This window comes from Desulforhopalus vacuolatus (assembly GCF_016918505.1).
GTDB classification, from domain to species: domain Bacteria; phylum Desulfobacterota; class Desulfobulbia; order Desulfobulbales; family Desulfocapsaceae; genus Desulforhopalus; species Desulforhopalus vacuolatus.
Window position 1 is genome coordinate 1 of sequence record NZ_JAFFPZ010000017.1, and the last position, 57,671, is coordinate 57,671.

At 48.3% G+C, this 57,671-nt stretch carries 49 protein-coding genes and 1 riboswitch (1 of these 50 running past the window's edge); of the genes, 21 read left to right on the forward strand and 28 right to left on the reverse strand.

From position 1 onward, the window contains the following. Window positions 1–605 precede the first annotated feature (605 nt). The gene (locus JWG39_RS10925) at window positions 606–1,295 is read left to right on the forward strand and encodes a hypothetical protein (protein ID WP_205219439.1); all 690 of its coding nucleotides are present in this window, start codon (window positions 606–608) and stop codon (window positions 1,293–1,295) included. Window positions 1,296–1,307: 12 nt separating this feature from the next. Here JWG39_RS10925 and hflC read toward each other — a convergent pair whose 3' ends face one another. From hflC to JWG39_RS10950, 5 genes are all read right to left on the reverse strand, one after another. After that, window positions 1,308–2,246, reverse strand: a complete 939-nt coding sequence (hflC, locus tag JWG39_RS10930) for a protease modulator HflC (RefSeq protein ID WP_205219440.1) — start codon at window positions 2,244–2,246, stop codon at window positions 1,308–1,310. Beyond that, on the reverse strand, window positions 2,243–3,367 hold the full coding sequence (gene hflK / locus JWG39_RS10935) for an FtsH protease activity modulator HflK (protein ID WP_205219441.1): 1,125 nt from the start codon (window positions 3,365–3,367) through the stop codon (window positions 2,243–2,245). Before hflK ends, hflC begins: the two co-directional genes overlap by 4 nt. Before the next feature lie 97 nt (window positions 3,368–3,464). Beyond that, the gene (locus tag JWG39_RS10940; protein ID WP_205219442.1) at window positions 3,465–4,361 is read right to left on the reverse strand and encodes a rhomboid family intramembrane serine protease; all 897 of its coding nucleotides are present in this window, start codon (window positions 4,359–4,361) and stop codon (window positions 3,465–3,467) included. Window positions 4,362–4,560: 199 nt separating this feature from the next. Next, window positions 4,561–6,513: a phosphoenolpyruvate carboxykinase (GTP) gene (locus tag JWG39_RS10945; RefSeq protein ID WP_205219443.1), complete on the reverse strand. Its 1,953-nt coding sequence runs from the start codon at window positions 6,511–6,513 to the stop codon at window positions 4,561–4,563. Window positions 6,514–6,804: 291 nt separating this feature from the next. Beyond that, window positions 6,805–7,464 carry a hypothetical protein gene (locus JWG39_RS10950; RefSeq protein WP_205219444.1) on the reverse strand — a complete coding sequence of 220 codons (660 nt, stop codon included), beginning with the start codon at window positions 7,462–7,464 and terminating at the stop codon, window positions 6,805–6,807. On the opposite strand from JWG39_RS10950, the gene JWG39_RS10955 reads away from it, so the two are divergent. The 5 genes from JWG39_RS10955 (at window position 7,463) to JWG39_RS10975 (ending at window position 11,071) form a co-directional block, all read left to right on the forward strand. Beyond that, window positions 7,463–7,615, forward strand: a complete 153-nt coding sequence (locus JWG39_RS10955) for a hypothetical protein (RefSeq protein WP_205219445.1) — start codon at window positions 7,463–7,465, stop codon at window positions 7,613–7,615. The two genes, JWG39_RS10950 and JWG39_RS10955, sit on opposite strands and share 2 nt — an antisense overlap. A 643-nt stretch (window positions 7,616–8,258) precedes the next feature. Then, window positions 8,259–9,209, forward strand: a complete 951-nt coding sequence (locus tag JWG39_RS10960; RefSeq protein WP_205219446.1) for a hypothetical protein — start codon at window positions 8,259–8,261, stop codon at window positions 9,207–9,209. Between the two features lie 62 nt (window positions 9,210–9,271). Next, the gene (locus tag JWG39_RS10965) at window positions 9,272–10,033 is read left to right on the forward strand and encodes an IS1634 family transposase (protein ID WP_205219447.1); all 762 of its coding nucleotides are present in this window, start codon (window positions 9,272–9,274) and stop codon (window positions 10,031–10,033) included. Window positions 10,034–10,040: 7 nt separating this feature from the next. Further along, window positions 10,041–10,472: a hypothetical protein gene (locus JWG39_RS10970; protein ID WP_205219448.1), complete on the forward strand. Its 432-nt coding sequence runs from the start codon at window positions 10,041–10,043 to the stop codon at window positions 10,470–10,472. 116 nt (window positions 10,473–10,588) lie between these two features. Beyond that, window positions 10,589–11,071: a hypothetical protein gene (locus JWG39_RS10975; RefSeq protein WP_205219449.1), complete on the forward strand. Its 483-nt coding sequence runs from the start codon at window positions 10,589–10,591 to the stop codon at window positions 11,069–11,071. 209 nt (window positions 11,072–11,280) lie between these two features. Here the strand turns inward: JWG39_RS10975 and JWG39_RS10980 are convergent, their stop codons facing one another. Beyond that, a complete protein-coding gene (locus tag JWG39_RS10980) occupies window positions 11,281–11,487 on the reverse strand; it encodes a hypothetical protein (protein WP_205219450.1) in 207 nt (68 codons plus the stop codon). Between the two features lie 783 nt (window positions 11,488–12,270). On the opposite strand from JWG39_RS10980, the gene JWG39_RS10985 reads away from it, so the two are divergent. From JWG39_RS10985 to JWG39_RS11010, 6 genes are all read left to right on the forward strand, one after another. Then, a complete protein-coding gene (locus JWG39_RS10985; RefSeq protein ID WP_205219451.1) occupies window positions 12,271–13,302 on the forward strand; it encodes a DUF3616 domain-containing protein in 1,032 nt (343 codons plus the stop codon). Between the two features lie 244 nt (window positions 13,303–13,546). Then, window positions 13,547–14,641 (forward strand): YedE family putative selenium transporter, encoded by a 1,095-nt coding sequence (gene yedE, locus JWG39_RS10990; protein WP_205219452.1) that lies wholly within the window; start codon window positions 13,547–13,549, stop codon window positions 14,639–14,641. A gap of 14 nt (window positions 14,642–14,655) precedes the next feature. Beyond that, window positions 14,656–14,874 carry a sulfurtransferase TusA family protein gene (locus JWG39_RS10995; RefSeq protein ID WP_205219453.1) on the forward strand — a complete coding sequence of 73 codons (219 nt, stop codon included), beginning with the start codon at window positions 14,656–14,658 and terminating at the stop codon, window positions 14,872–14,874. A gap of 36 nt (window positions 14,875–14,910) precedes the next feature. After that, window positions 14,911–15,462 (forward strand): putative Se/S carrier protein, encoded by a 552-nt coding sequence (locus tag JWG39_RS11000; protein ID WP_205219454.1) that lies wholly within the window; start codon window positions 14,911–14,913, stop codon window positions 15,460–15,462. After that, window positions 15,450–16,313 carry an NAD(P)H-hydrate dehydratase gene (locus JWG39_RS11005; RefSeq protein WP_205219455.1) on the forward strand — a complete coding sequence of 288 codons (864 nt, stop codon included), beginning with the start codon at window positions 15,450–15,452 and terminating at the stop codon, window positions 16,311–16,313. The genes JWG39_RS11000 and JWG39_RS11005 overlap by 13 nt, the downstream gene beginning before the upstream one ends. Window positions 16,314–16,929: 616 nt before the next feature. Next, entirely contained in the window at window positions 16,930–18,402 is a 1,473-nt protein-coding gene (locus JWG39_RS11010; RefSeq protein WP_205219456.1) for a sulfatase family protein, read from the forward strand. Here JWG39_RS11010 and JWG39_RS11015 read toward each other — a convergent pair. After that, window positions 18,365–19,669, reverse strand: coding sequence for an MgtC/SapB family protein (locus tag JWG39_RS11015; protein ID WP_205219457.1), 1,305 nt, complete (start codon window positions 19,667–19,669; stop codon window positions 18,365–18,367). The two genes, JWG39_RS11010 and JWG39_RS11015, sit on opposite strands and share 38 nt — an antisense overlap. A 243-nt stretch (window positions 19,670–19,912) precedes the next feature. On the opposite strand from JWG39_RS11015, the gene JWG39_RS11020 reads away from it, so the two are divergent. The 4 genes from JWG39_RS11020 (at window position 19,913) to JWG39_RS11035 (ending at window position 23,489) form a co-directional block, all read left to right on the forward strand. Continuing rightward, window positions 19,913–20,479, forward strand: coding sequence for a hypothetical protein (locus JWG39_RS11020; RefSeq protein ID WP_205219458.1), 567 nt, complete (start codon window positions 19,913–19,915; stop codon window positions 20,477–20,479). 633 nt (window positions 20,480–21,112) lie between these two features. Then, window positions 21,113–22,045 (forward strand): hypothetical protein, encoded by a 933-nt coding sequence (locus JWG39_RS11025; RefSeq protein ID WP_205219459.1) that lies wholly within the window; start codon window positions 21,113–21,115, stop codon window positions 22,043–22,045. Window positions 22,046–22,973: 928 nt separating this feature from the next. Next, on the forward strand, window positions 22,974–23,144 hold the full coding sequence (locus tag JWG39_RS11030) for a hypothetical protein (protein WP_205219496.1): 171 nt from the start codon (window positions 22,974–22,976) through the stop codon (window positions 23,142–23,144). 138 nt (window positions 23,145–23,282) lie between these two features. After that, complete coding sequence (locus JWG39_RS11035; protein WP_205219460.1) at window positions 23,283–23,489, forward strand: cold-shock protein; 207 nt, start codon at window positions 23,283–23,285, stop codon at window positions 23,487–23,489. Between the two features lie 753 nt (window positions 23,490–24,242). On the opposite strand, the gene JWG39_RS11040 is transcribed toward JWG39_RS11035, so the two are convergent. The 3 genes from JWG39_RS11040 to JWG39_RS11050 form a co-directional block, all read right to left on the reverse strand. After that, complete coding sequence (locus JWG39_RS11040; RefSeq protein WP_205219461.1) at window positions 24,243–24,809, reverse strand: YkgJ family cysteine cluster protein; 567 nt, start codon at window positions 24,807–24,809, stop codon at window positions 24,243–24,245. Window positions 24,810–25,194: 385 nt separating this feature from the next. Further along, window positions 25,195–25,485, reverse strand: coding sequence for a hypothetical protein (locus tag JWG39_RS11045; protein ID WP_205219462.1), 291 nt, complete (start codon window positions 25,483–25,485; stop codon window positions 25,195–25,197). A 658-nt stretch (window positions 25,486–26,143) separates the two neighbouring features. After that, window positions 26,144–26,812, reverse strand: coding sequence for a nitroreductase (locus JWG39_RS11050; RefSeq protein WP_205219463.1), 669 nt, complete (start codon window positions 26,810–26,812; stop codon window positions 26,144–26,146). A 254-nt stretch (window positions 26,813–27,066) separates the two neighbouring features. On the opposite strand from JWG39_RS11050, the gene JWG39_RS11055 reads away from it, so the two are divergent. Beyond that, window positions 27,067–27,519 carry a hypothetical protein gene (locus JWG39_RS11055; protein WP_205219464.1) on the forward strand — a complete coding sequence of 151 codons (453 nt, stop codon included), beginning with the start codon at window positions 27,067–27,069 and terminating at the stop codon, window positions 27,517–27,519. A 31-nt stretch (window positions 27,520–27,550) separates the two neighbouring features. Here the strand turns inward: JWG39_RS11055 and JWG39_RS11060 are convergent, their stop codons facing one another. From JWG39_RS11060 to JWG39_RS11080, 5 genes are all read right to left on the reverse strand, one after another. Continuing rightward, entirely contained in the window at window positions 27,551–28,363 is an 813-nt protein-coding gene (locus tag JWG39_RS11060) for an energy-coupling factor ABC transporter ATP-binding protein (RefSeq protein WP_205219465.1), read from the reverse strand. After that, the gene (locus JWG39_RS11065; RefSeq protein WP_205219466.1) at window positions 28,360–29,169 is read right to left on the reverse strand and encodes an energy-coupling factor transporter transmembrane component T family protein; all 810 of its coding nucleotides are present in this window, start codon (window positions 29,167–29,169) and stop codon (window positions 28,360–28,362) included. The genes JWG39_RS11060 and JWG39_RS11065 overlap by 4 nt, the downstream gene beginning before the upstream one ends. Window position 29,170: 1 nt before the next feature. Next, window positions 29,171–30,223 carry an energy-coupling factor ABC transporter permease gene (locus JWG39_RS11070; RefSeq protein WP_205219467.1) on the reverse strand — a complete coding sequence of 351 codons (1,053 nt, stop codon included), beginning with the start codon at window positions 30,221–30,223 and terminating at the stop codon, window positions 29,171–29,173. A 452-nt stretch (window positions 30,224–30,675) separates the two neighbouring features. Then, window positions 30,676–31,335, reverse strand: coding sequence for a peroxiredoxin (locus JWG39_RS11075; RefSeq protein ID WP_205219468.1), 660 nt, complete (start codon window positions 31,333–31,335; stop codon window positions 30,676–30,678). Window positions 31,336–31,808: 473 nt separating this feature from the next. Next, window positions 31,809–33,974: a dihydrolipoyl dehydrogenase family protein gene (locus JWG39_RS11080; protein ID WP_205219469.1), complete on the reverse strand. Its 2,166-nt coding sequence runs from the start codon at window positions 33,972–33,974 to the stop codon at window positions 31,809–31,811. 444 nt (window positions 33,975–34,418) lie between these two features. Here JWG39_RS11080 and JWG39_RS11085 point away from each other — a divergent pair, with 444 nt between their 5' ends. After that, window positions 34,419–35,516 carry an NADH:flavin oxidoreductase gene (locus tag JWG39_RS11085; RefSeq protein WP_205219470.1) on the forward strand — a complete coding sequence of 366 codons (1,098 nt, stop codon included), beginning with the start codon at window positions 34,419–34,421 and terminating at the stop codon, window positions 35,514–35,516. A 512-nt stretch (window positions 35,517–36,028) separates the two neighbouring features. Here the strand turns inward: JWG39_RS11085 and JWG39_RS11090 are convergent. Next, complete coding sequence (locus JWG39_RS11090) at window positions 36,029–37,558, reverse strand: glutamate synthase-related protein (RefSeq protein ID WP_205219471.1); 1,530 nt, start codon at window positions 37,556–37,558, stop codon at window positions 36,029–36,031. Window positions 37,559–37,793: 235 nt separating this feature from the next. Here JWG39_RS11090 and JWG39_RS11095 point away from each other — a divergent pair, with 235 nt between their 5' ends. Next, window positions 37,794–38,777, forward strand: a complete 984-nt coding sequence (locus JWG39_RS11095; RefSeq protein ID WP_205219472.1) for an ornithine cyclodeaminase family protein — start codon at window positions 37,794–37,796, stop codon at window positions 38,775–38,777. A 446-nt stretch (window positions 38,778–39,223) separates the two neighbouring features. Beyond that, the gene (locus tag JWG39_RS11100; RefSeq protein WP_205219473.1) at window positions 39,224–39,544 is read left to right on the forward strand and encodes a cupin domain-containing protein; all 321 of its coding nucleotides are present in this window, start codon (window positions 39,224–39,226) and stop codon (window positions 39,542–39,544) included. A 139-nt stretch (window positions 39,545–39,683) separates the two neighbouring features. Here JWG39_RS11100 and JWG39_RS11105 read toward each other — a convergent pair whose 3' ends face one another. The 12 genes from JWG39_RS11105 to JWG39_RS11160 form a co-directional block, all read right to left on the reverse strand. Next, window positions 39,684–39,860, reverse strand: coding sequence for a hypothetical protein (locus tag JWG39_RS11105; RefSeq protein ID WP_205219474.1), 177 nt, complete (start codon window positions 39,858–39,860; stop codon window positions 39,684–39,686). Window positions 39,861–40,082: 222 nt separating this feature from the next. After that, window positions 40,083–40,550, reverse strand: a complete 468-nt coding sequence (locus tag JWG39_RS11110) for a hydrogenase maturation protease (protein WP_205219475.1) — start codon at window positions 40,548–40,550, stop codon at window positions 40,083–40,085. 4 nt (window positions 40,551–40,554) lie between these two features. Beyond that, the gene (locus JWG39_RS11115) at window positions 40,555–41,850 is read right to left on the reverse strand and encodes a Ni/Fe hydrogenase subunit alpha (RefSeq protein ID WP_205219476.1); all 1,296 of its coding nucleotides are present in this window, start codon (window positions 41,848–41,850) and stop codon (window positions 40,555–40,557) included. Beyond that, entirely contained in the window at window positions 41,847–42,596 is a 750-nt protein-coding gene (locus JWG39_RS11120) for an NADH-quinone oxidoreductase subunit B family protein (RefSeq protein WP_205219477.1), read from the reverse strand. Before JWG39_RS11120 ends, JWG39_RS11115 begins: the two co-directional genes overlap by 4 nt. After that, a complete protein-coding gene (locus JWG39_RS11125) occupies window positions 42,596–44,500 on the reverse strand; it encodes a 4Fe-4S dicluster domain-containing protein (protein WP_205219478.1) in 1,905 nt (634 codons plus the stop codon). The genes JWG39_RS11120 and JWG39_RS11125 overlap by 1 nt, the downstream gene beginning before the upstream one ends. 961 nt (window positions 44,501–45,461) lie before the next feature. Then, window positions 45,462–46,667, reverse strand: a complete 1,206-nt coding sequence (locus JWG39_RS11130) for an MFS transporter (protein ID WP_205219479.1) — start codon at window positions 46,665–46,667, stop codon at window positions 45,462–45,464. Window positions 46,668–46,670: 3 nt separating this feature from the next. Further along, window positions 46,671–46,867, forward strand: a riboswitch (cobalamin riboswitch). A 127-nt stretch (window positions 46,868–46,994) separates the two neighbouring features. Further along, window positions 46,995–47,879, reverse strand: a complete 885-nt coding sequence (locus JWG39_RS11135; protein ID WP_205219480.1) for a transglutaminase family protein — start codon at window positions 47,877–47,879, stop codon at window positions 46,995–46,997. After that, entirely contained in the window at window positions 47,876–50,401 is a 2,526-nt protein-coding gene (locus JWG39_RS11140; protein ID WP_205219481.1) for a circularly permuted type 2 ATP-grasp protein, read from the reverse strand. The genes JWG39_RS11135 and JWG39_RS11140 overlap by 4 nt, the downstream gene beginning before the upstream one ends. A gap of 69 nt (window positions 50,402–50,470) precedes the next feature. Next, on the reverse strand, window positions 50,471–53,815 hold the full coding sequence (locus tag JWG39_RS11145) for a transglutaminase family protein (protein WP_205219482.1): 3,345 nt from the start codon (window positions 53,813–53,815) through the stop codon (window positions 50,471–50,473). A gap of 83 nt (window positions 53,816–53,898) precedes the next feature. Beyond that, on the reverse strand, window positions 53,899–54,894 hold the full coding sequence (locus tag JWG39_RS11150; protein WP_205219483.1) for an alpha-E domain-containing protein: 996 nt from the start codon (window positions 54,892–54,894) through the stop codon (window positions 53,899–53,901). A gap of 10 nt (window positions 54,895–54,904) precedes the next feature. Continuing rightward, complete coding sequence (locus JWG39_RS11155) at window positions 54,905–56,350, reverse strand: circularly permuted type 2 ATP-grasp protein (protein ID WP_205219484.1); 1,446 nt, start codon at window positions 56,348–56,350, stop codon at window positions 54,905–54,907. Between the two features lie 219 nt (window positions 56,351–56,569). After that, window positions 56,570–57,361 carry a transglutaminase-like domain-containing protein gene (locus JWG39_RS11160; protein WP_205219485.1) on the reverse strand — a complete coding sequence of 264 codons (792 nt, stop codon included), beginning with the start codon at window positions 57,359–57,361 and terminating at the stop codon, window positions 56,570–56,572. Window positions 57,362–57,630: 269 nt separating this feature from the next. On the opposite strand from JWG39_RS11160, the gene JWG39_RS11165 reads away from it, so the two are divergent. Then, a protein-coding gene (locus tag JWG39_RS11165; protein WP_205219486.1) for a hypothetical protein crosses the window boundary here: on the forward strand, window positions 57,631–57,671 show its 5' end (the start). Its footprint extends 172 nt past the window's final position; only the first 41 of its 213 coding nucleotides appear in the window; it begins with the start codon at window positions 57,631–57,633; its stop codon lies off the right edge, out of view.

A 57,671-nucleotide genomic window follows, 5' to 3' on the forward strand; every position in this document is an offset into this window, starting at 1 on the left:
TTGATCGAAGCGGTGGTGCATTGACCAAGGCCTGCTTTGTTGGTTTGAGTAAGTGTGTTTGTGATGGGACAGCATATCGCCGGGAGCGAAAAGTTACAAAATCCATCGTAACCTCCTTAGAAGATTAATCTTTTAAAGAGGGCAAACTCGGAATTTCACTTATTTGTCAAGAAAAAAGCTTCTCCTTGTAATTTATTTTTTTCTACATGCAAAATCTTAACCGGACACTACTGGGTTCTTTGATGTTCCCTGAAGACTTTTCGACAGGCGGGGCAGTCGTGATTACAATAGCTCACCTGCAAAAATGGTCAGTGTAAAAAACGGATAAAGGATACCTTGAAGAACCTTGTATTTCGTTTATATGCGAGGCACAGGAGAAATAACTTTTAATATCGGAGTCTGGCGCTTACCCGGAGTCTGGCGTTTACCTGGAGTCTGGCGTTTACCTGGAGTCTGGCGCTTACCAGCGAAGATAGATTTTTGACTGTAACGAAGAAGATGAGTGAGTATTCGATGTCCCCCTGAAATCGATAACAATAACAGCCGGTACCTTTACTCCACACTTTCAGGAGGGCAGGGTGCTGTTAATCAGAAAAGGAGCATGTATGAAAACAGAGAACCTTGTCAAAGAAATAAAGACATATCTTCCCTTTGCCGTCCCGGAGACAGACCAGGCGTCAGCCGTAGAACTGGTGGAAAAATATGGCAAGGATGAAATTGTCCTTTGCCTGTTGCGTGACTACTACACGGCTCTGCCCGATGCCTTTGAAGAGGCAGTAACCCGTGTGTCGGAACTCAGTTTCAAGCAGGATGTCCACTTCCTTGTTCTCACCACTACTGGCCATAGCTGGCTCTACGCGGTGACAGTGGACAGCGTGGCGTTGATCGGCGAATACGGTGTCGAGGTCCCCGGGGAGGTTCCGCCGGAGGTGATGTATTTTCTTGGCTGGAGCACGTTGAAAGAGTTTCATGAAAACTGCCCGTCAGTGGAGAAGCTGAAGGAGTATCCGTGGGAGGGTATGCCCCTCACTCACTGCCCGGTCTGTGGTGTTCCGGTGGGAGAGGAGCACCTGCTGGGCTGTGTGGTAGAGGTCTGCCCGTGGTGCAAAGGTCAGTTGAAGTCCTGCAACTGCCGTTTTGAAAAACTTGATGTAGAGGAAATTGAAACTGCGGAACAGGTGGCGACTTTTGCGGACCTGCTGGCTGAGAAGGGAAGGATTCCGTTCTTACCAGAACAGGCCCCTGCTTATCCGGGGACAAGCAGGGGGCTGGATGAAGGTGACAAAAAAGCTTAAAAGTCCTGCTGCTTATTTGCCGCTTACACTCTGTATATACTTGTAGAGTTCTGAATCCGATGAGAGAATCATCGTGGAATTTTTACCCACGATTTTGCTGTAACTCTCGAGGGTTTTCTGAAAAGAGTAAAACTCCGGGTCAAGGGAATATGCGTTGGCATAGATGGTGGAGGCTGCGGCGTCCGCCTTCCCTCGAATGGTCATTGCATCTTTGTTGGCGCTGGAGGTGATCTCCTGCAATGTCCGTTGCACCTTCCCGAGGATGTTGGCCTTTTCTCCTTCCCCGAGGGAACGCTTTTTAGCGGCAATCCGCTTCCGTTCTGAAATCATCCGGGCGTAAACTTTCTGACGCACCGACTCAATGTAGTTGACCCTCTTGATCATTACGTCAATCAGTTCGATGCCATACTGCACCGTTTCCTGCGACGCGGCTTCACGAATCAGACGAGTTAACTCGTCGCGGCCCAGTTTCGGCTTAACTCCGAGGGCATCCCCGGAGATGCTCTTGGACATGGTCTCGGGAGACCAGTCCGAACTGCGGATGATCTCAATCAGGTTGTTCTTACTGACATAGTCTCGTACCGTACCATCAATGATGTCGGAGAGCAGCGACTGTGCCCGCTTTTCATCGTTTACCGCCTGTAGAAATTTCAGCGCGTCGGAAATGCGCCAGCGGGCAGTGACATCAAGATAAATGTACGTTTTGTCATTCGTCGGGATCTGATTTGGATCTCCGTCCCAGATGAGGATTTTTTTCTCAAAAAGCGCGATTTTCTGGATGAACGGAATTTTGAGATGCAATCCCGCCTCAGTGACCGGCTCGCCTACCGGTGCACCGAATTGAGTGATTACCGCCTGACGTCCTTCCACAAGGATAAAGAAACCATCATAAAAGACGGCAATGGCGATCAGAATGAGGCCTATGAGGGCCAATGGTCCATACTTTTTCATGGCTTCTCCTTAGTGCTCTGCGGCAGTACAGGCTGGCCGAGATTGAGCAGTGGAATTGGCGATTGCTGCTGATTTTTATCAATGACATAAACGTTTTTCACACCTGGCATAACCTGCTCCATGGTCTCGATATACATCCGACGGCGGGTGACTACCGGCGCAACCTGGTAGGCCTTGAGAATGTCTCGGAAACGCTGGCTTTCACCAGTAGCTTCATTTATTCGTTGCGCTTTGTAACCGTATGCTTCTTCAACAATTTTCTTGGCGTTACCACGGGCTTTCGGAATCTCGCGGTTATAAACCTCCTGGGCGGTGTTGACCAGACGTTTCATATCCTGATCCGCCTCGTTCACTTCGTTGAAGGCTGGTTTTACAGGTTCAGGCGGGTTGATATCTTTGAACTGGACGGTCCCAATATTGATACCGCTGCGACCTTTCGGGAAGAGCCCGTCAAGCATATCCTGCAGCTCTTTCTTTACCCTGGCTGCAAGGAGTTCACGGTTACTGAGGACATAGTCAAAATCCATATTGCCCACAATTCGACGAGTTACACTCTCCGACATGTCGTGGATCGCCTGGCGGGGATTCTGGACGACAAAGAGCCATGCCCAGGGATCGCCAACGCGATATTGCACAATCCACGCAACGCTGATGACGTTTTTATCTGCGGTCATCATGAGGGCTTCCACGCTGGGATCATCGTCGCGGACGGAATAGTTACTTCCTCCGCGGGCACCGAAGCCGAACTCTTCTTTACGCACCCGCTCTACGTCAACCTTGGTGAGCTGGTCGACGTAGGGAATCTTGAAATGCAGGCCAGGCTGGGTGGTACTGTAATATTGGCCGAGGCGGAGGACAACACCCACCTTGCCGGGTTCAATTTTATAGAAAGAAGCGTATACGCCATAAAGGACCACGAAGGCGAGGGCTACAGCAAGCACCCGGCTGACGGCGGCAAAGGGTGATTGTGGTGAGCCTTCAGGTGGCGGGGTATTGATGGAACCGCCCTGTTTTTCATTGGAGAAGAAATCTTGCAGCCAGTCAATGAGCTGGGCAAGGAAATCCTCTGTTTTCTGCGGCTTTTTCTTGCCCCAGGGTGGTTGCTGATCCTGATTGGACATGTAAATTCTCCATGTTGTGGTGGTTGGTTGATAACGCATCTTTCAACCTAATAATTTGCAGGTCTGATTGCAATATAATCGTTATCAGGCCGGGGCTTCAACGAATTGAGAAAGCCATTCGCCAGCAGAGGATAACGGTAAAGAGTGAGGCGGCGACGAAAAGAGTCTGTAGAAAAGCGCTGCGCCGCCAGTGGTTAAACGCATCTAAATGAACAACGTTACCGACTGCAAGTCCCGTGAGCAGACCGAAGAAATGTCCACCGAGGTCGGTGCGTTCACCGCTTGAGCCGAGCATGGCGAGCAGGGAAAGCCCGCCCATCAGAGGCAGAAGCAGACGAACACATCGACGCCGCCATGATTCTCCTGCTTCTGTCGGGCGGCTCAAACCGATGGTACAGAGCATTCCGGCTACCGCAAAGAGGGCCGTGGAAAAGCCGACAAAAAGGTGGTTACCACCATGAATGAGAACATTGAAGAGGCTGGCCAGCGCGCCGGTGAAGAGAATGGCAGCGAACCCGAAACCGCTGCCGGTAATGGCGAAGAAGTAGTGCAGGAAGACTGCCCCGATGGCAAGATTGCTGAGCAGATGCAAGGCATCTGCATGGAGAGTGAGGGCCGTCACCAGTCGATACCATTGACCGTCGAGGATCTTGTCCGCATCCCCTGCACCGGCTGTAAACCAGATATTCCGGGTGTTCCAGTCACCGCTTTTCATATAAAAAAGGGCAAGGGCTGTAATGAATGTTGGCGTCATCGCCTTGAACAGCGGTTGAAAATCTACTGAGAGATTCACCGGTTTCGGCGGCGGCCAGTGGCGGGACTCTTCCTCATAGGCGGCAAGCTGATACTCGGCTTTCTCCAGCCAGCGGTGTTGAATATAAAGGGAAAAGTTGTGTCGGTCGATGATAACTACACGATAGGGCAGAGAGGCGGAAGAGAGGACGAGGGAAGACGTGTTGAGTTGCTCGGGATCGTGGAAATGGCGGAAGAGCATCTCTTCGTTTTCAGAACTATGGTCAGCGGGCGAAGGATTCAAAGCAATCGGGAGTGAAGTGTGAAAGAAGAAAAATTATCTTCACACAGTACAACACCCGCACCTTTCGTCAACTCTCCCCGCGCTCTTTAGAACGATGAAGTCCGCACAAAAAACCCGTCGCAGGAGGAAAATAAACCTGCGACGGGCTGCCAGAGAATTATTCAAATTCTTTGATTTGCACGATGGAACCAAATTTTTCTTTAAGCTTTATAAGCTCAGCGCGCTTTGTGGCGAGAAGATCGAAGAAGTGCACCGAAATGTGCTGCTCCTTACGGTATGCATCACTTTGCATATCAATGCGCTCAATGATTTTGTCTACATAGATGGCGAACTGCATGTCATAAATTTCGCGGGGATACTCTTTATCTATTCCGGCAAAAAGTTTTTTCAGATCTTCATATTTTGGCATGTATCCGATCGGGGTTTCCAGTGCCTGCACATCTCCGTGGACATAGAGGTCAAGCCAGCCAAGCCATACCTTCACATCTTTTTTCTCACCAAGCAGTCCGTCACCACTTCCACCACGATTACCATAGGTAAGGAAGTAATTGAGACCGGCGATGATCGGACGGGTTTCGTCAGAGAATTTCTTTGAGTTGAAGAATTGGAACTGTGCATTCATATAACCGGCGAGAGAACCGGGGATGAAGGGGGCGTTGGCCCATGGCTGACGGCGAACCCCTGAAACACCAACTTCCGTGGCAGTCGCTTTGGAAACAACAGAGGCACCAATAACTACGCCTTCATCGGAGTTACGGGCTACCCGTACCGGCGGCATGGTATCACCATCACGGCCGGAGTAGGTGATAACCTTTACCGGAACCCCTTTAGGATCTTCTGCCAGTTGAGTGTTGTGGTTGGAAATGGCAGAGGCAAGCAGGGTACAGCGGGAGTTCTTACTGGACATGGGAACGGGGTTGCCATCCTTGTCCTTTTTCCCTTCATACCACTCGCCTTGAAAATTAAATCCGGTGTTTGGGCAATTTTCACCGTTACCTACCCAGTAGGGAGAGCCATCGTTGACCATGACATTAGTCCAGATAACCTCAGTACCGTCACCACGCAGACAGTCCATCAGATGGGGATCACCTTCACGGTTGACATCCTGGAGAATTCCAAAGATGCCGTTTTCCGGATTGATGGCACGGAGAACACCATCCTTGTCAATCCATAACTGCGCGAGGTCGTCGCCGATAAAGTCAGAACCGACCATGGCAGTAGTTGTCTTGCCGCAGCCGGATGGAGCAGAACCACAGAAAAAGGTTTTGCGGCCGTTGGGGCCGGTCATGCCGGTGATAAACATGTGTTCGGAGAGCTGTTGTTCCCGCTTGTAGTAGGTGCAGTAGTCAACGGCGAAGCGGTGATTCCCTTTTTTCAGCAGCAGGGTATTCCCGGCGTAGGTGCAGTAGGTGCAATAGGTGGTGAACCAGCTGCGATCCATGAAGATACGCGCCTTCGGCACGTTTTCAGAGATATTCTCACCCTCGGAGTGAACGTTGGTGAAGAAGAAGCCAACACGTTCAACTTCTTTGTCGAAGTCGGCAAAACAGTTGCGGTAGAGAATCTCGGCGGAATGGAGAACATATCCGGAAGATGACATTTCAATAGCCGGGATAGCTCCCTCAGCGCCCACCGGACCACGGCTGTAAAAACCGACAATAAGAGTCATTCCCTCCATGATGCCGGGCATTTCCTCTTTCACATAGTCCATGGCATCTGTGCGGGAAATCCCCTTTGCCAGAGAATTCAGGCTTTCGCCTTCGTTGGTGATGTAGAAGGTCTGGTTGACAAGGCGGGCCTGATCTTCGGGAAGATCGAAGTGGATGGTGTGACCATCTTTGGTCAGTCGTTTCTCTTCTTTTTTGGCAATGGCATATTTGCGGATGCGATTACGGTCAGCTTCGGAACCACTGTTGACCAGCACTGTATCCGGGTTGCACATGACGATGGCATTGGCAATTTTAATCAATGCCTCTTCGTTTTTGATGGTGTTCAGCTTGGTAAGATTTTCACGGTTCAACTTGTCGGCGAAAACTTCCTGAGCCTGTTGCAGGGTTCGTATTCCACCGATAGTGGAAAGCAGATCTTTTCCTTTTTTTAATTCCAACATGACAATCACTCCTGTTACTGCAAAATTTATAGAAACGGACACCTATGGGGGCTGCTTTTCAGATGTCCATGAAGGGTTATCGATAACAATGAATATACTCCCCAAAATAACATTACTCTAACATAGTATGTAGCTTTAGAGGACGAGTCAAGAAATAACTGAACTAAATCATATAAAAAAATGATATAGAGATAAATTGTGTAATTCTATATGCTTATAGGATATTTCTCCACGGAGAGGGGACAAAAAGACAAAGAAAATGTCACCAAAAGAGCTGATATACGGTTATCTTTACCAGTTGTCTTCCCCCCAGGAATCTTCCTCCTTTTTATCAAAGTCCCAGCCGTCCATTTCCTCTTCCGGGCCCCAGCCGCCGATGCCGGCATCAGGCTTCCACTCTCCAGAGAGTTCGCGCTGTTCAAAGCCGACGATTTTTCCCTTCTCCTTTAATTCGTCATAAGCGGTGCTGGCAAGGGTGCAGCGGGGGGAAGAGGCAAGCAGTTCTTCAAGGCGATTCGAGACATAAACGCGCGGGACGTGTTCCTTCTGGATGGTTTTCCATGCTTCCTGATAACACTGCAGGCTCAGGGTGCGGGTCAGTTGCGGGTCTTTGAGCAGACGCTCGTGCATTCTCATGGCGACTTCACTCTGCGTGATTTTTTCCAGCTTCCCTGCCCGGCCGAGGATATAATAACTGCGGCGTGCGGCAACGCACTGGGGATCGGCGCTGAGCAGTTCGGATCGGCGCACGGCGGCCTTTTCGGCGGAGAGATCTTCCCGCATGACCTCGAGGGTGGCGGCGGCCATACAGTCGATGGTTTTCCCATGGCTGAATTCAGGATGTTCCATGAAGTAATCAGCGCTGTGCTCTATGGAGTAATTGGGATGCGCTGCACAGCCGCAGAGGGTGAGGGCTGCGGCAAGGGGGAGAAAATATGTGAGGGGTGTCATGATCTGTTCACCTGTGATGGAGGTTGGAGAATTGCGGGAGAGAGCCCGCACCAGTATTTCTTTTACCCTTGCTGGCGGAGAAAATCCAGCAGGAGAGTGCGAGGCAGGCAGTGGCGGGGAGGGAAGAAGAGATAAAAGTGCAGTTCACTGAAAGGTCGCTGAGATTGCAGCGCAAGCCTGCAGGGGATCTTGACAGGAGAGAAGAGGGCGTTTGCGCCGCAATTTAGCAAGAAAAATAGAGTTAATTGACACAAAGTGTGTTTATTTCCAAGCAATAGGATAATCTTATTATCGAATTGATTCACAAAGGTGCTCGAAGGCTCCGGAAATCAATTATCGGGTGTTTTAATGTCGGGCCGGGGAGGGGTGATTTCCTCTCTTTTCTCGAGAAGAAGCTGCGAATTCAAAGTAAGGCCTGCCTGGCAGTTCTACCTGATTTTGTGAAGGCCAACAGAATGGTGAACACCTTGAAGAACCTTGTATTTCGTTCATATTCGAAGCGCAGAAGGAATTTTACCGCATGCATATAAAGTTCTATATACGAGGATAAATTTTTGGCTGTAACGAAGAAGATGGGCGAAAGGCTGGTTCTTCAATGTTCAATGGTGTCTGACAGAGAAAAACAGGGTGAAACGACAGTAAGTGATATCAGATTGAAAATGACCGTATTTAATTGTATTTACATTCTCAATGCGCTGGTAATTGTGTGGATACCAGGGAAATAGATATTAACTTGTTATGTTTCAGACCAATGTCAGGTCTATCTGCTACTCTAAACAAGGAGGAAAAAACTAATGAATATCAAAGATCTTAAACCAGGTGACATTCTTCTCTTTTCAGCAGAGAAGGGAAGCTTTATTTCATGGGCAATAACATATTTAACAGATGCATCTGTAAGTCATGCAGCCATGTATTATGATGATAAAGAAAAATCTATTATTGAAGAAACACCCCCTCAGGTTACAACAAATAATGCAGATAAACGTTTTAAAGGAAGAAAAATTAATGTACGACGTCTAAAGGAAGACTTGCCTCTAGATCCTGTAATTGAAGCATCAAAATCTTATTTAAATGATAATGAGCCGTATGATAATAGCGGCCTCTATATCGTTGGTTTATTGTTGATGTATAAAAAGTTTACACCAGATAGTTTGGTACAAAGAGCGATGGTGAAAATTTTAAAAAAGATAACGGCATCTATCGTTAAATACTTAGAAAAACACCAATATCCAGATAAGTCACCAATGGTTTGTTCTCAGTTCGTTGCACAATGCTATGCTAAAGCTGGGGGTAAATATAAATTAAAAATTGAACATGGTGTTTTACAAAAAACGGCGACGAATCAGATTGACAGAAACAATAATATAATAGGCCAGGTAATGCAAATTATCGAGAATGGTGAAAGATCACATTTACAAGCCTTACTTACGCCAAATCTAAAAATACAGGATGACTCATCTCTCTCAGGAGAAGAACTGTGCAAAGAACTAAAAGATGCTTTTCATTTATTAAGTACCAACGCATCTTCTACGAAGATTACAGATGAGCTTGTGGAGGCTGTTGCTCAATTCGCCCATGCGTATGATTTATCTCTTTCAAATCCCCAAAAAATGAATGGCTCCCACCACAAAAACACACATGAAATTCTACAAAATATAAGTGACAATGAAAATATGTTTACATTTCCAGGAGATTTACTAAATCACTGCGATAGCCTTAAGGATGTTGGAGTAATTGAGGCATAGATATAACTCACCATTCGCGTAAAATTATTTCAATTTATTCTTTTTTTTGATTAACTGCCGAGATGACTACTATACCAAAAGTTTTAACCGAAAGAATTGATGATTTTGTCCTGCTGATTGGCCTTCTCAAACGAATGGGTGTGGTAGAGCTGTTTGATGCTCATCTCCCACGTCATGGGCATCATCAAGGTTTAGGCTGGGGGTGGATAGGTACTATTTGGCTTGCTCATATTATCTTTCAAGGTGATCATCGAAAACTCACTGTCCGTGATTGGGTGAGGCAAGCGCATTCTACTCTGGAAAAAATTACCGGACAGGACATCCGTGAAACAGATTTTACCGATGATCGATTGACTCTCCTGCTCAGAAAACTGAGTAATCCCGGACATTGGCAGGATGTCGAAATCGGGCTTGGGAAGAATTCTATTCAAGTTTACGATCTTGATCAAAAAATAGTACGTGTCGATGCTACAACGGTTTCTGGTTATCATGATGCCGGATCAGGCAGCTTGTTTCAATTCGGAAACAGTAAGGATAATCAGGCACTTAGACAGGTAAAAATCATGATGGCAGGCCTTGATCCCCTGGGATTTCCACTGGCGACATCAACAGTATCTGGAGAACGCGCCGATGACGGTTTATACGTTCCCGCCATTGATAAAGCGTTGAAAGCATTAGACAAAAAAGGACTCCTGTTCGTGGGAGACTGCAAAATGTCAGCGTTGGCTACACGGGCTCATCTGCATGGCCTCGAACATTGCTATCTCAGTCCTTTGCCTCAAACCGGTAAGACAGCCACCCAAATGGCTGTCTGGATACAGTAAGGCCTGGATGGAAGCCGAGAACTTCGTCCTGTTTTCAGCCGAAAGCTGGACAAAAACGGAGAGCAAATATCTCTTGGCCAAGGCTATGAAGTTAGATCCTGTCTTTGTCAAAAGAAATGACCAGGTTGAAGGTCTGACAAATCTTCTGAGTATAGCCTTGCGAGCCTTAACGCTGATTGAGTTTGTCGTTCGTCGAGGATTACAGCAAAATAGCGAAAAACTCACAGGCCTCCACGCAGAAAATCCCAAGAAGGAAACGGATTCTCCAACAGCGGAAAGAATCCTGAAGGCCTATTCCCATATCACTCTGACGATCATCGAGTTAGCCGGGCAAATCTTTCACCATGTCACACCACTTTCACCGTTACAAGTAAGGATGTTGGAACTCCCTGGTCTGGGACCAGAAGTCTATTCCGGCCTGGAGAGTAATTCCGGATAGTTTTTCAGTTTACGCGAATGGTGAGTAAATTGTTTGTTAGTAACCACATGAGGAGATGAATGATGTCTGATAACACAATATTTATAGCCCTTGCAGCAGTAGTTGCTGGAGGGCTCGTGGCTGCTATAGCATACTATATAGCCCGATTCATGCGTGGATCTCTCAAGCTTTCGCTCCCCCGGACGGTTTTTAATCCAGGAGATACCATCGCTGGCAGCTTTCATCTGCACACTAAAAAGGTCATTGAGGGCAATAATCTTATTGTGAGGCTGGTTGGAACACAGCACACTAAGACCTATGAGGATGGAGAATCGGAGACACATTCTCGTGAAATATACAGGGATGAAGTTTTTCTGGAAGAAGCAAAGGTGTACGCCGCTGGATCTACAGCTCAATATGACTTTGAAATCTCAACACCAAATGTACAATCTCCGGAATTCCTGAACTCTACGGCCGGTCAGTTTCTTACAGCAGCGGTCGGCCTCCTCAGCAATAAGTCAACGCATCTCAAGTGGGAGATAGAAGCTCGACTCGACGCAAAGGGCGTTGACCTGGCAGCGACCAAATCAATCTCGATCAATACGAGGCAACTGGTTTAGCTCAGGCTGGATTCAAGTAATAAGTGCAACACAGGGATATTAAAAAGAGTGAGCTGCAACTTCCGGGGGGGCGTAGGACTCTTGTGCGGCTGATACAAAGAAATATTTCACAACTTGCAAGAAACGGCAATTAAAGGGAGGGACGCTTTCTCTTCTTTAATTGCCGTTTGTCAGGTTTTTCTCTTATTTGTAAGTCAAGAGACTTTAGATCAGGTATCCAGCCAAATATCAGCCTCTCCCCCACAGTGACTGCAAACAGCGTGTCCTTTCGTCTTTCCTTCTTCTTTGCTGACCACCTTGGGGTTCGGTGCCTTTTCGTCAACTTGATCCTCTACCAGAGAACAGGTAATAGTCATTTCGGCTTCGCTGCCGCAGTTCTCACATTTACACACTTGTTTAAAAGTTTTTTCTGCCATCTGCATTCCTCCTGAGGGTTGAATGTCAGGGCTTTTCGCCCCTATGGTTTTCTTTATTTGTGCGTTGGGATATTGCACATACAAAGAAACTTCCGCAGAGAAATTCTCTTTATCTACACCCTTCGTCTGCGGGAAAAAAAATTCTTCTTCGGCCCCATATTTTGGGCAGGCCCAATCATCTGGAACATCTGAAAATCGGTTCCTGGAAGGAGGTTCTTTTCAGAATCTCCTTCTCCGGGTTATAAATATCGTGACAGGAACATTCCCGTTTCTATGCGTTCCCTGAACGCTCTTCCCTGGCAGGGAGCGTTGAACAACTGCCAGCTTAAAGCTGCCCGCCTGAAAAGTGTAGATGTAGAACGCTCAAAACGGACGAATTAAACTATGAAATAGAGTAAAGAATAATGGTAGAAATTATTCTTTCTGCTGTCAATAAAAAACGTGAAAAATCTACGAAAATATGGGGATATAACCACCTCTCCAAGAGGGTTTCCAAAAAGTAAAAGGGTAGAATTATCAGCATGGTACGTTTGAAAAGAGGGTACCTTGAATAATCGCCTGTTATCTTTGTTACAGTAAAAAATTTATCCCTGGAGGTAAGTGCTGAACTCCGATAGCAATTGTGGCTGTAATAAATTTCGTCCTGTGCCTCGAATATGAACGAAATACAAGAATCCAGGGTACTTGAAAACCACCTGGCAAAAAACTGGGAATAACAAAATGATTGAAAATGATACAAAAAGCATGAAGGGTGTCGGGCGGGCACGATTGCAGAAACTGTCTGTGTTCGTTTGTGTTGGGCTGCTGGCAGGGCTGTTGGGCGCAGCGACAGTGGCTGTTGCAGATAGCGAGTGGAAGCCCTTGATCTCAGAGGCAGACTCGTCAGTGGTCTACGAACCCTCTGCCGTTCGCCAATTGCCCGACGGAGGGCTGTTGCTCGTACAGGATGAGTCCGATGATCCCTTCGTAATAGTGCAACTTGCTCCGGATGATCGAGGAATTACTTTCCAACGCCCGCTCCTCGCTGAGCAGGATCAGCCGTCTGGGATATCTGGCCGGGCTGAGTCGCGGGGTCTGGAAGACCTGGAGGACCTGGAGGGACTGGCAGCTGGCATTGACGGTTACCTGTATGCGATTACCTCTCACTCCCACACCGAATCCGGTGAACGCCGAAAATCCCGCGAAAGGTTTGTGCGCCTGCGCATTGAGAGCGGGCAGATTCGCGATTATGCAGTTTTCGGCAAACTGCGGAAGGCAATCATTACGGCGTATCCTGAATTAAAAGCGGCAGCTCGCTCAGGTCACGACAAGGGACAGAAAGGATTCAACATCGAAGGTTTGTGTTCGCAGCGGGACAAGAGCCAGCTGCTTATCGGCCTTCGATCTCCGATCCTTGACGGCGATTCGCTGATTTTGGTTATGCGTAACCCGGCGGCCGTATTTGATCACGGTGAAGAGCCGATGTTTGAATCTGAACCATTGCGATTGAACCTGGACAAGGGAGGTATTCGTGCTATCACTTACGTGCCCAGACTCGACATCTATCTGCTGGTTACCCAAAAGGCCAGGAAGAAGGGAACATCCGATCGGCCGTTTCAGCTTTGGTTGTGGGACGGGCGCGATGGCGCTGCGGTGCGTCCACTTCAGATTCCTGACATAAGCCTCCGTAACACCGAAGGCATCACGCCCGTCCGCCTCGGCGGACGTGATTACCTGCTGCTGGTGAGTGATGACGGAAACCGCAGTCGAAATATTCCCGGTCACTATATGTTATTACCCCTGTCAGCCCTGGGGTTACCGTTGCAGCCTGAATAACCTGCATTTCGTCCATATTCGATGTTCCCTCATGTCACAATATCACACAATTTAGAAGAAGAGTTGACCACACAATAGATCTGCAGAGGACCCCAGATAGGGTATCCCTATGTGATTTGTGTTTTTGATCACAAATAACAATTAGAATTTGGGGAAGAAGTGTGACATTACTCTATTTAAAAATGAGTCATGATTCAGAAACATGTGATCTGTCTTTTCATCCACAATTGGAGGTTATCTGGAAATGGTTAAAAATGTTTTTGCCACCCGGTGGGGCATCATCGGAGTTGGCGCCTTTATCGGCATTGCAGCAGCCTTACTGCAAAAATTTGGGAATCCCGGAAACATGGGTATCTGTGTGGCCTGTTTTGAGCGTGATATGGCAGGTGCCCTGGGGTTTCACAGGGCAGCGGTGGTTCAATATATGCGTCCGGAGATTATCGGGTTTGTTCTCGGTTCCCTGATTGCAGCCCTCAGCTTTAAAGAATTCCGACCACGGTCCGGGTCAGCGCCCGTAGTACGGTTTGTCCTTGGCATGATCGCCATGATCGGCGCTCTGGTGTTTCTCGGCTGCCCCTGGCGCGCCGTGCTGCGCATTGCCGGCGGAGACTGGAATGCGGTTGTCGGTCTTCTGGGCCTTGCCACAGGCATCTGGATCGGGGTGCAGTTTTTGAAAAATGGCTATACCCTTGGACGAACCCAGCCAGGCCCCAAAGCCGCAGGTTTCACGCTTCCCCTTATCATGGTCGGCCTGCTTGCCCTCATGATCATCTACCCCTTTGTAGACGGTCAGGACAAAACCGGGGTGCTTTTTTACAGCCTCAAGGGACCGGGAGCCATGCATGCACCCCTTCTGTTCTCCCTTGGTATTGCTCTTGTGATTGGATTTATTGCCCAGAGAAGCCGGTTCTGCACCATGGGAGCCCTGAGGGACCTGATACTTTTTCGCCAGGTGCATCTGTTCTCCGGATTCATGGCTCTTCTGGTGTTTGCCCTGGGAACCAACCTGATTCTCGGTCAGTTTCATCCGGGATTTGAAGGGCAGCCCGTGGCCCATACCATGCATATCTGGAACTTTGCCGGCATGCTGGTGGCTGGTCTTGCCTTTGCCCTCGCGGGTGGATGTCCCGGACGCCAGCTTTTCCTCGCAGGTGAAGGGGACGGGGATGCGGCCGTGTTTGTATTTGGGATGATTGCAGGAGCCGCCGTTGCCCACAATTTCGGACTTGCAAGTTCCCCTAAGGGGGTTGGTCCTCACGGTATTGCAGCCGTTTTTGTCGGGCTGGTGATTTGTCTTTGTATCGGTTTTTTCATGAGAAGAAAAGTTCAGCAGGGTTAAAAAGGAGAGTTACGATGAGCGTTACCGTTGATGCCAGGGGGCTTTCCTGCCCCCAGCCGGTTTTGATGACCATAAATGAAATCAAGGGCGGATCAGAAAAGGAAATTAAGGTCCTGGTGGACAGCGAAGCTTCCAGGGAAAATGTCTCAAGGGCTGCCGTAAGCCAGGGATGTCAGCTTGTGGATATCACCCAGGACGGGGAGGAATACACCATCCTGCTTGCCAGAGATTGATGGGATAAAGATGGGACGAGCCGGAGTGTATCTGCCATGTTGATTCATCGTTTGCTTAATCGTTTTAAACGGCAGGAGCCGCCAAAAAAACGGGATGATCTGGGAATACTTGTGTTTGCAAACACAAGCGAGGTTATCCAGGCCGAAAGGGTGTTAAAGAAGGGGGGATGGCCTGTCCGGGTTATGGGGCCGCCACCGGGAATCCAGAGCGGATGCGATCTCGTCATCGAGTTCCCGTTGATGGAAGAACTCCATCTCCAGCGCCTGCTCACGGATGCGGGGATTCCTCCCCTTGAAGTGGTTCCGGTGAACGATCCTCTTTTAAAACCGGTGGATCTCTTTCACACGAAAGACTTTGGTGGTTATCTCATGGTCAGGGCCGCCAACATGAAACTTACCGTGGACAAGGAGAGTCTTGTCATCGTCAATGTTTCCGGGGGCGGGTGCCCGGACGTCCCCTGGCTTGCCGGTCTCATGGTGGGGCAGACTCTCATGGATACCCCGAGCCCCGGCACCATGGGCCATACCCTGTGTGGTTATGCCCTGAAACTTGCACTTGAGGAGGTAGAGCGACAATGCCTGCCATAGTTGGAACTGTTCCCGATGACGCCTTTCCCCTTGTGTCGGGAAAGGTGCGTTTAAAGGGGGATGTCCTTGAAATTCAAGGCCTTGATGTGCCTGTCAACCGGGGAACTCCGGCCCTTGCAGCTGCGGTTCTCAAGGCCTGCGAAGTCCTTGGAAATTGCGAGGTTACGGGATTTCTGGTGGGAGATATCGGGCTGGGAAAGGGCAGCCGCAAGCTTTACAGTCATCTTGTGGATCACCTTCCGGCCATGGAGATTCACACCCTGGCCTTTCACTATCTTCAGCCCGATGTGGACTGGCACAACCGGATTGTTTTTGCCGTGGAAGCCATGGCGAAAAAACCTTTGATGATCGCCGATGCAGGTTTCATGTATGCGGCCAAGATGAGTGGCCAGGCCGGTTTTTATGATCTCTTTACCCCGGATGCAGGAGAGCTTGCCTTTCTTGCCGATGAGACAGCCCCCCATCCCTTTTATACCCGGGGGTTTATTCTCCATGACGAAAACAGGGCCGAAGATCTTATCCAGCGGGCCTATTTCCACAACAACGGGGCAACCTGTCTCCTTGTAAAGGGAAAAAGTGATCATGTGGCCAATGAGAAGGGCATTCTGGCAACCGTCGACTCCCCGGAAGTTGAGGCCATGGAGGCCATAGGAGGAACCGGAGATACCCTCACGGGTATCGTAACGGCTCTGGTGGACAGTGGCATGGCCGTCCCCCTGGCCGCAGAAATTGCTGCAAAGACAAATCGCCTTGCCGGGTTTTATGCCAACCCCACCCCTGCCTCGTCGATCGTTGAGATAATACACCAGATTCCAAGGGCCCTTGCCGAGGTGCTGGCCGCCACTTCCTGAACTTTTGCTACACATCCGCCATCACTGTGATTGCGCATGTTTGATTGTGCAGATCTCAGACAGAGATTTCTGGTGCCCTGAATCGTTCTCAGGATTCAAGGTACCCTGACATCTCTTTTTTTGACTTAAATATCAACAATGCAATATAATACCATTTACACTTTGTATTAACCAGAAAACGCGACTACGTAGACATCTTTTTTGGCGATTACGAATGAGTAATAATTCGTGTTTATCCGTGTCCATTCGTGGTTCCTTTTGCATTTTGTAACCACGAATGGACACGAAGAACACGAAGGAAAGCAAAAGCGGAAAGACTTTTTGCCAACGAATAACTGCTCGAATAAGGCGAATAAGGGCAAAAAGCATTTGAAAACAAAGAATTTTTCTATTTAAAGCGGGAAAGGCGAAAAGCGGTAAGGCAATTGGGGGCGATTACGAATGAGTAATAATTCGTGTCCATTCGTGTTCATTCGTGGTTCCTTTTGTAGTTCGTAACCACGAATGGATAAACAGGATGCAAAACGGGGTATAACTTAATAGGAATGGTATAATAGCTTGGTTTGGCCCCGAGTTTTGAGTTCCCTGGTTATAAAAGGTGTTCGGAGATATAAATATGAAGAGATACAAGCGACGAGATTTTCTGATAACAACTGGACTGGTCGCAGCAGCAATGCTGGTGCCCTGCTCTTTGCTCACCCGGGAAACCAGGACCAGGCCTAACATCCTTTTTCTGCTTATCGATGATCAGCGTAACGATACTTTGGGCTGTGCGGGGCACCCAATTATCAAAACCCCCGTCATTGACGACCTTGCCGCAAATGGTGTGCGGTTTCAGAACGCCTTCGTAACAACCTTCATCTGTGCAGCCAGCCGTGCGTCCATTTTGACAGGTTTGTATGAAAGAACCCACGATTACACGTTTGGTAAACCGCTACTCAGTGCAGCTGTCATGTCGAAAAGCTATCCGGCTCTTCTGCATAATGCCGGATATCGAACCGGTTTTATCGGCAAATATGGGGTCCAGACCATGGGCAAACCAGAGCCCAGGATGTTTGACTACTTCGAGCCGCATAACCGCAATCCCTATTTCAAAAAACAACCAGATGGCACAATCAGGCATGAAACAGAAATAGCTGGTGACAAAGCGATTGAATTCCTGAAAAGCAATCCCAAAGGAAAGCCCTTTTGCCTCTCCATAAGTTTCAATGCAGTTCATGCAGAGGATGGTGACAAGAAGAATCCCTACCCATGCCCTAAAGCCGTGGAGGGGATGTACGACAATATAGAGATCCCGCCTCCTCGACTTTCAGACCCGGCTATTTTTAAAAATCATCCGCAGTTTTTGAAAGAATCTCTGAACCGCCAACGTTATTTCTGGCGCTGGGACACCCCCGAGAAATACCAGAAATTCATGAAGGACTATTACAGAATGATCAGTGGCGTGGATCGGGTGACTGGTCGCATCGTCAAGGAACTGGACAACCTTGGCTTTTCAGACAACACCGTTATTATCTACATGGGTGACAACGGATATTATATGGGAGACCGCGGTTTTGCCGGGAAATGGTCGCATTACGAACAATCACTCCGAGTTCCTCTGATTATCTATGACCCTCGCCTGCCTCAGAAGAAACGCGACATCATTAATGACAAGATCGCCCTGAATATCGACGTGCCTGCTACAATGCTCAATCTCGCCGGAGTCAATATTCCCCCTCATTGGCAGGGGTGCAGTCTGATGCCATTACTGCAGGGCCAAAGCACGCCTGACTGGCGAACTGATTTCTTCTGCGAACACTTGATGAACCATAAAGATATTCCAAAATGGGAAGGCGTCCGGGGAGAACGTTATGTTTATGCCAGATATTTTGAGCAGCAACCAGTCTTCGAGTTTCTACACGATCTTAGAGCCGATCCGGACCAACTTATCAATCTTGCCTCAAATCCCGAATACAAAAACGTCCTTGAGCGGATGAGAAAGAGGTGTGATGAGTTGAAAGACAAATACGAAAAGGCCGAACAAATGGAAAGCAAAGCATTTGAGAAGGCTAAAAAAGTAACAACACCCCCAGCCCTGCAATGGTGACAGCCAGTAAGATGCTTCCCACCCGAAGCCCAAATTTCCATCCGCCTGAAAAAAAGGCAATACCGCTTTTAACAGCACTGTTGGCAACTACTGCAATCGTAATGCCGACAGCTCCGACAGTATGGCTCAGCTGGGCAGTTTGGGTCTGCTCTGCAATGGAAAGCGTAATCGGGTCCACATCCGCCAGTCCGGAAACAAGAGAAGCCAGGTACAACCCCTTATCCCCCAGATACATTTGAGCAATTTTTGCAACGAAGAGGATACACACAAAAAACAGGGAAAACTTGATGGCCGGTCCAAGAGAGAAGGGGTTTTTCAAGTCGAGTTTTTCTGATCCTCTCGATTTCCCGGGAGCGTTGTTTTTTGATCGCAGCCACAACAGGGTTACCGCAACAGCAGCACCGGCGGTCATGGTGCCAAGAGACCATACCAGCTGCATCATTAATGCGTGGTCCAGAATGGCTGCCACTACCAGAACCCGGCAGAACATGGTGGCATTGGCGATAATGGTCGCAAAAGTACACTGGTTGAGGAGAGCGGGGGTCTGCCTGGCCTGGTTTGCCATCGCTGCCGTTACCGCAGTTGAAGATGTAAGACCACCAAAAAGTCCTGTCAGGCCCAGGCCTCTGTCAACACCGAGAAATTTGGTCAAAAAATATCCCACAAAGCTGATTCCGGATATCAGGATAACGAGAAACATGACCTTGTGGGGATTAAATACGCCATAAGCGTCTAATGCCCGATTGGGAAGAATGGGTAGAACTATGAGAATAATGGCCAAAAATTTTAAAGTATCTGTCAATTCAACCCGCTTTAATTTCAAAAGGACCCGACCCATGGACCTTTTTAATGCCAGCAGGATTGTAATGAGCAGTGCCAGCACACCGGCCTCAAGGGGCCAGGTATAGCAGAGAGAGCCCAGACCGCAGCAGATAACAGCAGAAATCTCCGTCGTAATCCCGGGATCGGTATGTCTTGTTTGGGAATAACTGAAGAGAATAAATGCGATTAGTCCGGCAACGATGACCAGCGCGATAAACGGCTGCACAGCACCGATCATGGCGGCAGAAAATCCGCCGAGGGAAAGAATGGAAAATGTTCTCACCCCTATCAAAATATCCGGAATCTCCCGTTTTTGCTCTGTGTCCGTGGCATCTGGATCACATGGAGAGCCAAACGGGGGGGTAAGGGATCGTTCCAGGCCAATGAGAACACCAATGCCCAATGCGTAGAATATCTTCAGGAGAATGGATATGTCTAAATTCATTTTAACCTTTCGGATTGAACATATTTAACCAACCACGATGTTTTTCAAAGGCAGTAACCTGTCCCGATACATCCCGGCGCCTCATGTATTGTCACAATATCACAATTTGCAGGAAGAGTTGACCACGCAATACACCGGAAAGGTTCCCTTACGGGGGATCTCTTTCTGTTTGTAAATGAGTCATGAGTCATGATTTAAAAAAATGATTTTGTATTCTACTTCATAATTGGAGGTGATTTGTAAATGGTTAAAAATATTTTATCTATAGTATTAGTCTTAACTCTTTTCGGTTGTGCTGATGTTCAAATTGACAATAACTGTCAATTTGTTGATAGTGAAGAGATTTGTTTGGGAAGTTCTACTCTTCCAAATAATATAGCCAATAAATTTGAAGCAGTCAAAGATAAAACGCTTTTGAATAAGGCCTTGGGAAGTCCTCAAAAAGGGGCTCTTTGCCAGGGACAAGTTTATAAAAGTAAAAAAGGCTCAAAAATTATTCTTTATCGAGCGTGGAACAGTACTAACCCTAGGAGTAAATTGGGCCAATGGTGGGCATTTAATAAACCTCTTGGTGAAATTTCGAAATATCGTTCTGATTATGAAATATGCTATCAATGGTCACCTCTGGATAAATTAGTTCGTTGCACTCTCAAGGATGATATAAAAGTTGTTGTCGGTACTGGGCAAAGCGCTGAATGTTCTGAATATTTAACGTATCCTGTTTCCGATAAGCAACAAATTTATATAGATGATCCTGCCAATTCACTCATTGATTGTACTATATTTAGTGGTGAATTCAATTGGAAGTAATCCCGTCGAAAACGACAAACTTAACACGCCGATCCACTGGACGCTTTGATCTTGTCACGATTTCTGTAAAAAGCGCTCAAAAACAGCGCTCATCCCAGGCACCAGCAAACAAAGCATTCTCGGCGACTGTGTCTTTTCGTAAAACGACTGGTTCTGACGGTTCATCATCTTATCATCTCCTGTCTTATGCTCAATCACGATAAAATTTTGTTGCATTGACATTGCACTGATAATAAGGTATGCCCGTATATAAAAATCGAGTAAACTTACTAATACCATTTACACTTTGTATTAACCACAGAACGAGACTACGTAGGCATCTTTTTTGGCGATGACGAATGAGTAATAATTCGTGTCCATTCGTGGTTCCTTTTGTCGTTTGTAACCATGAATGGATAAACAGGAGATAAAACGGGGTATAACTTAATAGGAATGGTATAATAGGTGCATTGAAACATCCTGCATTCGTTCCTTCGAGGCTCAGGTTAAATTTTATCATAAGTATATGATATTGATATCGAAGTCTGGCGCGTACCTCTGAGGATAATTTTTTGAATGTAAGGAAAAAAATGGGTAAAAGAGTGGTTCTTCGATATTCCCATATAATAGATAATATAATTCAGGAGGTTTTTTATGAAATTACATTTAGGAGAAGCCTGGGGCGTGCTGATGAAAACGCTTCCGTGTGTACTGGTTCGCATAGCCGTTTACGCTATTGTTGCTCTTGGATCGGCCATCTATGTCGGCGTATTATTGCTGATGGCAAAGGTTTTCGGAGGAGCTGGCGGCATTCTGGTCCTGGTTGGGATCGTGGTCTTGTTCGGTCTGTTGAAGTTGCTGCAACGCTATGTTCTGTATCTTATAAAAGCCGGACATATTGCCGTTATTACAGAGATTCTGCAAAATGGCCAACTGCCTGAAAATGTTGGACAATTCGTTTACGGAAAGAACGTTATAACTGGTGTGTTTAAAGAGGTCTCCGTTTTGTTTGCTGTAGATCAATTGGTTTCAGGAGCTATCAAGGCCTTTAATAAAACAGCCGTTCGAGTGGCAGATCTGATACCTCTTCCAGGAATTGAAGCTGTTGCGAAATTTGCTGGCATGATTGTCAATTATGCCGTCACGTATGTGGATGAAACCATTTTGAGCTTTAACCTGACCCGTAAAGATCGCAATATTTGGAAAAATGCTGAAACCGGTTTGGTACTGTATGCCCAGAACTGGAAACCGATACTTTCAAATGCGGTGGCGCTGGCTGTGATCAATATCGCAGGTCTGGTGGTCTGCGTCCTCATCATGCTCATTCCTTTTGGCATTCTGGCGGCAATCACCAGCAACGAAACGTTAAAAATAGTATGGCTGTTTCTGGCGCTGGCGTTTGGATATGGCCTGAAACTCTCCATTATTAATCCTTTTTGCCTGATTTCTACAATCATCGCGTACAACCATGCGATTGAAGGGCAGGAGCCAAATGTGGAATGGAAACGCAAGCTGGAACAGGTGTCGGAAAAGTTTCGTGAATTGCAGTCAAAAGCTGCAGACTATGTATCTCCTCCGCCAGCATAAGGGTACTTTGAATACTCACCCCTCTTCCTGGTTACAGTAAAAAAAATTATCCTTGGAAGTACGCGCCAGACTTCGATATCAAAGTTATAGGCAGTACATTTTCTCCGGTTCCTCAAATATGAATGGATGCAGGTTGCTTCAAGGTCCCCGATACTCCGACATCCACGCAGTATCAACACCATGGTCATGCCGATGCTCGCATCATCTGCAGGGAAAATGCCTCTTCAAGACGTAACTCCATGGAACAGGTTGTCAGCAGGAAAACACGAGAGCCGATTTTTGGGATTGTACCGAGAATACGTTTGATTTCCGTCAGGGAAGTAGAGCAAGGATGATTTTGACCTGAGGCGGCTTGACAATGTCCATCTATTGCCTACACTGTTCCGTTTGACTGTGCTCCAGAAATGACTTTTGAAGAGTTGGAGGGAAACTTCCAATTCTTCCCTTTTCTGGTTGTCCGGGCCAGCAATCGAAGGCCTGTCGACGCGACGGACAGCTCGGGAACAGGCTCTGATTCCTGGGTCACTTTTGCCCTGTAGTATACGCAGCTTCAGGTGCTGTTGGTAAAGAGTCGCAAATCGTTTTACTTCAGTGCCCTTCATGGTATAGTCTTCAGTGATGTACGTGTCCAAAATCAGATAAATACAGGAATATACACCACTTTAATTTTTTCCCGCCGCGGGCGCGGCTTCGGCCAATACGTTGTTGCACTCAAAATCGATACAGTTGTCGCGATTTTTGCTAAAAAAAAACAGCGTCAGCTTACTCAATAGTGAACAAAGGCGTTATGTGTCCAGGGTGAAAGAGCACTCTTGCCCCGGTGACCTCTCGTAACTTTGATATTGTGCAGGTGCTGTGAAAGCACCATCGGTTGAAAAATGCCGTATGTCAAACGCACCAAAACTAAAATTATAGAGAGAGAATACGAATGGCTAAACCCAATTACACTTTTGAAAAACGCCAGAAAGAACTTGCCAAAAAGAAAAAGAAGGAAGAGAAGCGTTTGCAAAAAAAAGCAAGAATCGACGAGAGTCAGCCGCAGGACGTTCAACCTATGTCAGGTGACGACGATAAAACGGCAACAAAAGGTGATGCATAACACAAGAATCAAGCGTAGCTCCGGGGAAACGGCGGCAATTCTTCTGACGTTATGAATCGTGTTGTTACATGATTCTATGAAAACATTAGAATAATTAAAGTCAATGAAAATACTAAAGACACAAAGGAAAAACACAACATGAGTACAGGTACAGTAAAGTGGTTTAATGCAGACAAAGGTTTCGGTTTCATCGCTCCTGACGACGGAGGCAAAGATTTGTTTGTCCATCATTCAGAAATCCAAAGTGGTGGCGGCTATGCTACTTTGAGTGACGGTCAAAAGGTTGAGTATATCGAGGGCGAAGGCAAGAAAGGACCCTGTGCAACCAAAGTTTCTGCAGTATAAAAAAGCAAAGCAGTACATAAGCAGACGCGCCACCCGGCCAAAAAACGCAATGCGGTTTTTGGTCGGGTGTTACCCTGGGAATCAAATTCCCAGGGTCTCACAGAACTGTATATGAAATTTTTTCCTCATACGGCTCTTCTTCCCTGTTGATCAGGATCTGTATTATCAGTATGTTCATCCTTGTGGGTCCTCCACATGGATTTCCCTTTAGCATCAAAACGACAGTTTCCCACCTTCCTGGTTACAGGTAAAAAATTATCCTCGGAGATAAACGCCAGGCTCCGATATCAAATTATACCGGTAATGAACGGTACGCCGGTATAAGTACCTTCACGTTTTTTACTGACCAGAGAACGCGACTTCGTGGATATCTTTTTTGGCGATTACGAATGGGTAATAATTCATGTTTATTCGTGTCCATTCGTGGTTCCTTTTGCAATTTGTAACCACGAATAGACACGAATTTTCACGAACAGGGACAACACATTAAACGAAAACGTTTGTATCCGAAGTTAAGCCGTACAGTGCATCAGGATTATGAATCAACTTTGGGAGTCATTCGAAAGTCGGGGTTAAGCGTTTTACGCTCTAATACATCAATTACCTCAAAGCAACCACAAGGGCATTCTCTTATGGTTTTTTCAGTAATAATTCGTGTTTATTCGTGTCCATTCGTGGTTCCTTTTGTCGTTTGTAACCACGAATGGATAAACAGGATGCAAAACGGGTTACAACTTAATAGGAATGGTATAATTATTTTTTTGGGAATACATCTCTAATATCATGAAGTTTATTTGAACCACTTTCCGCTCTTATAAGATTATAACTTTTATCTAATTTGGGCCATGCAAGAAGTTGCAACTTATGTATATGTGCATTGTCTTCAGTGCAAATGCTGTTATCTGGTGTGAACATTACATGACGGTGACAAACGTATGGTCGTGATTCATAGATTGAACAGGCCTCATTTTTTAAAAACAGGCATGGAGTACCGACCCTTTTCTTATCTGTATCAAATTGTTCTTTTCTTTTTATACCCTTATTTTTTTGTTCGATGAACTGTATTTCAATATCACTGATTGTTACGTAGTAAGAACAACAATATGAGCAACCCTTTTTACACGTTGTGTATTTATTTATGTGCTTATACACTTCATCCATAAAGCTATAGAGTTTTTCAAGCTTCTTTAAAGGTGATAATTGTGATTTTTCTATTTTTAGAAAAAAATCATCCTGGAGTTTTTCCAGATCCTCAGGGAAAGAATCTGTCATTTTTTTTATATTTATCTCAGTTGCATTTCTAATTTCTTTTATGTCCACGAAGTTATTTCCTTTCAGTGGCTGACGTAGCTCTTCAGCCGTGCGCTTTCTGCGTCGGCTGAAGAGCCACGTCAGCTTCATGTATATTTTTAACGACTAAAAAATAGAGATTCTTTCAATCAACGCCATTCCAAAATGGGTAATCGATATCAATAAATTCGTATTCATATTTTTCAGGGGAACATTGTTCTGCCCCTGAGATCAACAGAGAACAGGATGGCAAGGCGAAAACGGATTGTGAGCACAATGCCGTCAGGAGATTTTCGGGCAAACCACGGCAGGCTGGCCTGCCCAACACCCCAACCTCCATTTCATTATCAACGAGGATGCCCGAGGTCCTGAGAGCGGAACAGGTGACAAAACAGGGGACAGGCCACAATGTTAATTAATCGATCAATACGGTGATCGACATTGACATCGTGATCTGTCCCCTGTTTTTTTTCACCGTGAAAAATTGTTCTTTCACGGTGTTCAGCAATGTGTTGGGACTATCTCTGGCTTCCACCAAATCCTCCGCCACCTCGGCCTTTGCCCCCGCCAGTACCATCCCGACGTCCTTTACCGCCACCTCGGCCCAGGCCTCTGCCCTGGCGCTGAGGAGAACCGGATTGTGTATCTTCGTTTTCTTTCTGAACAGTGTTTTCGGACTTTCTTTCGTTTGGATTTTGAGATCCATTTCCGCCATTCTGTCGCATGCTGGTACCTCCAACCTTTAAATTTTTCTGGGGCATCCTTACACTTTTAGCTCTCTTTTCGCTATAAGTATATAGCAGTAGAATATGACCGAGAAAGTAATTTGTCAAAAAATATAATTGGGAGACAGCTTGTCATACCTTCTAAAATGATACATCTGCACGTAAGGAAATTACATTGAACACTTTTAATTCTATATTATTGGAATCCACAATTTGTAAATTCCAATTTTTATCACAGATAATGTGATCATAAAACCAGGATTGATTTTATAGACATGTATTGTGGAGGTGGAAGATGTATTTGCAGAAACCACCAATTTTGGCGTCTTTACAAATACCTTTTGTTGTCCCCTTTCTCTGTTTTTCCCGCTTTAAATTTTAAAAATCTTTGTTCTTAAATGGGTACCTTGAATAATCTTGGATTTCGTTCATATTCGAGGCACAGGAAGAAATTTACCGCAGGTATATGATTGATATCTCGACGTCTCGTTCCTCGCTTTGTCGGAGGATAAATTTTTTACTGTAACGAAGAAGATGGGCGAAAGACTGATTATTCAAGGTAGCCAAATGTTTTTTCTTTTGTATAATTTTAATATTGCAGGCAGTGAGACGCCCAATTTGGGCGTCTCCAGCACTCCATTATTCAAAAAACCGCGTAAATTCTTCCACCTCAAGGCGACTGGTACGGTAGTTGTTCCCTTTTGCGCCGGGATCTTCATAGCCCATGGCCATACCGCCTACCACCAGCATCTCTTCTCCGTAACCCAGTTTCTCCCGAACCAGCTCGGGAAACTGCGCCAGCGCGGCCTGCGGGCAGGTGGCGAGGCCTTCGTCCAGAGCCGCCAGCATGATTGACTGCCAGAACATGCCATAGTCGAGAAAAGAGCCGGTCTGCATAATTCGGTCGAGAAAGAAAAAGAGGATAACCGGCGCGTTGAAAGCCCGATAGTTGATCTTCCATTGCTGGAAACGAGCTTCTTTATCGTTGCGCTCAATGCCGAGTTCCCGGTAGAGCTGGGAGCCGGTTTCCACCCGACGACGCTTGTACTCTCCCTTCCACTGTACCGGGTAATACTGATAATCCATCTTGCCCTCACCACAAATTTTCAGGAAGGCATCTTCCATGGCATTGGCCATTTCAACACGTTTCTTTCCCTGTACCACCGCGACCTTCCACGGCTGGGCGTTGGTTCCCGAAGGAGCGTGGCGGGCGGCATCAAGCACCGCGACAATTTTCTCTTTTGGCACATCTGTATCAAGAAAAGCGCGCACAGATTTGCGTGCGAGCAGAGCCTGTTTAACGTCCATAGCTGTTCTCCGGTGTAATGTTGAGCGGGTGGTAATCGAAGGTTTTCTCGGGATATTCTGAGAAAAATGAAATGATTCAAGGTATTATTAGTGGCCCCGGAGCAGTATTTTCACCGGAACATATTTTCCATACCACACAGGCTGTGGTGTGGCAAGGGGGGCAGACAGGAGCCGCTGGAATTTTCCAGTACTTCGAGGTTTTCTGATGGCCCCGGGAGAAGATAACTGATATCTCAACGTGAAAGGAGCTCTCCATGAAGAAAAAGACTGTCATCCTTACGATTTTGTTCATCACTGCGGCATTCACCTTTGCCGGAGGCGTTTCTGCCAACACCTGGCACTCTTCCCACGACAGGAATGGGCACGCCAACCGTTCTTCTGTAAACAGAACATACGGCTGGAATATTCCCGCCGATAGAGCCAGGGGCAACTCTCAGTGCCATCGCTTTACTTTGAAAGTATCTGGAGGACAGGGTTTTGCCCGCCTCCACTCCATGCCGGACAGTAAACACAACACCCTGCAAAGTGGCAGGGGGACGACAAAAGGTTACGTCTGCTTTCCAGGCCACGGGAAGCTTATTCTCGGCAAGGATAACCCCAATGTACGGGTAAAGCTTGGTATTGCCGATTATGGCACGTGGATCTTTGATCCGGGCGATAGAGGAAACCTGCACAATGGCTGGTATCGTGCCTCGTGGGACATTTGACAGGAGAGATGAGGCCTGACCTGAAGAGTGTCTATTTCTCCGCAGTGTGGTGATGGTGTGCAATTTCGTGGTGATGGCCCTCCACAACTTTCAGTTGCGGTCCCTCCGGAGGTAATTCCTGCATACGCAGGGGAGGCAGCAGCCCGCACTGTTCCAGCAATTCCTTATTTTTGAAGACAGTCATCGGCGGGGCAACGGCTGCGACTTTTCCCTCATGGAGAACCACTACCCGATGACAGAGATCGAGCACCAGATCCAGATCGTGGCTGGCAATGAGCTGGCTGTGAGTAAAGCCCCTGAGCTGTTCGATTATCCGTCTGCGGGCTATTGGATCGAGGGCATTGGCCGGTTCGTCAAGCACCAGCATGGAGGGGCTGGAGGCTAGTACCGTGGCGATGGCGGCCGCCCGCTTCTGGCCGCCGGAAAGATGGTAGGGCGGACGGTCGGCGAGGTGAGCGATGCCTGTACGCTTGAGAGTTTCCAGTACCAGCGGGGTCAGCTCCGGCTCCTCAACACCAAGGTTGGCGGGACCAAAGGCGACATCTTCAAAAACGGTGGGCATGAAGAGCTGGTCGTCGGCATCCTGAAAGACAAATCCGAGAGTGCGGCGCACTTCGGCAATAGTGGACGGGGTTATCTTAAGGCCACCGAGATCTATGGAACCGCTCTGTGTCACGAGAAAACCCGCAAGCAGCTGGAGGAGGGTTGATTTTCCCGCTCCGTTGGCGCCAATCAGGCCGATACGCTCGCCGTGGTACATCTCAAAACTCACTTCCGAGAGGGCTTTGGTGCCATCTGGATAGGTGAAACTGACGGAATTAAAATGGAGATAGTGGTGACTCATTGTGGTTGTCCTGTGAGCATTGCTCCGAGCAGCAGTGGCAGATTGAAGCGGCAGAGCAGGGCAAAACCCGCCCAGCCCGCAAGCCAGACGGTGTCGCGCAGTCGCCAGTGCAGCGGTGCACCGGCAGGGACCTCTCCGTTGAAACCGCGGGCAAGCATGGCGTTATGGATACGGCTGGCGCGGGCAAGAGAACGCAGAAAGAGATTCTGCAGCAGCTGCGCCGCCAGCTTCAGCGGCATCCGTCCCCTGCGGGAACCGGAGCGCAATCGCCAGGCACGTTCCATGCGCTGAAATTCTTCGCCGATGACGAAGAAGTAGCGAAAGAGCATCTGCAGCTGGGTAATAAAAAGGGCGGGGACCTTCAGTCCGGCGAGCCCACGACTGAGATTAAGAAGTCCAACCGAGGCGATGAGCAGGAGGGCCGTGGCGGCACTGATCAGGGCGCGCAGAGTGATGGAGGCGAGGGTAAACCATCCTGTGGAGATTTCTGCGCCACCGGGCAGTGTGACCGTTCCCTGCTCCAGCCAGGGATTAAGCAGCCCGATCATCAGGGCGAAAGGGAGCACCGGCAGGATTCGTTTCACCAGCCATATTGGCGGGATGTTGGCCAGTACCAGCAGGGTAAGGGGAAAAGCGGTCAGCGGCAGCAGGACCATAACCTCGCCTTTCCCCGCTCCGGTCATGGCGATCACTGTGCACAGTGCAGAGAGGATGATGGTGCGGGGATCAAGGCAGCTGATCAGGCCTGCGGCAGCAAAGCTGTCGAAGCTTCGCCAACCTTCAATGGTAGAGGAAAGACGGCTCATTTTACCTCTTGGAGAACGGTACCGCGCTTCTTCTCTGCCGCGTTTTCAACAGCATGGCAAGAAGCAGTACGAGAGTAAGGGTAAGGGCGGAGCCAATGAGTCCTGCGGCTGAGGTTCGCCAGGCGATGACAGAACCTGCTGTCGCTGAATCCGCACTTTTTGGAGTCCCCAGCTGATAATCCGGCAACAGGGATGTGCTCCGCTGCAGCTCAGCACTCTTCTGGTGCAGCAGATCTGCTGCGGGCTGCTGTCCGACATCCTTTGTGCTCTCTACCCGTGCTACTGACCATTCCAGCCCATCGGGATTGCTTGAGGCAAACCATGAAAGCATTCCCGCGAGCAGTGCTGCGGCGATGGCGAAGGCAGCAACGGTGCGCCAGCTGCCGATTCGCCTGTTCTTCTGGTCGAGGAACAGTTCTCCACTTTCACTGGAAAAGGCAAAAAGGACGACTGAGGCAGTAATCAGTCCTTCACCAACGCCGATGAGAACGTGAATCGGTACAATTACCATCAGAAACTTGAAAAAAGGCAGGGTTGTGATTCCGCTGAAGACTGTTTCCACGGTGATGGTAAAGGCCCCGGCTGTCATGGCGATGATGCCGGTGATGAGGGAGACGGTTACTATCCGCCGCCGTGAAGAGTCGCGGGATACCAGCGGCCGCCAGAGAAAAGGATAGACGAGGAAGCAGGGGATGAAGCCCATATTAAACAGATTGGCCCCATAGGCGAGCAGTCCGCCGTCGGCAAAGAGCAGGGCCTGCACCAGCAGTACTGAGGCTATGACGATAAAGCCAGCCGCTGGCCCGAGCAGAACGGCAAGGAGCAGGGCGCCGGCAATGTGACCGCTGGAACCGGTGCCGGGAATGGTGAAGTTAATCATCTGAGCGGCGAAAACAAAAGCGCCGAGCACCCCCATCAGTGGGATCTGTGACAGCTTTTCTCCTGAACGGATTTCCCGGCTGCAGCGGTGGCAGGAGAGAGCCAGTGCTCCTCCGGCGATGGCAAGCATGGAAAGGCCAACCTCCGGGGATATCAGTGCGTCGGACATGTGCATGGCAGGGTTCCTCTTTTGTTCCTGGATGTAAAGTTATTGGGCCTGAAAAAGTGATACGGCATGAGTGCCTCCGGTGTTTTTTATCCCGGTGGCGTATATTTGCCCGACATACTGCAACTGCATTTTCCACCATTCAAGGTACTGCGTTAAAAAGAGTGCAGGATCCCCGCAGGGAGAGAGACAGGCAGAAACTGACAGACAGAGACCGCAAAAAAGGGAGGCTACATTGTAAGGGAACCTTGAATAATCGCCACCTCCTTCGCTGCAGTCAAGAATGTATCCTCGGAGGTAAACGCCAGACTCCGATATCAGGTGTATATCTGTGACAAATTTCTTTCTGTGCCTTAGATATGAACGAATGCAGGCTGTTTCAAGGTCCCCTTGAGCGTTTTAGACGCAAAAGGCCCTGCGCGAACGCAGGGCCTTTTGTTGTTTACACGTTTTGGCCAGGATTATTTTTCCAGGGGCTTATGGCAGAACCACCAGTCAAAACATTCAAATGTATCTGATTTTTGGAGGCGTTTTTCTGCATCTGCCTGGTTCGTTGCCGGTGGTATGATGATTCTGTCACCTATCAAATCATTATTGGGCCAGTCTGCAGCAAGAGCTCCCTGCTGGTCAGATACTTGTAACGCTTTGACCGCACGGACAATTTCATCCATATTTCTACCCACCTCTTGTGGGTAATACATGATCAGGCGAACCTTGCTCTCTGGATCAACGATGAATACCGCCCGTACTGTGTTGGTACCTTTACCCGGATGCAGCATGCCGAGTTTCAGAGCAACTGCATCATTGGCGGCAACAATCGGAAATTTGATTTCGATACCAAGCGCATCCTTGATCCACTGTATCCACTTAATATGAGAAAATACCTGATCAATGGACATGCCGATCAATTTGCAGTCAAGTTCCTCAAATTTCTCATATCGTTTTTGAAACGCTACAAATTCCGTTGTGCAAACTGGGGTGAAGTCTGCCGGATGACTGAACAGCACAAACCATTTGCCCTTCAGATCACCAGGAATATTCATGGGACCGTGCGTGGTCTGAACGTGTAACTCAGGAAAAGTATCTCCGAGCAAGGGCATGTTCACTTTCGTTTCTTCCATGATATATTTCTCCTATGCATATCCCGCCATGTTTGATTTTCGATATCCCAGATGGCGGTTAATCCGGGATGTCTGACATTGAGTCAGGCTGTTAAGTCTCCGGGGAAATACCTCCAGGCTCTCTGCTCAAACCTCACTGTCATTTCTATCAAACACAATGTCATTCCTTATGCATTTGTCAATACGGGTATATGCACATTCAGCGTTATTTCTTTTTATAGATTTTCCCGATATTAAAAGTCGTTTTCAATAGGGTTTCTTGAATAATTAATTTCTTTTAATTCTTTTTTACAAAGAAATATACGTAAAGTTATATGGTTATAAAAATCATATTGAGATTGATATAAAATATAAATTTATGGGTACCTTGAATAATCAGTTTTTCGCGTTATTCTCGGGAAAAAAATGCCTTACCCTTTTTTTTTCCATAAATACAAAGTGGAAATGGCATAAAAGCAGAGTCGAAACTGTCGTCAGGAAAGATCTTCGGAATGTACCTGCTTGCGGCGCCACGTGTGGAAGCGCTCAACGAAAGCGAGCATTTTTTGCGGTGCGTGGTCGCGTTTCCAGTTGCCGGCAACGTTTTTATTCGCTTCGGCCATAGTAGGGTAAATATGAATGGTACCCAGTAACGTGTTCAGGCCCAGGCCGTGTTTCATGGCCAGGACGAATTCAGCCAGCAGTTCACCCGCATTTGCCCCCACGATAGTGGCACCTAAGATTTTATCTTTACCTGGTGCAGTAAGCACTTTAACAAAACCACGGGCGTGATCGTCCGCCAGAGCACGGTCCAGCCCGCCGATGTCGTAACGGGTTACTTCTACTGCGATACCCCGCTTCCTGGCAGAGGTCTCATTTAAACCAACCGTGGCTATTTCAGGATCTGTAAAGGTTGCCCAGGGAATAACCCTGTAATCAACCTTAAAGGTTTTAAACGGTCCGAATAAGGCATTTACCGCAGCATACCAGGCCTGATGACTTGCAGTATGTGTGAACTGATACGGGCCTGCCACATCACCGGCTGCCAGGATATTCGGATATTTGGTTTGCAAAAAATCATTGGTAATAACGGTCCGGCCAGTCTCAATACCCAGTTTTTCTAAACCAAAACCGGTCAGGTTGGCCTGACGGCCTACTGCCACTAAAATCTTATCGAAGGGAATTCGTTCTTCTTTCCCTTCAGACTCGACCAGTAATACATTGCCTTCGCTGGTACTTTCCACTGCCATGGCGATGGTATTCAGACGAAGATCAATCCCGTCTTTTTCCAGTTGAATCTGCAAGTATTCAGCCGCATCTGGATCTTCTTTCTTGAGTATCTGATTTCCGCGCTGAATTTGCGTAACGTGTGTGCCCAGGCGGCCAAATGCCTGAGACAGTTCGCAGCCGACAGGGCCGCCCCCCAGAACGATCATGCGCCTGGGCTGCTCGCGGATTTCCCACAGATTGTCTGCGGTTAAATAATCAATGTCTTTCAAGCCAGGAATATCCGGCACAAATGCACGGGCACCGGTAGCAATAACAATATTGCGTGTGGTGAGTGACTGTACGCCATCTTTGGTCTGAATATCGACCTGCCAGGGTGACACTATGGTCGCACTGCCGAGAACAACCTTAACACCGAGTGATTCATAGCGCTCAACCGAATCATGAGGTTCGATAGCTTTAATGACCTTATGAACTTTATTCATAACGGTTTCAAAATCTATTGTTGGTACCCCATAGCTCACTCCTGCATTTTGCGATGTATGATAAATATGCGCCAGTTTACTGGCGTGCAGTAAACTTTTAGATGGTACACAGCCTGTATTCAAACAGTCACCGCCCATTTTGTGACGCTCAACCAGGGTTACTGATGATTTAACTGCTGCCGCAATATAGGCTGTTACCAGGCCGGCAGAACCTGCACCGATAACGACAAGGTTGCGGTCAAATTTTTTTGGTTTTTCCCAGCCTTTGTACACACGGTGCTGTTGCAAAGCGTTCAAAATAAATTTGGCGGCAATGGGAAAAATACCCAGTAACACAAGGGATAAAATCAAGCTGCCTGAGAGGATGTCAGACAAGTGTTTTATTTCAACCAGCTGCGTTCCGGCATTCACATACACTGCTGTGCCGATTAACATTCCCAGTTGACTGACCCAGTAGTAGGTCCAGGTTTTAATGCCTGTCACGCCCATAACCAGGTTAATGATAAAAAAGGGGAAGAGGGGAACAAGGCGCAGGCTGAGTAAATAGAAGGCGCCATCTTTTTCGATGCCTTTATCGACAGCTTCAAGTTTTTCCGAAAAGGTCTTCTTAATCCGGTCACGAAACAGGAAGCGCGAAGCGAGAAAGGCCAGTGTTGCACCGATACTTGAGGCAAAAGAGGCCAGCAGCAGGCCCCATCCGAAACCAAACAAGGCTCCTGCCCCCAGAGTTAAAATCACTGCACCTGGCACACTGAGGGCGGCGGCGACGATATAAATGCCCAGATAGCCGATAAATGCGATGAGCCAGTTTGCGTTTATATATTCAGTGAGTGCCTGTTGATTGTTCTTTAAACTCTCAAGAGTCAGATATTGGTGTAAGTTAAACACAAAAAAGAGGGCAATGAGCGCTGCAATGATGACGACTAATATCGTACGTTTGCTCTTCATCTGGAGTGTATCCCTTGAAATTGGAGATTCAGGTTAACTGAACATCTCTGGGACGTTCAGGAAAAACCAGGGTTAAGCTAAAACAGAGTCCTCAAAAACGGTGTGCAGCAGTATGTCCTGTACGCGCAGGAGGAGTTACCTCAACAGGCTTCTAAACAGGTATAAACTAAATTGGTCGATAATGGTACCTTGAAGGATCTCGTATTTTGTTCATATTTGAGGGGCAGGAGGAAAATTACCGCAGGTATATGATACTACCCGTGTTGTTGGCGTTACGGTTACCCAGGCTGCGGGTTTGCTCAAATATTGAGGCATCTGCGAGAGGGTTTTGTGTCGATGGAGGCGCATCTGTTTGACTCGTGCAGCTTGATGAAAGGACTGGACGTGAATATTCTTGCAGTCTGAGGCAGGAACGAATCAAAAAATTCAACAGGAAAGAAATCCATGCAACTCTTTGAAGAAACCAAAATCGGGAACATGATACTGAGAAATCGATTCATCCGCGCCTCTCTGTGGATGAAAGGTGCGAAAGAGGGCCATATCACTCCGGCACTGCAGCAGACCTATAACGATCTTGCCGTGGGCGGCGTTGGCCTTATTCTCAGCGGTTATATGTATATCAGCCCGGACGAAAGACCCAACGTGGGGATGGTCGCGATCTGCGACGACAGTTTTGTTCCGGAACTGCAGGCCTTTGTTGATGAGATTCATCAGCACGGCGGAAAAATCGCGGCGCAGATCTGCTACGGCGGCTCACAGTCGGACCATCCGGATGCGGCGCAGATGAAGATGATCGGCCCCTCTGCGGTGAAAAACCGTGTCTCTGGAATTACCCCGAAGGAGGCGACAACAGAGGATCTCGCAGCCATCAGGACACTGTTCGTCGATGCTGCAGTGCGGGCGAAGAAGGCGGGTTTCGACGGTGTGCAGCTCCACGCCGCCCACGGCTATTTTCTCAGCATGTTCCTTACGCCGTATTACAATCGCCGCACCGATGAATACAACGGTACCATTCACGACCGCGCGCGGATTATCTATGAGGTGGTGGAGGAGGTTCGCAAAGCGGTGGGGCCCGATTTTCCGGTGATGATTAAGATTAACCATGACGATTTTATGGATGAGGGCGAAGGGCTGGTGTTTGAAGACGCCCTTGAGGTGATGAAACACCTCGATACCATGGGGCTGGATCTTATTGAGGTAAGTGGCTCCAACGAAAGCTCCGGTAAGGGAATGGGTCCGGCACGGACAGAGATTATCCGTGAAGATGAGCAGAGCTATTTCCGCGAAGCCACCGAAAAAATTGCCGCTGCGATAAAAACTCCGGTGTCACTGATGGGAGGTAACCGCAGCATCAGGGTGATGAATAAAATCCTCAATTCGAGTGAGATTCGCTTCTTCTCAGTGGCCCGGCCGCTGCTCAGTGAGCCGGACCTGATCAATCGCTGGGGGATGGATATGGGGTATCGTCCAAAGTGTGTTTCCTGCAATCGCTGCGGAAAAACAACTCCCAACAGCTGCATTCTGAACCGTATGACGATGTAGGCGGATTCCTCGTAGAGACAGGATTCATATCATTTACATTTTGTATTAGCGAATTCAAAGGCAGGGGGATGGGAGACGGGAGAAAGGAGACGGGAGAAAGGGAAAAGCAAAAGACGGAACAGCGAAAAACTTTTTGCCAAAGGAAAGCTCTAAACATGCGAACAAAGGCAAAAAATATTTTAAAATTAAAGGGTATCTTGAAACAGCTTGTATTTCGTTCATATTCGAGGCACAGGAGAAAATTTACCGGATCTATATGTTTGGGATCTCGACGTCTCGTTCCTCGCTTTGTTGGAGGATAAATTTTTGAATGTAACGAAGAAGATGGGCGAAAGACTGAGTATTCAAGGGACCCTAAACAGAAAATTGCTGTTGTTCTATCTTTACTCTGTGTTCTTTGGTTAATACAAAATGTAAATGGTATAAAAGGCGGAACCTTAAAAAGATTTTTTTGGGTTTTCCGCTTTCCGCCTTTTGCTTTTTCCCGTCTCCTGTCTCCTGTCTCCCCTTTTTTATCCTTCCCCTTGCAGGAGTTCCCCTTGCAGGAGAGATCTCGCCTCGGCCGTCAGGGGAATAAGGTCTGTTCTGTTGACAAGAGAGATGTCAAACTTGCGGTTCAGTGCGGCAAAGTGCTTCAGGCCGAAACCTATCTTGTTGAGATAGGAGAAGACGCCGATGGCACCGGTGGAAAAATCATTTGCCTTTGTCCCATACAGAGCCCGCAGATCAGCAAGGTCGGCAAAAATTTCTTCCACGGTCTTACCGTATTTTTTGTACATGGGCGGAATATCTCCTGCTTTAATCTGTTCTCCTATCGTCTTCCCGGTCATGGCTGCGGCCATTGAGGCACGGCAGAGGCCAATACCCAGAACGTGGCCCTCACCGAAAGCCAGTCCCTTGTACACCTGATCTTCACTGGCAAAACCACCGGTCATAACAATTGCGGGCGGTGTCATGCCTTCTTCCTTCAGGCGGGAACACAGCCTTACGACAACATCTTCCAGGCAGACCGTGGGCAGGGACCACTCATTCATCATCTTCGAGGGACTGTACCCTGAGCCACCACCGGCTCCGTCAAAAGTTATCATGTCCACCTTTTCCGTACAGGCAATGCGCAGAACCCGCTCAATATCGACGGGATCAAAACCAGCCATCTTGAAATAGATGTTTCTGGCTCCCATATTTCGCAGGTCTTCAATGTGTCTGCTTAACGTTTCTTCTGTCCAGAATGGCAGACGGCCACAGGTGTAAAAATTGGGGCAGACGTTCTCGCGATACGCCTTCTGTACATCTGGATCTGTCGGGTCCGGATGAACGAGCTCACCCCGTGCTTTTTTGTCTAACGCGGTTTCAAGATCTTTCACCCGTTTTACAGGCTGAATTCCCTTGGCGGCCTGGCCAAACTTTATCTCAATCGCCTCCGCCCCATATTTTTCAATGGCGATCCTCGGGACTCCAGCGAGGTCGTCATCAATATTGCACTGCAGCACAATCTGTCCATATCCGCGGTGGTAGCGGCGGAAGCAGTCAAGGGCCTGCCCGAGAAGCGGAAATTCTGTTATCTGTCCCTTTTCCATCTGCAGAGCGCCATCGTTGTTTCTCGCATCCTCACCAATCACACAGGTTACTCCCGCCATGGCTGCCCCGGCAAAGTAGTCCCTCCAGTTCAGCTTGATCAGTGCGGGAAGGATAAAAGGCAGTGCCATTCTAACCGGATGAAGTATGCCATAGCTGCATTCGAGATTCACGTTGAAAACCGTACACTCTTCACTGTTTGCCGGCGCTTTCTGCGCTCCGAAGACTCTGCCGTTTATATTGAAGTGCGAATAATCAACTGGATAATCTTTCTCTGAGGCAATCTGATTGTTTCCCGTGGTCATGGGATAAACTGTCTGCGCACCTGATACCGCCGCCTGAGCAATTTCACAGGTTCCCGCACACTCATCCGTGCAGAAGGAGCACATCCCGGATTGAGGGGAAATGAAGGAACTTTTGTTTCTGGCAAAGGTAAATCCGGAGCTGAGTTTCGGCGACCAGGTCATGGAGCTGTCTCCTGTTGATTTGAGGGTGTTGTGATCCTGTTACAAAGATACGTTAGAAATAAATTCGTATTTGGAGGGGGCTTTTAGCCTGTAAAAAAGTGGAAATTTGCCGACAAGCCTCTGCTTGATGGTAGAATACAATATTTTTGGTATGATCTGATTATATATTTTTTAAACAAATGCTTATGCGTCTGGCATTACAACTTCCAAACTCCAACCTCAAGTAATTAAATCCATGCTGTTACTCAACCGAAGTGAACTGCAACAAATACTGACTGAAGAGAGTGTTATCAAAGCTGTTGAATGTGGTTTTCGAGCCCACCAAAAGGGAGAGACGACCTCTCCGTTACGGATGCACGTTGACCTGAAAGAGACGTCCGGAATTTACCTGCTGATGCCTTCCTATCACAATTCCGGATCCGCTTTCGGAAGTAAAATTCTCTCTCTTTACGCTGCCAATCCAAAGAAAAATAAACCCACCATCAGTTCAATGTATCTCCTGTGCGATGGCGAAGACGGCAGTTTTCAGGCGATAATGGACGGTGGCTGCATCACGGGAATGCGTACCGCCGCAGCATCAGCTGTGGCCAGCAAATATCTTGCACGATCTGACGCAAAGGTTCAGGGAATTATTGGTACCGGCACCCAGGCAATGTTCCAGGCAGCGGCAATTGCAACGGTCTGTCCCTGTGAACGCCTCGTCGTCTACAATATCCACAGGGATAAGGCTGTACAGTTTGCCGAAAAAGCTGCATTGCGCCTGGGGATACCGGTAGACGTTGCTGCCTCAGCCAGAGAAGTCGGACAGCAGGCCGATATCATCACTACCGTGACCTCTTCCACCACGCCCGTTCTTGACTTGAGTGACGTGCGGCCGGGCTGTCATATCAACGCCGTCGGTGCCTTCAAACCGAGAATGCAGGAAATTGGTGCTGACCTGATAACGGCAGCCCGGGTTGTTGTCGATTCCCTCGAAGCCTGCCTCGCGGAGAGTGGTGACCTGCTTGTTCCTGTTAATAACGGCAGTTACAGTGCCGAGAAAATTCATGGTGAACTCGGTGATCTTCTTCTTGGCAATATTTCAGGGCGGGTCAGTGACGATGATATTACCCTGTTTGAATCGGTGGGGCTCTCCTTTGAGGATCTGGTTACGGCTCAACTTGCCTGTACCCGCGCCCGTGAAAGGAATCTTGGCAGCGAAATCGACCTTACCCTGTAAAATTTTATCCTCTACTTCTCCTTCCGCTGCAAAAATGTGCGGCTGCTGCCATAATGAAAAAGAGTGAGCTGCGCTGTGGCTAATGCCAATCTCCTTTTCAAGAATCGGCATAAGGGGTGAGACAATCACCCGGACGGTGAAGCTAAGAAAAAATATCGACGAGAGAAGGAGCAGGGTGGGCAGTGCACTGCGGAAACTGCCACCGAACTGCAGTTGAGAATCAGTTGATTCAGCCATTATTTGTTTCCATATTCAGGCTCAGAAGATTATTCTGGGAAAAAGGGGAGACGGGAGACGGGAGACAGGAGACAGGAGACAGGGAAAAGCAAAAGACGGAAAGACAACGACTGAATGGCCAACGAAACACGCGAAATTTTCTCATATAAAATGCCCTTTCTCGTCTGTTTCGTGTATTTCACTGGCAAAAAATCTTGTGAGGAAAAAATATGAAGGTCGTAAATTTAGATACAACAAATGAATTCACACCGGGAGCGATGAAACGTTTCTTTCTGGTAGAAGATTCCGAGAATTTCAAGATCATCAACTTCAACCTGGATGAAGGAGTAACTTTTCCTGTACATTCACATGACCTTGATGGGGAGTTGTCTATTCTGGTGCTTGAAGGTGATGGTTTTTTCCTGGGAGAGGGAGATGCCCGAATCCCGGCGGTAAAAGGAGACATCCTTATCTCACAGATCAGAGAGCCTCATGGCGTACAGGCAAATACGAAAATGAGGATTCTGGTCACTATCGCACCTCCGATTTAAGCTGGATTAATACGCAATGAGTAATAATTCGTGTTTACAAACTACAAAAGCAACCACGAATGGACACGAATTTTCACTAATATCATTTACATTTTGTATTAACCAGATAGCGCAACTGCGTGGACATCTTTTTTTGTGATTACGAATGGATAAACAGGATGTAAAATTGATCACAATGGTGATAACGATGGCATTCATTATCAGTGGTGAAAAATTGGTACAACAGTGATTCCGGCGATGATGTAGAGACAAGGCATGCCTTGTCTACACGGTGACGGTAAACGTAACGATAACGGTGGAATGATTTGTAACGCATGGAATAAACTGGTAACAATTCCCTGTTTAATTTTAAAATTCTTTTTTAAAGTTTTTTGCCTTTATTCGCATGTTTAGAGCTTTCCTTTGGCAAAAAGTTTTTCGCTGTTCCGTTTTTTGCTTTTTCCTGTCTCCCATCCCCCTGCCTTTAATTTCGCCAATAGAAAGTGAAAATGGCATTGAGTAAGGTCATAACTTAATAGGAATGGTATAATGTTACGTATCATTCAGTTGCAGATTTCAAAAGTTTCCAAACTGCTTTTTCGTATACGGGAATTTGCGATTCCAGTATCTTTGACAGTTTGGATTGCCAGGCAATGGTTTCCGGTTGAATGGCCATGATATGGAGGTGCTCCGGCAGTTCCTCCATGACTTTTGAAATTTCGATGGTCTTGATCAGATCCCATTCATGAACGGAAAATCCACTGAACTGCTTTACGGAAACCAGCTCTTCCGGCGAAAAAATACGAAACTCACCCGGCTTGCCCCCGAAATCACCGGCATCCACGATGATCGCCGTATACAGTTTGGCCAATTCGTGAACGAGGGTCATCCCACCGGTCCCGCCATCAATGAAACAAACCGTATCGCTAAAAAGAGGGAAAGCGTTCAGTCTGTGAATCAGCACAGGGCCGATGCCATCATCCCCCATCTGCGGGTTCCCGACGCCGATGACACCGATTTTTTTCATAGTTTTACGTGAATTCCACGTTGAGATAGTGCGTTGAACAGGAAATGCAGGGATCATAGGCCCGCACCAGCATCTCAAGGGTCAGCTCGATCTCCTTTTGGGGCCGATTCATAATGGTTGGCACCAGAGCCTCCATATCCTTTTGAATATTGGCGTTATTCTGATTGGTGGGAATAATACAGCTGGCCTGGCTGCAATTCCCCTGCTCGTCAATGGTATAGTCGTGAAACAGAATTCCACGAGGCACCTCCAGCGCACCAATACCCCGACCGGGACGGATTTTGACTTCAGGCTGTTCCTCCTCCAGTCCCCGTGCCAGGAGTTCATCGATGATGGCGATGGAGTCCTCCATGGAATCGGCAATTTCAACCAGTTGGGCGATGGTATTCATGAAGGGGTTGTAATTGGGGGAAGTGAGATCAAAGCGTGCGGCGATTTCTTTTGCCAGAGAACCCAGTTGAGTGGCATTGATGTTAAATCTGGCCAGCGCCCCCACCATATAGGATTCACGGTTGTGGCGGGTAAATTTGGCCGTGGAATGGGGAAGAAGATATTCATTGGTGAGGGACAGGTACTCACTCAGCGGATGAATTCCGGTATCCGTGGATGCCACCGAGCCCTCATACAGGGCATAGAGGTTCTCAGCCGTCAACGCAATGTACTCGGTTTCCCGCGAAAAATCAGGCAGATGATGGACTTCCGCCTGGATGCTTTCTGCAGCATTCCGCAGGGTGTCGATGCCATTGAGAAGTTCTTCACGCAGGCTTTGCAGTTCCTTCAAGGTGGGCAGAAGCGTAAATCCCCCCACACAAAATCGCAGCGGATGGGTCGTGCGGCCGCAGATCAGATCAGACATGGAATTGGCCAGGCGGTGAATCCTGACGATATTGATCACGGCTTTGTGTTCATTTTTGAGCAGCGGTATGATGCTGTCCGCGCCAAACAGGTCCGGTGCTGCCAGATACCCGACGTGCAGAATATGGCTTTGCATGTTTTCTCCATGAAGAGCAAGACGCCTGAGCAGCACCGTTTGTTCGCTGATCTCAACGCCAAGGGCTGCTTCCGTAGCTTTCAGAGAGGCCAGAGAATGCCCGATGGAACAGATGCCACAGATTCGCGAGGTAATCGACTGGAGTTGATTAAAATGTTTGCCCCGCAATATGGCTTCAAAAAATCGCGGCGCTTCGAGAATATTCCATTGCAGCTTTTCGATCCGGCCAGCTTTGACATTCAGAACAATACTGCCATGGCCCTCCACCCGGGTGATATGATTAATATGGATATTGAGGTTGCGTTTCATTTTTCCCTCTTGATTTTACAGTTAAACATGTCGAAGCATTTCAGCCATTCATCCATGGGAATCTTATACTTGCGTAAGACGTCTTTAAACGCATCCATATTGGCATCTTCCAAAAATCCCCGGCAGCCGGCACAGCCCTTCCGATGGGTGGGGCAGATGGCGTTACACCCGGCCCGGGTGATGGGACCCAGACAAAACATGCCCAGTTCGAAAACGCATTGATTCTCTCTGAGTTTGCACTCTACGCAAACCGGATAACTGGGTAACCGGGGTTCCCTGCCCATAATTACAGCGGTAATGACTTTGGTGAACTCGGCCCGGTCAATGGGGCAGCCCGGCACGTAATAATCAACCTTTACGACTTCATCCACCGCCCTGGCCGGGAATATGTCAAACAGGGGATTGCCCTCAAGGTTTGCATCTCCATAGACCTCCCGCCTGACATTTTCCGAAGTCCACTGGTTTCGCAATTTGTTTACCCCGCCGATACAGGCGCAGGCCCCGAGGGCCACCACGGTTTTGGCCTTTTTCCTGATGATTTTGAGGCGCTCGACATCCATGGGCCGCATAATGGAACCATCAATAACAGCGATGTCATACAAATCAGAATGTTCCTTCATTCCTTCCCGAAAGGAAACCACATCCACGATTTTAATCAGATCAAGGAATTTTTCTTCCAGATTGAACAACTGGAGTTCACATCCCTCACAACTGGCAAAATCGAATACAGCAACTCTGGGTTTCATCAAAACGCCTCCGGCAAATCTTTGATATCAGCATAATTGAACACCGGCCCCTCAAGACAGACATACACACCGTTGATCTGGCAATGGCCGCATTTCCCCACCCCGCACTTCATTCTCCGCTCCAGGGATACAATGATGTTATCATCCGGCATGCCGCGGTCTTTCAGGTTTTTGATGACGAAACGATACATCACGGGTGGCCCCACAATGATGGCAGTCGTTTTCCCTGGATCGAAATCGATCAGCGGAATCAGATCCGTGATAACACCGATATTGCCGTCCCAGGACGCTCCAGCGGGACAATCATCGACGGTAAATTTCTGCACAATATCAGTGCGGGTTTTCCACACGTTCAAATCAGCGTTGAAAAGGATCGAATCCGGGTCCTTGCATCCATAAAGCAGAGAAACTTCGCCGAATTCGCTGCGATGGGCAAGCACATACTTGACAAGGGACCGCATGGGAGCCATGCCGCAACCGCCAGCGATGAACATGAGGTCTCTTTTCCGCAAACTCGCTGCATCAAAGCCGTTGCCAAAGGGTCCCCGTATGCCGATTTTATCGCCGACGGTTAATGATTGAAGGTGAGTGGTCACGTTGCCGACGCTGCGAACCAGCAGATCAAACGAATTTCTTCCCGGTTCTGGAGCGGATGCAACCGAAATCGGTGCCTCACCCATCCCGAAGATGGAAACTTCCACAAACTGGCCCGGTTGATGTCCCAGCGGTTTCCTGCTGTCCAGTTCAATTTCGTAGAAGGTATCGGTTTGGGTCATTTTTTCCCTGCGAATAATGGTCGCACTTTTGGGCAAAAAAATCGGCCCCTGCAAATGATGTGGCTTTTTATGGGGAATGGGCAGATCCAGTCTGGTTTCAACGGAAGAAGCGGCCAGCGTATTCATCACATTCAGGGGATCGGCGATATCACTCAGACACTGGGTCGCGCATCGTCCGCACCCCACACAGGCCACAAATCCAAAGCGCTGCGGGAGGTAAACACCCTTGCGGTAGAATCGATGGCGGTAGCGGTCGACCGGCGCCTGTCGGAAAATCTCACCGCTTCCGATCAGGGTGAAATCCCGGAGCAGACAACTGTCCCATGTTCTCACACGCGTTCCCTCTTTCATGTTTATGTCCATCACATCATCCACGTCATAACAGAAACAGGTGGGACAGACGAGGGTGCAGGTGCCGCATGAAAGGCATTTGCGGGCGTTTTTCTCCCAGAGGGGATGGGTGGAGTTGTTCAGCAAAAGCTCGGTCCATTGCCATTTATCGACCTTCAGCTTGTGCCTGTATCTTCCGGGAAGTTCGGCACGCAGCTGTGTTACCCGTTCAATCTCCGGCGTCAACGCTTCCCGGCATTCACCGAAGCTCTTGAGCAACTCCCTGCCTGCTGACGTGCCTTCGTCAATCACAACAATGTCTCCAAGATCGGTTACAAGAAGATCATATCCCGAAGTCACTACATGGTTTCCAAGGCTTCCTGCAAAGGAACGGCTGGCAATGGTGAGGATATCGGAAGCAATGATCAACGTATTTTTGCGGCGGGCCGCATAAATATCATCCACCGGCGGATTCTGATACACAGCATCCAACTGCTGAATGGCAATGACATCGTAGGGATGAACACCGATGAGAATCTGTGCTCTGTCCGGTTTGGAAGAGGAAACTTCAAAAGGCCTGGAAATATCAAATCGGATCAGTTCTTCATGGGTGGGAAGTAAAAATTTCTTGGGGGGAAGGAGGGTGACATCATGGTCCAGCCTGAGGTCATGAGCGTTTTCCAGGAGAGCAAAGTGAAACCGCTTTCCTTTAGACTGAACGCCGATAATATCCCGGGTATTATCTTGAATAAGGCTGTCTGTAAAGGAAAACCATTGGCCCCTGGTCATCGATTTCATAACGTACCGAATCCTTTGTTAAAAAGACGGATTGGCCGACTTCACGGGCAAATCCTCAGGAAGGTATAACGGGTACCTTGAAACAGTTTATATTCGAAGCACCCTGAAGAAAGTTGATCAGCTCCCGAATGTGTATAATAAAATTTGAATATACAATATAATTTCATCAAAAACAAATCAGGGCAGTTCGATTAAATCAATACCTTTTTAATCCCAGCCGATATCTTTCATGTTTAGAAAAGAAAAATACAGATGCTCGCTGGATTAATACCATTCCGATTAAGTTGTGACCTCACTAAATGCCATTTTTACTTTCTATTGGCAAATTTAAAAGGTAGGGGGATGGGAAGCAGGAGAAAGGAGACGGGAGACAGGGAAAAGCAAAAAACGGAACAGCGAAAAACTTTTTGCCAAAGGAAAGCTCTAAACATACGAATAAACACGAATTATTACTGAAAGATGAGGTTTATCAGATTGTGGGCTGTGCCATGGAGGTGCTGAACACGCCGGGCCATGGATTACTGGAAAAACCATAAGAGAATGCCCTTGTGGTTGAATTCGGTCTGTTGTCTGCTTTGAGGTAATTGATATATAAGAGCGTAAAACGCTCAACCCCGACTTTCGGATGACTACCAAAGTTGATTAATAATTCTGGTGCACTGTACGGCTTAACTTCGGAGATAAACGTTTTCGTTTAATGCGTTGTCCCTGTTCGTGAAAATTCGTGTCTATTCGTGGTTACAAACTGCAAAAGGAACCACGCATGGACACGGATAAACACGAATTATTACTGATTCGTAATCGCCAAAAAAAATGTTCACGCAGTCACGTTATAGGGCCAATACAAAGTGTAACTGGTATAAGGCCAACCACCCTGATAAAAGATCGCTAAAGACGTGTATATTTAGACTTCAGGGTGCTCTTCAATGCCCGCCGGGTTAATAACCACTCTTTTGCTTCTCTATTGCTCCTCCTGCTGCAAAAATGTGCGGCTGCTGCCAGCGAGCAGCGCCGCCATGATTGCCAGCACTCCTGCGACTGCAAATCCCGTCTTCAGGCCAGCGTGATCCCCCACCAAACCGATCAGGACGGGGATGCAGCCAGCTCCCATGAGGAAACCAATCGGAGCCCCGATTGACAGACCCATGCCGCGGAATTTCCCCTCGCCAAGTCGTGCGTAGCAGGCAAAGCAGGATGGAAAAAAGATGACAGCGATCAGCGGCTGTACGAAGATAAACGTCAGCAGCACTCCTCCTGAGCAGATTCCGATGGGGACGGTCAGCACCCCTGCCAGCAGCAGTACCCCCGCCATCACCCGGCCATTTCCGAAGCGGTCCCCGAGCCAGCCCCCGACCAGAGGCATAATGATGGAGCCGATGCGTGAAAACGACACGATGGAGTTGGCATGTTCAACACTCATCCCATGCTCGTTTACCAGCAGCAGCGGCAGCATGGAGTAGATACCCATGGTTGAACCGACCGCAAAGGAAAGCATGACAGTGATACGCCAGAAGAGGGGATTGGTGAAGAAATAACGCACCACCTGCAGGCTGACCGGCGGCTGTTTACGTTTTGCGTTACATCCGCGTTTGAGATAGACAAGGTTCCACAAAATAAGCAGCACTCCCAGTGCCTGGAGGCCGTGACGCCATCCCATGAGAATACCGAGCAGACTGGCAATGAGCGGGGCAAGGACAAAGCCGAAGTTTGGAGCCAGCTCGTGAATGGACATTCCCCGGGTGAGCCAGGCTGCCGGACTGATTTCTGCAATGGTCACCATTGCCGTCGGAAAGTAAAGACCGGATGCCAGACCGGTGAAAAGACCGGCGGCGAAGAAAGCTGACAGGCTGTGGCAGAGGGAGAAGAGAAACAGACCCAGCCCCGTCAGCAGTCCGGAAAGGACAATTGTCCGTCGATTGCCGATTCTTGAGCTGAGGTTTGGGGCAAAGAGGATGGAGACGACATAGCCAAACATGATGATAAAAAAGAGTGAACCTTCCGCGCTGTGGCTGATGCTGATCTCCTTTTCAATAATCGGCATCAGGGGTGAGATGATCACCCGGGCGGTAAAGGTAAGGAAAAATATCGACGCGAGAAAGAGCAGGGATGGCAGTACACTGCGGAAACTGCCACCGAACTGCAAATGAGAATCAGTTGATTCAACCATTATTTGTCTCCATATTTTTATGCCGTTTTGAGGCGCAAATTTTTTACTCTTCAGGGAAAACGGTGAAATTCAGGAACGGACTGCTGCAGTAACCGGGAACGGATGCTGCAGGATATCACTGGCAGGAATCGGCAGGTCGGGAGGGCGCAGCGGGAGGATGATCGGGAAGTCAGAATGCCTGGTTTGAAAATGAGAATGGAACCCTTCGTGGAAATGCTACTCTCCGATTTTTTTGGCAAAAACCCTGACAGAGCAGCGCACGAGTACAATGCAAAAAGATGCACATACTGTTAAAAACTACAAAAGTCAGACTGACGTTCGCTGTTGTTACTGTCTGCTCTCCTGTGCTGCAACATCAACCATCACAGACAGCATATGGGCCCCTCCTCCCATAACCACCCCTTTTACCGGAGCAACATCTCCGTAATCCCGCCCCCAGGCAACGGTAATATAGGAATCATTGACAATCAAATTGTTGGTGGGGTCCAGATCTATCCAGCCAAAATCAGGCACAAAAACAGAAAACCAGGCATGGGATGCATCTGCACCAACCAGTTTGGGCTTTCCAGGCGGAGGAATTGTTTCCATATAACCGCTTACATAGCGTGCTGCAAGGCCAAGCCCCCGCAGGCCGCTGATGGCAAGATGAGCGAAGTCCTGACAGACACCTTTTTTATTTATCAGCACCTGCTCGACAGTTGTATCGACAGTACTCGCAGTCTTGTCGTATGTAAATTCCGTGAAAATACGCCGAACTAAATCGATGGCTCCGTTCAGTACAGGCATCCCCGGAGGAAAAGACAGTCTGGCGTAAGTTGTTGCCGCAGCAGTGATGGTGACCAGCGGGCTGGCAAAGACAAACTGCGACGCCTCAAGTTCAATAGACTGCTTACGTTCTACCAGCCGCTGCACGGCTGTTTCATAAGGAACAGTGGTATTAGCTCCTGGAATGACAGGAGGTGACGTCCTGACGATGCTGGTGGCAGACATTATCAATTCATTATGTGGATGCTGCACCATGAACACGTGAACCGTATTGCCAAAATAATCAGTTCGACAATGCAGATACTGGGGCATGGGAACAATCGACAATTGAAAATCGATAACCTCCTGGGAGGGTGTTGGCCGGGGATGCAGTAAAAGTTCATTCTGAGACAGTGATGCCGGTGCAGAATACTTATAACTGGTGTTGTGAATAATGCGGTATTTCATACTGCAGGCTCATCTGAGATTATTGCGTAATGGCGTGTTGCAGGGACACGACTGAGATAATGCCCACTAATTTCCAGGGCGAACTTTTCTAAGAGAGCTGCCATGGAAGTCAAAAATGCTGTCAGTACTGCATCTTGAGGTGCCTTGTCTCCACACTCTATTTCTGTCAGATTGAGCAGTCGAACAGTTGTAAGCATTTCCAGGGCAATCCGTTCCTCCGCACAGGAGAATCGCCTCTCTCCCTGGCTGGGCAGGTGTTTAACATGGTTCACAAGCTGGCTGAACTGGAAAGCCAGTGACTTGGGATTGCTTTCATCAGCCAGCAGAAGATCCAGCACCGGTGCCAATTGAAATGTGGATTTGTATCTGGCCCGATATGTCATCAGACTGTCAGACGCTTCCAGCAGGGCTTGCAGGGTGTTCCGTATGTTGCTGCACACCTCAGGCAGACCGATTCGGAGAAGGACTGCCTGATTCAAGGCCCGCTCGATTCTACGGCCCATGTCCATGAAACGCCAGCCCAGGCCGCGGGTCATGCTTTCCATGGCCAGTCCGCTAAAAGCGCTCAGGATGAATAAGGTTTTATCTAAAAGCTCTAAAGGGTCACTGAAGGGATTATCAGCAAATTCCTCCAGTCGGTTGAGTGCCCGGGAAGAGTCGGCAGAGAGTCGATCCCGAACCCTCCTCGCTGTTTCCTGCACACGCCGTAAAATGAATACAACACTTTCCGGTTGATCCTTGCGGTACAGTGCATCATGGAGATAGTGCATCAACTCCTTGTAAAAGGGAGTGCCTCTCTCTGCCGCAAAAATCTTGGGAATGATATTCTTTGTCCGAAGAATATTGAGCAAAAAGGGCAACTCTGGAATTTCATCAAGTCGATCTTCACCTGATAATCTCAGGTATACTGCACGCAACAGGCGTATTATTCCTTCGGCGCGCTCAAGATAACGTCCCAGCCAGAGCAGGTTGTCGGCTACCCGGCTGGGGAGATCATTACTGCGTTTGAATTCGGTGATGGTATGGAATCCATCCAGCATGGAGAAAGGTTCGATCGGTTTATCCGACAACACCCAGATATCCTTACTCTGCTGTTGTTCAGGAGAACCTTTTGTGAGTGTTTCAACATCGCCTGCGGTAATCGCCAGACCTCCCGGCATAACAGAGAAGCCATGCTCCGTTGCGCAGGCAAAAACCCGCACAACATTATAGCAATGCCTGGCACCCTCGATATCCCATGCTGGAACTGAAGAGGGAGTCACCGGAGCGGAAACCATATACTCTGATGGATTTGTTTGTATCTCTGCTCTTACATCAGCTGATTGATCAATTACGGCTGATGTCTCCATGGCCGAACCGACGGTCAACTCTTGCAACCGGGCCATGGCATGATTGAGCCCGTCACTGTTGCCACACCACCAGGCAGGGTGGTTTTCCAGCAGCAGGTCTGCGTTGAGCAGTTGCTGACAAAGTTGAGGAAGGAACGTTTTTAATATTGGTGTCTCGACAAAGCCGCTGCCGATGGGATTAACGATATCGATGTTTTGTTCACGACAGACCTGGATGAGCCCGGCCACTCCATTGGCTGTTTCACGCCGCAGAGCAAAGGGGTCACTGCTGAGATCGGGAATGTGGCGGAAGATGGCCTCTACAGGCTCAAGCCCGGCCAGTTTTTTTAAAAATACCTTGCCGTTGCGTACGGTGAGATCCTGTCCTTCCACCAGTGGATACCCCAGATAGCGGGAGAGCAGGGCGTGTTCATAGTAGATACGGCTGTCAGGCCCCGGAGAAAACAACACAATACCAGGGTCTTTTTTACGAAGAGAGGCCCGTTGGATCAGGGCGCTGTGAAAGGTCTGGAAAAAAGGTGCCAGTCGGCGAATCTGGGTTTTATGATAGAGTTTGGAAAATACCCGTGACATGACAATGCGGTTTTCCAGGGCATAGCCGAGACCGGCGGGGCTGGAAGCATAATCCCGCAGCACTCGAAAATGACCGTCAAAACCACGATAAAGGTCTACGGCATAAAAGGTGAGAAAACGGTTTCCCGAAGGCTGAATTCCATGGCAGGAATGCAGAAAGTTGGGATTTGCAAAGACCAGTTCAGCGGGAAGACTGCCATTTTTTAACAAGGACTGTGGCCCGTAGGTATCCGCCAGAACTTTTTCGAGCAACTGTGCCCGTTGCATCACTCCCTGTTCAATGACTGTCCATTCGCCCTCTGCAATGGGCAATGGAATCATGTCAAGCGCCCAGGATGTGGTCCGCTCGGTGGAGTTATCGAAGGGGTTTATCGTCGAGCCATCTTCATGGCGCATGTGCCTGGCTTTCTCATGATGCTGCTTGAGATCTGCAATATTTTTGGCGTTCAGTGCGCTGAGAATTGGCTGCCAGTGCCTGCGGGGCTGAGCCTTACCAGAAAATGCTTCACAGTAGACATTTGCTGGTAAGGCTTCCATGTCAAAGATGGATGTCGATCTGACGTTTTGTCCGAAAGAACTGTTAAAATCCGTGTTACTCATATACTGCTGATGCCTCATTGCGGTTCTGACTGCATAATGAGCGATATAATCGTCGCTCCCGTCGCCTATTTACCGTTTTGGGGTCCGTAAATCAAGAGTATAAGGAAAATAACGATTGACCTCTTCAGGTGGCACAGTGATTACATTCCCCGGTGTATGCCCATGGGGAATGAATCGAGCATTGCGACGTCCTTCAGCTTCATAGGAATTAACCGGGAAATCTTCAGCACTGCGTCCGCCGGGATGCCCAACATGATATTGACAACCACCCACTGCCCGCCCGGTCCACGTATCAAAGAGATCAATGGTAAGCGGCGCATGGACGCCAATTGTTGGATGATAACAAGAGGGTGGCTGCCACGCTCGATAACGTACCCCTCCGACAAAGACTCCTGCGGTCTGCGTCGGCTGCAATGGAACACGGCGGCCATTGCAGGTAACAATATAGCGTTCTTCTGTCATCCCGGAGACTTTTACCTGGATCCGTTCAAGAGAGGAATCAACATAACGCGCTGTGCCACCACTGCCCTGCTCCTCCCCCAGAACATGCCAGGGCTCCAGAGCCTGGCGCAATTCAATCTCCATGCCCTGGCAGGTTACTCTGCCGTAAATGGGGAAACGGAACTCAAAATGCGGATGAAAAAAATCCATGGATACGGGATATCCTGCCTGATTAAGTATCTGTAAAACATCGGCAAAATCGTCGTGGACCATTTGCGGAAGCATGAAGCGATCGTGCAGGCGGGTGCCCCAGCGGACCAAATTTTGACGATATGGTGTTTGCCAGAACCAGCTGACAAAAATTCGCAGCAGAAGCTGCTGGGCAAGGCTCATCCGGGCATGGGGGGGCATTTCAAAGGCTCGAAACTCGAGCAGCCCCAGGCGTCCTGTCGAACTGTCCGGGGAATAGAGCTTGTCGATACAAAATTCTGCTCTGTGGGTATTCCCGGAAACGTCCACAAGAAAGTTCCGATACAGTCTGTCAACCAGCCACGGGGGACATGGAAAATCTGAACGTGTTTGTCTGTCCTGCTCGGCAAAGGCTATTTCCAGCTCATAGAGACTGTCATGTCTCCCTTCATCTATACGCGGCTGCTGGCTGGTGGGGCCGATAAAGAGGCCGGAAAACAAAAATGACAGGGAAGGGTGATTATTCCAAAAGGTCACAAAACTGCGCAGCAAGTCAGGCCTGCGTAAAAAGGGACTGTCTGCCGGAGTAGCGCCACCGATGACAATATGGTTTCCTCCCCCCGTACCTGTATGGCGGCCATCGACCATAAATTTTTCGGTGCCGAGCCGGGTCTCTCTCGCCAGTTCATAGAGTTTCGTGGTGCAGGCAACCATCTCCCGCCAGCTGTGCATGGGCTGAATGTTGACCTCTATAACACCTGGATCGGGAGTTACTTTTAAACTCTCCAGACGGTAGTCCTGGGGAGGTGCATATCCTTCGAGGACTACCGGCAGTTTCGTCTTTTTAGCGGTTGCTTCTATGCAGCTGACCAGGTCCAAATATCCCTCAAGCGAGGTAACAGGCGGCATAAAAACGTATAGCCGTCCATCGCGGGGCTGCACAACGAGTGCTGTTCGAACCAGCCAGGCTGCTGATTCGCCAGGCACAGGTTTGGGATCTTTAAAGGGTTCGGGCTGGGCGTTGATGTCATCGCCTGCTTTGTTTTTTTGAGAAGCCTTCTCCTTTTTAACACCCCTGCCTTTTTTATCGGCTTTGCCTTTTCCTCCAACTGGCAGCGGTTCCCGGTCAGCCATGGGATCCAGTGTAGAGTCAACCGGAAGATCTTTTTCGGCAACCCAGGGTAAAGAGTCGAGTGGCAGACGCAGGCCCACGGGCGAATCACCCGGCAACAAAAACATGTGTTTAGATCTGAGAGGCCATGGGCCACTTTTCCATGAACCATGCTGCAGAGGCAGGACATATCCCACGACTGCACCAAGACCGCGCTCAAAAGCGTTGACCATCCGCTTTCTTTCCTCAGAGTCCTCTAATTTGGGATCTGTGGGATCAACATTGACTGGAAGGTTCCTCTCTTTCAGCAGATAATAGAGAGTATCCTCAAAACTCTCACGGATATACTTTTTGTTCACCTTGAGGGTTTCAGCCAGGGTATTGATAAAGGTTTTGGCTTCAGTGATACCAAAACCATAATCCACGTCAAAATCAGCCATCCACTTATCGTTTTTCCATATCGGCTCGCCATCTTTTCTCCAATAGCAGCCCAAAGCCCATCTGGGCAGAGATTCGCCGGGATACCATTTCCCCTGGCCGTAATGCAGGAATCCCCCTGGAGCCCACTCCTTTTTCAATTTTTTAATAAGTGTTTCAGACAGCCCCAGTTTCTCTTTACCAAGTGCGTCCGTAGTCCACTGGGGGCTTTCCATATCATCAATGGATATAAAGGTCGGTTCGCCTCCCATGCTTAACCGAACGTCTTGATCCAGGAGTTCCTGATCAACCCGATCTCCAAGTTTGACAATATCCTCCCAGATCTTTTCAGGATAGGGCCGCGTAGAACGTGGCTCTTCAAGGATTCGGGTCACCGACATGGAGTGGCTGAATTCAACCTCACACTCATCCAGTGCCCCCGTTATAGGGGCCGCACTCTGTGGCTCGGGTGAACAGGCCAGAGGGATATGGCCTTCTCCAGCAAAGAGTCCGGATGTTGGATCCATTCCCACCCAGCCGGCGCCGGGGAGATAGACCTCAGTCCAGGCGTGAAGGTCGGTAAAATCGACTTCGGTGCCGGATGGCCCGTCCAGAGATTTAACATCCTGTTTCAACTGGACGAGATAGCCGGAAACAAAGCGGGCAGCGAGGCCAAAATGTCTGAGAATATTGACCAGCAACCAGGCGGAGTCCCGACAGGAACCACTTCGAAGCCGCAGTGTCTGTTTACAGCTCTGCACGTTTGGTTCCATGCGAATCAGATACTTTATGTCATTGCTCAACTTCGCATTCAGGGCCACCAGAAAATCAATTGTTCGCCGGGGAGTACAATCAATTTCTTTAAGGTATTTTTTGAGTCTTTTATCTGTCTCAGACTTTGCCAGATAAGGAATCAAATCTTCTTTAAGATTCTTTTCGTAGGTAAAAGGAAATTCTTCTGCATCCGGTTCCAGAAAATAATCAAAAGGATTGATAATGATCATATCCGCCACCAGATCGATCTCTACCTCAAACGTGTCTGTTTTTTCTGGAAATACCAGACGTCCCAGGTAATTGCTGAAGGGATCCTGCTGCCAGTTGATGAAATGCTCTGCGGGCGTCACCTTCATCGAGTAACTGAGGATAGGAGTCCGGCAATGAGGAGCCGGGCGCAGCCGCACTATCTGTGGAGCGAGATTGATGGCGCGATCGTAACTGTAGGTTGTCTTATGATTTATAGCGATATGAATTCCCACCGGTATTCCTTATAATATTAAATTATCCAGACATTGTTTCGCTTCCCGGTTGAACAATGTGCTTTCTTTCTGCTTCCCGGGACTCAGGATTGCGTGTGTGTCTGCGATTGCTTATCGGTTGTCGTGGTAATCTGGGGTTCGATATTAAAAAACGTTGAGCTGATTGTGCCTCCCATCGTGTTAAAACGACGCTGCAGATTGTCGAGAAACTCGTGGAGACCGGAATCAATAACCTCGTCAATATCAGTATATTCAAGGTCCGCCTGCATTCGGCCCAGATGCTTTTCGGCGCTGTTGGTGACCGACCCCGGGGGGGTCCCGGAAATGCGGTGCAGATAGACCTGTGCTCTGGCGATACAGTAGTAAATGGAGCGAGGGAAATTTTTGTCAAAAATTAAAAAATTAGCAACATTTCGAGGGGTTATATTATGAAACTCTTTTCGGTACATTTCAAAGGCACTGGCCGAGCGAAGCACGGATATCCATTGAATGTTATCAATGGGGGTGTTCACTAAATCTGCCTGCGGGAGTAACATGAAATACTTGACATCGAGGATTCGTGATGTTTTATCCGCCCGTTCGATCATCACTCCGATCCTGGCAAAGTTCCATGCCTCACCGTGACTCATAGTGCTGTCCAGCAGACCGGTGAACAGATGGCTGCGCATTTTAATAATGTTGTAAAATCGATCAGGATCCTGCAGGGCCATCTTGATACTTTCTTCCTTCATCAGCTCCAGATAGAAATTATTGAGATGTTCCCACATTTCCGAGGAAATGATTTCGCGAATGGAACGGGCGTTTTCCCTGGCAGCAGCCACACAACTGAGAATAGAGTTGGGATATGTTCGATCAAAGGTTAAAAACCAGAGGACAGCTTCCTGGTTGTAGTCCGTTTCGTTTTTCTCAAACAGCTCCTGATCTCCGGTAGTCATTACCAGTGGTAACCAGTGTTGATCCTTTTCCGAAGGCATATCCAGCAATAAATTGAGATTGACCCCGATAAAGCGTGCTACATTTTCTGCACGTTCAATATATCGGCACATCCAGTAAATTGAATTGGCGACACGGCTCAGCATTCCCTTTCTCCTATGATTGATGTGGTAACAAAACCCAGGTATCTTTACTTCCACCACCCTGAGATGAGTTAACTACAAGCGATCCTTTCTTTAATGCGACCCGGGTCAGGCCACCCGGCTGCACGTAAATATCCTTGCCAAAGAGAATATAGGGCCGAAGATCCACATGACGCCCCTCGATGCGATTACCGACAATAGTTGGTACCCGGGACAGTGAAAGGGTTGGCTGGGCAATATAATTACGCGGGTTGTCTGTAATCAGTCTGGCAAACTGTTCTCGCTCTGCTTTCGTGCTGTGCGGGCCAATGAGCATGCCGTAGCCGCCGGACTCATTGGCAGCTTTAACAACCAGCTCTTCGAGGTGGTCAAGAACGTATGCCCGGTCTTTTTCTTCCCGACAAATATAGGTGGGCACGTTGGGCAGGATAGGCTCTTCACCGGTATAATATTTTATAATCTCAGGCACATAGGCGTAGATAACCTTGTCATCGGCGATGCCGGTACCCGGAGCATTGGCCATGGCAATCCGACCTTTTTTATACACATCAATCAGGCCCTTAACGCCAAGAAGCGAATCCGGTCGAAATACTGCAGGATCAATAAAATCATCGTCAATACGCCGGTAGAGCACATCGATACGTTTCAGGCCCCTGGTGGTCAGCATATAGACAAACCCGTCAGACACCACCAGGTCGCGCCCTTCGACCAGCTCCACGCCCATCTGTTGCGATAAAAAGGAGTGCTCAAAATAGGCGCTGTTGTACATGCCTGGAGTAAGTATCCCGATAGTTGGCGACTGGATCTCATCTGGTGCCAGATATTCAAGCATCTGCAATAATTTACCAGGATAATCGTCTACCTGCCGCACTTGGGACTCTTCAAAAAGCTGGGGAAAGGTTCGTTTTAAGACCTGGCGATTCTCCAGCACGTATGAAACGCCGGAAGGACAGCGCAGATTGTCTTCCAGCACGTAAAAACACCCGTCACCGCCTCGGACCAGATCTGTACCCGTTACATGGCACCATATCCCGCGGGGTGGCGTGAATCCCTCACATTCCTTTCGATATGTCCGACTGCTGAAAATCAGATCTTCAGGGACAATTTTGTCTTTCAGGATCTTTTTGTCGTTATAGACATCCTGGATAAATTCATTCAGGGCAAAGATTCGCTGCTTGAGACCGGCTTCAATCTGCTCCCATTCATTACTGGGAATAATGCGCGGGATCAAATCAAAGGGGAAAATCTTTTCAGCCCCTTCATTCTGGCCATACACGTTAAAGGTGATGCCCATTTTAAGGAGCAAAGCCTCCGCAGCTTTCTGACGAAGGACCAAATCTCCCTCCGGCAGTGAGTTTATCTTTTCCACCAGCAACTCAACTCCGGGGCGGGGAATACCTTTTTCGTCAATCAGCTCATCATAAAAGCCTTCATGGTCATCATTCCTGAATATTTCCATCAAACCTTTCCTTTTTGAAGTGTATTAATTCTTTATGCTTCACTTTGTTTCTCTTATTTACGGGTATCTTGAAGCAGCCTGCATTTGTTCAGAGTTGAGGCACAGGAGAAAATTTACCATCTGTAACTCTAATAGCGGAGTCTGGCGTTTACCTCCGAGGATAAATTTTTGACTGTAACGAAGGAGATGAACGATTATTTGATATTCCCTTTACTCCAATTATTCATCGTCTATTTGCTCTACCCTGACCCTCTGGGTTGTCGGATATGCTGCAGGTCCAAACTGGTTATAAACAGCCACATCTGCAGCATCACGACCATAACCAAGAACGACATATCCACCTTTCACTTCGCTCTGAGTAGCATCGAAAGTATACCACCGTCCCGCCAGGTACGCTTCGAACCAGGCATGCAGATCCATAGGATGCAGATCATAAAGATAGCCAACAACCATCCGCGCGGGAATGCTCAGGCTGCGGCAGAGTGCTATTGCAAGGTGGGAGAGATCACGACAGACACCCCATTGTCGGGAATTGACCTCTGTTGCCGAGACAGGGGAATCATCCCCACATGATTCAAAACGTATATTCTTTCGCACCCAGGCTTCGATAGCCGCAACTTGATTGTAGCCAGGCCGTTGGCCCTCCGTAATGTCAGCGGCCATCCTGCCAAAATGTTCTGTCTCGCAGTAGCGACTGGGAAGCAGGTAAAGAAGTACCTCGTCGGGCAGATTCTGGATCTCGACAAAAGGAGCGTCCCTGGCTCGATCGACACTGTCGGCCAAAATTACTTCAGCACCGGTATTTATGGAAAAGATCCCTGGCGGGGCAATTAAACGCTGGCAGAGATTCCCGTACGTATCAGTAAATTCAGATACCGATTTTCTCGGTATGATGATGTATTTTTCACTGACTATCCATTGCTGCGCACCACTGCGTGGTCGCAGCATCAGCACAAATGGCGTTGGCACCGTAATTTCAAATGTTAAATCACACGTCGTATATAAGTGCATCTTCCTTCTCCCATGTACCAATCTCTGGAAACACACCTGTCTGCTCGTCAGGGATCACGCTCTTGAAGCACGATCCTGTTTTCTTTTCCCTGAATAATTCGTTACGCAAAATTCGTGCCAAATAAAAGGAAAAACGTCATCGCACCTGTCGTGGCCTATGCCGCATCGAATATTTACAGAGCAGATGTAATCAGCATGCAACTTTGTAATCATTTCCCAAATAAAGAACAAAAATGTAACGTATAGGGAAATTTTCACTGAAGGGTCCCTTGAAATCCTTTCTGCCGGGTCGACGTCTGGGAAGAGCAAT

Coding starts and splice junctions, on each gene's coding strand:
- JWG39_RS11105 (WP_205219474.1), bottom strand. CDS start 39,860: ATGCGTTACAAATCATTCCACCGTTATCGTTACGTTTACCGTCACCGT.
- JWG39_RS11095 (WP_205219472.1), top strand. CDS start 37,794: ATGCTGTTACTCAACCGAAGTGAACTGCAACAAATACTGACTGAAGAG.
- JWG39_RS10980 (WP_205219450.1), bottom strand. CDS start 11,487: ATGGCAGAAAAAACTTTTAAACAAGTGTGTAAATGTGAGAACTGCGGC.
- JWG39_RS11115 (WP_205219476.1), bottom strand. CDS start 41,850: ATGAAACGCAACCTCAATATCCATATTAATCATATCACCCGGGTGGAG.
- JWG39_RS11090 (WP_205219471.1), bottom strand. CDS start 37,558: ATGACCTGGTCGCCGAAACTCAGCTCCGGATTTACCTTTGCCAGAAAC.
- JWG39_RS11060 (WP_205219465.1), bottom strand. CDS start 28,363: ATGAGTCACCACTATCTCCATTTTAATTCCGTCAGTTTCACCTATCCA.
- JWG39_RS11070 (WP_205219467.1), bottom strand. CDS start 30,223: ATGCACATGTCCGACGCACTGATATCCCCGGAGGTTGGCCTTTCCATG.
- JWG39_RS11135 (WP_205219480.1), bottom strand. CDS start 47,879: ATGAAATACCGCATTATTCACAACACCAGTTATAAGTATTCTGCACCG.
- JWG39_RS11055 (WP_205219464.1), top strand. CDS start 27,067: ATGAAGAAAAAGACTGTCATCCTTACGATTTTGTTCATCACTGCGGCA.
- JWG39_RS11065 (WP_205219466.1), bottom strand. CDS start 29,169: ATGAGCCGTCTTTCCTCTACCATTGAAGGTTGGCGAAGCTTCGACAGC.
- JWG39_RS11075 (WP_205219468.1), bottom strand. CDS start 31,335: ATGGAAGAAACGAAAGTGAACATGCCCTTGCTCGGAGATACTTTTCCT.
- JWG39_RS11035 (WP_205219460.1), top strand. CDS start 23,283: ATGAGTACAGGTACAGTAAAGTGGTTTAATGCAGACAAAGGTTTCGGT.
- JWG39_RS10955 (WP_205219445.1), top strand. CDS start 7,463: ATGATCTGTTCACCTGTGATGGAGGTTGGAGAATTGCGGGAGAGAGCC.
- JWG39_RS11085 (WP_205219470.1), top strand. CDS start 34,419: ATGCAACTCTTTGAAGAAACCAAAATCGGGAACATGATACTGAGAAAT.
- JWG39_RS10925 (WP_205219439.1), top strand. CDS start 606: ATGAAAACAGAGAACCTTGTCAAAGAAATAAAGACATATCTTCCCTTT.
- JWG39_RS11155 (WP_205219484.1), bottom strand. CDS start 56,350: ATGGAAATATTCAGGAATGATGACCATGAAGGCTTTTATGATGAGCTG.
- JWG39_RS10995 (WP_205219453.1), top strand. CDS start 14,656: ATGAGCGTTACCGTTGATGCCAGGGGGCTTTCCTGCCCCCAGCCGGTT.
- JWG39_RS11120 (WP_205219477.1), bottom strand. CDS start 42,596: ATGAAACCCAGAGTTGCTGTATTCGATTTTGCCAGTTGTGAGGGATGT.
- JWG39_RS11050 (WP_205219463.1), bottom strand. CDS start 26,812: ATGGACGTTAAACAGGCTCTGCTCGCACGCAAATCTGTGCGCGCTTTT.
- JWG39_RS11015 (WP_205219457.1), bottom strand. CDS start 19,669: ATGAATTTAGACATATCCATTCTCCTGAAGATATTCTACGCATTGGGC.
- JWG39_RS11150 (WP_205219483.1), bottom strand. CDS start 54,894: ATGCTGAGCCGTGTCGCCAATTCAATTTACTGGATGTGCCGATATATT.
- JWG39_RS11020 (WP_205219458.1), top strand. CDS start 19,913: ATGGTTAAAAATATTTTATCTATAGTATTAGTCTTAACTCTTTTCGGT.
- JWG39_RS11045 (WP_205219462.1), bottom strand. CDS start 25,485: ATGGATCTCAAAATCCAAACGAAAGAAAGTCCGAAAACACTGTTCAGA.
- JWG39_RS10940 (WP_205219442.1), bottom strand. CDS start 4,361: ATGCTCTTCCGCCATTTCCACGATCCCGAGCAACTCAACACGTCTTCC.
- JWG39_RS10960 (WP_205219446.1), top strand. CDS start 8,259: ATGAATATCAAAGATCTTAAACCAGGTGACATTCTTCTCTTTTCAGCA.
- JWG39_RS11110 (WP_205219475.1), bottom strand. CDS start 40,550: ATGAAAAAAATCGGTGTCATCGGCGTCGGGAACCCGCAGATGGGGGAT.
- hflC (WP_205219440.1), bottom strand. CDS start 2,246: ATGAAAAAGTATGGACCATTGGCCCTCATAGGCCTCATTCTGATCGCC.
- JWG39_RS11100 (WP_205219473.1), top strand. CDS start 39,224: ATGAAGGTCGTAAATTTAGATACAACAAATGAATTCACACCGGGAGCG.
- JWG39_RS10970 (WP_205219448.1), top strand. CDS start 10,041: ATGGAAGCCGAGAACTTCGTCCTGTTTTCAGCCGAAAGCTGGACAAAA.
- JWG39_RS11130 (WP_205219479.1), bottom strand. CDS start 46,667: ATGGTTGAATCAACTGATTCTCATTTGCAGTTCGGTGGCAGTTTCCGC.
- JWG39_RS11080 (WP_205219469.1), bottom strand. CDS start 33,974: ATGAAGAGCAAACGTACGATATTAGTCGTCATCATTGCAGCGCTCATT.
- JWG39_RS11125 (WP_205219478.1), bottom strand. CDS start 44,500: ATGAAATCGATGACCAGGGGCCAATGGTTTTCCTTTACAGACAGCCTT.
- JWG39_RS11160 (WP_205219485.1), bottom strand. CDS start 57,361: ATGCACTTATATACGACGTGTGATTTAACATTTGAAATTACGGTGCCA.
- JWG39_RS10950 (WP_205219444.1), bottom strand. CDS start 7,464: ATGACACCCCTCACATATTTTCTCCCCCTTGCCGCAGCCCTCACCCTC.
- JWG39_RS11000 (WP_205219454.1), top strand. CDS start 14,911: ATGTTGATTCATCGTTTGCTTAATCGTTTTAAACGGCAGGAGCCGCCA.
- JWG39_RS11005 (WP_205219455.1), top strand. CDS start 15,450: ATGCCTGCCATAGTTGGAACTGTTCCCGATGACGCCTTTCCCCTTGTG.
- yedE (WP_205219452.1), top strand. CDS start 13,547: ATGGTTAAAAATGTTTTTGCCACCCGGTGGGGCATCATCGGAGTTGGC.
- JWG39_RS10945 (WP_205219443.1), bottom strand. CDS start 6,513: ATGTTGGAATTAAAAAAAGGAAAAGATCTGCTTTCCACTATCGGTGGA.
- JWG39_RS11010 (WP_205219456.1), top strand. CDS start 16,930: ATGAAGAGATACAAGCGACGAGATTTTCTGATAACAACTGGACTGGTC.
- JWG39_RS11030 (WP_205219496.1), top strand. CDS start 22,974: ATGGCTAAACCCAATTACACTTTTGAAAAACGCCAGAAAGAACTTGCC.
- JWG39_RS10965 (WP_205219447.1), top strand. CDS start 9,272: ATGACTACTATACCAAAAGTTTTAACCGAAAGAATTGATGATTTTGTC.
- JWG39_RS11140 (WP_205219481.1), bottom strand. CDS start 50,401: ATGAGTAACACGGATTTTAACAGTTCTTTCGGACAAAACGTCAGATCG.
- hflK (WP_205219441.1), bottom strand. CDS start 3,367: ATGTCCAATCAGGATCAGCAACCACCCTGGGGCAAGAAAAAGCCGCAG.
- JWG39_RS11025 (WP_205219459.1), top strand. CDS start 21,113: ATGAAATTACATTTAGGAGAAGCCTGGGGCGTGCTGATGAAAACGCTT.